Here is a 45,320-nt window from a genome sequence, read left to right as displayed (position 1 = left end):
TAAGGGCGTGTACTACGACCTGGGGCCGATCAACTCGGTCACGCTCGACCGCCCCTGACACCCGGCCGGACGCCGGCCCGGCCGTGCCCGCCACACGAGGGGAGCGGCGGGCACGGCCGCCTCCGCGCGCCCACCCCCAGCCCCGGGACCCCCCACCCCGGCCCCGGGACCCCCGGCCCCCACCCCCGCCCCGGGACCCCCGCCCCGGGACCCCCGCCCCGGCCACGGGGCCCCGGCCACGGCCCGGGCCCGGTTGTGCCCGCCGCTCCGGCCCCGCCGGCCGCAGGCGTGTTCACGAAGATAACGAGTGGTGGTGGATCGCGGGCAGTCTGGTTTTACTTATTGACGTCATGTACGCGCTCAGGTTTAACTCCCCCCACCCCGCCGCGACGCCGCGGCGACCCCAGGGAGAGGCACCCGTATGAATGCCGTACTGCGTCGCGCCCTCGTCTCCACCGTGGGCCTCGCACTGACCCTGTCCATGACCGCCGCCTGCGGGAAGGCCGGCGGCGCCAAGGCCGAGGCCTCCGCCTCCGGCAGCCCGGACACCATCGGCCTGCTGCTGCCCGAGAACGCCTCCTCGGTGCGCTACGAGTCCTTCGACCGGCCGTTCATCGAGGCCAAGGTCAAGGCCCTGTGCGCGCAGTGCAAGGTGCTGTACAACAACGCCGAGGGCAGCGCCGCCAAGCAGAAGCAGCAGTTCGACACCCTCCTCGCCCAGGGCGTCAAGGTGATCATCCTGGACCCCTACAACGCCAAGTCCACCCAGGGCTGGGTCCAGGAGGCCGCCGCCAAGGGCGTCAAGGTCATCGCCTACGACCGCCTGGCCGGCGGCCCGGTCGCCGCCTACACCTCCTTCGACAACGAGAAGGTCGGCGAACTCCAGGGCCAGGCCCTGCTGGCCGCGCTCGGCCCGCGGGCCGCCGAGGCCGACATCGTCATGATCAACGGCGACGAGGCCGACCCCAACGCCGCCCAGTTCAAGACCGGCGCGCACAGGGCCCTGGACGGCAAGGTCAGGAAAGTCGTCTACGAGCAGTCCGGACAGTGGGAACCCACCGTCGCCGGCCAGAAGATCTCCGCCGCCGTCACCGAGTTCGGCAAGAACGGCTTCCAGGCCGTCTACTCCGCCAACGACGGCATGGCCGCCGCCATCATCACCCAACTCAAGGGCGCCGGCATCACCGTCCCCGTCGGCGGCCAGGACGCCGGCCTGGACGCGATCCAGCGCATCGTCAACGGCGACCAGGCCTACACCATCTACAAGGCCTACCGCCCACAGGCCGAAGCCGCCGCCGAACTGGCCGTCGCCCTCCTCCACGGCAAGGACGTCAAGGCGATCGCCGACACGAGCGTCGACAGCGCCACCGACAAGAACATCCCCGCCAAGCTCCTCGACGCCAAGATCGTCACCAAGGACAACATCGCCACCACCGTCCTGGCCGACGGCCTCTACAAGGTCTCCGACATCTGCACCACCGACTACGCCGCCGCCTGCGCCGCCGCCGGCCTCAAGTAACCCCGCCCCGACACCACCCCCGCACCGCCCCGCACGGCCCCGGCACCGCCCGGCACCGCCCCGCACGGCCCCGGAACCGCCCGGCACCGCCCCGGATTCGCCCCGGCACCGGCAGTGCTCCGGAATCTTCCGGCACCACCCGGCACCGCCCGGCAGTGCTCCGGAATCTCCCGGCACCGCCCAGGCATCTCCCGGCACCACCCGGCACCGCCCGTACCGCCCCGGATTCGCTCCGGATTCGCTCCAGTACCGCCCGCACCGCCCGCACCGCCCGTACCGCCGGTACCGCCGGTACCGCCCCAAGTAGCCGCTCCCCCAAGGTGGTTGTTCCCGTGACAGGCGCACCCGTCCTCCAGCTGCGCTCGGTCTCCAAGCGCTTCGGTGCCGTCCAGGCCCTCACCGACGTCGACCTCACCGTCCACGCCGGAGAGGTCCTCGCCCTCGTCGGCGACAACGGCGCCGGCAAGTCCACCCTCGTCAAGACCATCGCCGGCGTCCACCCCGTGGACGACGGCACCCTCACCTGGCACGGCGACCCCGTACGCCTGGCCCGCCCCCAGGACGCCACCGCCCTCGGCATCGCGACCGTCTACCAGGACCTCGCGCTGTGCGACAACCTCGACGTCATCGCCAACCTCTTCCTCGGCCACGAGAAACGCCGCCGCGGCCTGCTCGACGAAGTCGCCATGGAACAGCACGCCCGCCGGCTGCTGGACACCCTCGCCATCCGCATCCCCGACGTGCGCACCCCGGTGGCCGCACTGTCCGGCGGACAGCGCCAGGTCGTGGCCATCGCCCGCGCACTGGTCGGCGAACCGGCCCTGGTGATCCTGGACGAACCCACCGCAGCCCTCGGCGTCGAACAGACCGCCCAAGTCCTGGACCTCGTGGAACGACTACGCGAACAGGGCCTGGCAGTCGTACTGGTCAGCCACAACATGGCCGACGTACGGGCGGTCGCCGACACCGTCGCCGTGCTACGCCTGGGCCGCAACAACGGCGTGTTCCCGGTCGCGGACACCACCCAGGAACAGATCATCGCCGCCATCACCGGCGCCACCGACAACGCCCACGCCCGCCGCCGGGCCCGCCGCACCCAGAAGGCCGACGCCGAATGAACACCCCCGAAACACCCACCCCCACCAACGGCACCACCGTCCCCACCGACGGCACCACCGTCCCCTCCGGCGGTGCCGATGCCACCGGCGGCGCTGCCGTCCCGGCCAGCGGTGCCACTGTCCCCTCCAACGGTGCCGATGCCACCGACATCCCCTCCGGCGGTGCCGGTGCCGCCGACGGCGCCGCTCCCGTCCCCTCCAACGGTGCCGATGCCGCCGACGTCCCCGCTGCCGCCCCCTCCGGCGGTGCCACCGTCCCCTCCAGCGGTGCCGCTGCCGCCGACATCCCCTCCGGCGGTGCCGGTGCCACCGGCGGCGCTGCCGCCCCGGCCAGCGGTACTGATGCCGCCGGCGGTGCCGTCCCGGCCGTCGACCCGCGGCTGCACCAGCCCCCGCGGGGCTGGGCCGCCCACGCCACCGCCGCCCGCCACCGCCTGGCCCGCGGCGAGCTCGGCTCACTGCCGGTCGTCGTCGGCCTGATCGTCATCGCGGCCGTCTTCCAGTCCGTCACCCACCACTTCCTGCAAGCCGACAACCTCACCAACATCACCCGCTTCATCGCCGGGCCCGGACTGATCGCGGTCGGCGTCGTCTTCGTACTGATCCTCGGCGAGATCGACCTCTCCCTCGGCTCGGTGGCCGGCGCCAGCGCCGCGCTCGCCGCCGTCCTCGCCGTACGCCAGGACCTGCCCGAGTGGCTCGCCATCCTCACCGCCCTCGGCGCGGCCTGCGCCATGGGCCTGCTGCACGGCTTCTTCTTCGCCCGCGTCGGCGTACCCGCCTTCGTCGTCACCCTCGCCGGCATGCTCGCCTGGAACGGCCTACAGGAATGGGTCCTGGGCGACGCCGGCACCGTCAACAACCGCCACCACGGCATCATCGCGAGCCTGGACACCACCTTCCTCGGCGACGGCGACATCGCCTACGCCTGGACCCTGGCCGCCCTCGCCCCCGCCCTCTACCTCACCGCCCGCCTGCGCACCGCCCGCCGCCGCCGCGCCGCCGGCCTCACCGCACCCCCCACCACCGACAGCGCCATACGCGCCGGCGCCCTCGCCGCCCTCACCCTCACCACCGCCTACACCCTCAACCAGGACCGCGGCCTGCCCCTGTCCCTGGTCGTCCTACTCACCGCCGTCCTGACCACCGACTTCGTCCTGCGCCGCACCCGCTACGGCCGACAGGTCCTCGCCATCGGCGGCAACGTCGAAGCCGCCCGCCGCGCAGGCATCAACATCACCCGAACACGGACCACCGTCTTCATCCTCGCCGCTTTCCTCGCCGCCCTCGGCGGCCTGTTCTACGCCTCCCAACAAGGCTCCGCCGACAAACAACTCGGCAGCGGCAACGTCCTCATGAGCGCGATCGCCGCCGCCGTCATCGGCGGCACCAGCCTCTTCGGCGGACGCGGCAACACCCGCACCGCCCTCCTCGGCATCCTCGTCATCCAAACCATCACCACCGGCCTCGACATGATCCACGCCACCCAAGCCATCCAATACATGATCACCGGCACCGTCCTCCTCACCGCCGTCACCCTCGACTCCCTCACCCGCCACACCCACACCCACACCACCACCCACACATAACCCAACCCCCCACACCCCCACGCACGGCAAACCGCCCCCACGCACCAAACACCCCAACCCCCACCAGAAGTCAGCAGAGCCGACCTCCTACACAGGACGGCCGGACCCGCCCCAACCACCCCCACCCACAGCAAGCCGACGGAACCGACTTCCCGCGCACGAAACACCCAGCCCCGACGGCAAGGCGACGCAGCCGCCCACGCGCAGAATCAACACGACCGACCTCCCCCACCAGCCGGCCAGGAGACCCCAACCACCCGACCACCCCCGCACGCACGAGAAGTCGGCGGCATCGACTTCCCCCGCGTGAAACACCCAGCCCCGACGGCAAGGCGACGCGGCCACCCGCGCGCAAAGCCGAAACCACCGACCTCCCCCACCGGACGGTCCCCACCACCCGACCACCACCAGGACGCGCGAGAAGTCGGCAAAATCGACTTCTCGTGCGCGAGAACAGCCGACCTCGAAGGCGAGGCGGCACCGCCCGCGTGCAAAGCCGGCACGACCAACGCCCCCCCGGATTGGCCGGGCGCAGGCACCACTCACCCGAGCCACCCCCACGCACAGGAAGTCGGCGGAATCGACTTCCCACGCACGAGACATCCCAGCACCGACGGCAAATCGACGCGGCCGCCCGCGCGCAAAGGCGGCACGACCGACCTCCCACCAGACGGCTGGGAGACCCCGACCACCCGACCGCCACCAGGACGCACCAGAAGTCGGCCGCATCGACTTCCCCTGCACGAAACAGCCAGCCCCGAAGGCGAGGCGGCACCACCCGCGCGCAAAGCCGAAACCTCCAACCTCCCCCACAGGCAACCGGACACCAGTCGCCCGACCATCCCAACGCCGGACCACCACGAGCACGCACGAAAGGCCGACAGAACCTCCTACACAGGACGGCCAGACCTGCCCCAACCCACCAGCACACGCAGGAAGTCGGCGGAATCGACTTCCCACGCACGAAACACCCAGCCCCGACGGCAAGGCGACGCAGCCACCCGCACGCAAAGCCGAAACCACCAACCTCCCCCACAGGACGGCCGGTAACCCCCACCACCTGCCCCCGGCACGCGCGAGAAGTCGGCGACATCGACTTCCCCCGCAGAAAGCAGCCAGCCCAAAGGCAAGATGACACGGCCGCCCGCGCGCAGCGCCGATACGGCCGGCCTCCCGCACAGGACGGCCGGTAACCCCCACCACCCGACCAGCACGCGCGAGAAGCCAACTTCCTAACACGGGGCCACTGGCCCCCAAACCCCAACCCGCTCCCTCGCACGCGCGGGAAGTCGGCGGCATCGACTTCCTGTGCGCGGCAGTTGGACGGCCGCAGCGGGCGGCGCGTGTGCCTCTCCCGCCACAAGGGCGCGGCTCGGCATGGTGGCGTGCCCGCCGTGTCTCCTCCCGAAGCAGTCCGAGCCTGTCACCGCGCGGCGTGGGAGAGTCGGGATCCCAACGGTGGGGCGTGTGAGGGAGGTTACCGGTGGAGTGGAAGGTGTTCGGGCGTCGGCAGGTGTTCGGGAGCCCGTGGGTCGAGGTGTGGCTGGACGACGTCGACATCCCCGGTGTCGGCCGGATCGACCACCACGTCGTCCGCTACCCCCGCACCTCGACCACCGCCGTCGTCACCAACGAGGCCGGCGAGTTCCTCCTCCTCTACCGGCACCGGTTCATCACCGGCCGCTGGGGCTGGGAGGTCCCGGCGGGCTGGGCCGAGCCCGGCGAGGAGCCGACGGCGGCCGTCGCCCGCGAGGTCGAGGAGGAGACCGGCTGGCGCCCCGGCCGGGTCGAGCCGTTGACCGCGTACGACGCCATGGCCGGCATCAGCGACGCCCGCTTCCACGCCTACCACGCCACCGGCTGCACCCGGATCGGCGAACCCGAGGACGTGTCCGAGGCGACCCGCGCGGAGTGGGTGGCCGAAGCCGAGGTGGTACGGCGGCTGACGAACGGCGACATCGCTGACGGCCCGTCACACGCCGCCCTGTCCTACTACCTCGGCCCGCACCGACTCGCCCGGCGCCCCTGACCCGGCCCGGCAGCGGAGGCCGTGCACCGCACCCGGGCACGGCCACGACGACACCCCCGACACCCCGATACCCCCGCCGTGCCCCCGCCGACGGCGACGGCGAGGACACGGCCGGGGCGGGGCCGCCCGGCGGCAGCCGCCGGGGGCGCGAGGTCAGCAGTACGTCTCGATGAAGAGCAGAACGCGGCCGTCGTCCGCGGTGAACTCGTACGCCTCATGGATCGGCAGGTCGTCGACGCCGAACCGGGCGCGCGCTTCGAGCCACGCGGCCGGTCGTTCCGCCGCCGTCAGGAAACGCGGAAGCCACCGCCCGACCCGCTCGTCGTAGCAGGTGCCCATCGACATCATGTCGGCCTCGACCGACAGCCGCCTGGCCCTGCGGGGATCCAGCGGCCCGCGGGCGAGCCGCCAGCAACAGCCGTCGGCGTCCGTGAAGCCACCGGCCCTCACGGGCGGACCGACATGCGCACCACCCGGCTTCCCCGCCACCGGCGACGGCAGCGCCGCCACTATCTGCGCCAAGGTCACGGCGCGCTTGTGCTTCCTCGACACCCGCACAGCATGCCAGACCCCCACGACCACCGGGCAAGACCACAGGACAAACGAGCCAGACCAGCCGCCACGCGACACCCCCCGCACGCGGGAAACCGGACCCGCCGACTCCCCACGCACCGCCGACGAGGCCTTCCGCCCCACGTGAGCGCCCAGACCCGGCCCTACCGGCCGCGCAGGACCACCGGCCGTCTCCGCGCCGGGCCACGGCACCCCGTCAACGGCCACGGCGGGCCACTCCACAACGGAGCACAGGCCCCGAACACGACGGCCCGCGCCCCCGGCGCGGCCCAGCAGGGTGACCCGTAAGACAACCCGAGCAGCGATGCCATGGCTCCGGACGACAGCCGCTGCCCCGGTCCTGAACACGTCCGGGCAGGCCCTGCACCAGCAGGGCGCGCAACTGCACCGCGCCGGGCCCGCCGTGCGGGTCGAACTCCCCGGCGCCATCATCGCCTGGTCCGTACCCGCGCCTCGGTGATCCGCGCATCTCACGCGATCCGCGCAAGCACTGGCCCGCCCCGGCCTCGGTGCCCCAGGGGTGGCCGATGGGGCCGCCGGCCCCCCAACAGAACTTCTTCGACCTCCACGGCGAGGAACACCGCTTCACACGACGGCGGATGGCGCCCTCGTTCTCACCCCGCCGGGTGTCCACGCTGCGCCCCCGGATCGAAGCGACGACCGCCGCCCTGGTAGGCGCGTTGCGCACGCTCGGCCCCGGCGAGGCCGTGGACCTGCGCCGCGCCCTGTCGCTGCCGCTGACCATGACGGTGACCTGCGACCTGTTCGGCGGCCCCGCCGGCCTGCGGCCGCGGATCGGCCAGGCGATGGACACCCAGTGACGACAACGGCCACCGTCGAGCAGACGACGGCGGCTCATGGTGTTCTCCTCCGGGCGGGTTGACGAGCGTCAACCGAAGGCGTCGACGGCGCGCCGCGGGTGCGCCGTCCTGTCACACCTGTGGACCGGACAGCGGCCCGATCTGTGACAGTCGCACCCGGGCCCCGGGTCACCGGGTCTGCGGGACGCGGGACGCGGGACGCGGGCGAAAAATTTGTGGAATCGGCCGTCCTCGGGGGTGGGTGAAACGGCCCCGTGCGGGGCTCGGACGGTGGCCCGGCCGCGCGGCGGCGCCGGCCCCGCAGTGCCGGGCTCGGGCGCCTCGGGCCGGGCGCCCATGCGGCCGTCCACGCCTTTGGCGCATGGGGATTGACCTGGCGTTATGCGGAAATTCGCCTAGGCTGTGGAGCTCTGCCCGGCCGCCTTCGGAGGAGAAGCCCGTGAGCCAGGACACCAACCCGTACACCGCCGCCCGCATCCAGGTGCTGGAGGGCGGGGAGGCCGTTCGCAAGCGGCCCGGCATGTACATCGGATCGACCGGTGAACACGGCCTGGCGCAGATGGTGTTCGAGGTCGCCGACCGGGCGGTGAACGAGGTCCTGGCGGGCCGGGCCGGGCGCGTCGAGATCACCCTGACGGCCGACGGCGCGGTGCGCGTCGCCGACGACGGCCCGGGCGAGGGGGACGTGGAGGCCCTGCTGACCCAAATGCGCTCCGAGGCGGGGCCCCGCGGCCGCCACCACGTGACGCTCGACTACGTGGGTGTGGGGCCCTTCGTCGTCAACGCCCTGTCGACCCGGATGACGGCCGAGGTGCGGCGCGCGGGGGTGTGCCGGGTGCAGGAGTACGCGCGCGGCGCCGCGCTGGGCCCGCTCACCGCCATGGGGCCGGCGGCCGGCAGCGGGACCGTCATCGCCTTCTGGCCGGACCCCGACATCTTCGCCGGCGCGCGGCTGCCGTTCGACGAGTTGGCCGACCGCTTTCGGGAACTGGCCCTGTTGAACCGGGACTTGGACGTCTCACTGACCGACGAACGCCAACCGGGCGGCGGGCGCGCGGCCCGGTTCCGCTTCCCCGGCGGGGTGCGGGACCTCCTCGACCTCCTCGACGGACCGCACGAGGCTCCCGCCGTCACGGACGTCATCGGTTTCGAGGGCGAGGATCCGCGGATGGCGGGGACGGTGGAGGTGGCCCTGCGGTGGCGCGGCGGCGGCGAGGAACAGGTGCGCAGCTTCGCCAACAGTCGGCCCACCCCCCGCGGCGGCAGCCACGAACTCGGGCTGCGCGACGGGCTGGCGGCCGCCATCGACGCCTACGTCCGCCGCCGCCCCCTGCCCGCCACCGAGCCGGGCGCCGGGCTGGTCGGCGGCCTGGACACCGGCCCGGGCGCCGGGCTGGGCGGGGCGGGCCTGACGGCGGTGGTGTCGGTGAAGCTCGACGAGCCCGAGTTCCTCGGCTCCACCCGCGACGTGCTCGGCAACGCCGCGGTGCGCGACTGCGTCGCCGAGGCGGTGCGGGAGCACGTGGGCGCGTGGCTGGAGGCGCACCCGCGGCAGGCTGCGGCCGTCGTCGGCCGGGTCCTCGGGGACGACTGAACGCCCGGTCCCGCCGCCTCCCTCGTGGCGGCGGGACCGGGCCTCGGCGGTGGACAGGGTGGCGCCGGGGCGGGAGTCAGGCGGGGCGGATGCCCGGGTTGCCGGCCTCGGTGGCGAAGGAGGCGGCGGTGGACAGGGTGCCGCCCGGGCGGGTGATGTGGGAGACCACCCGGTAGTCGGCGCGGGCGCGGTGGCGGTCCAGGGTGAGGACGGTGTAGCCGCGGCGCCCGTCGTAGAACTTCAGGTGCGGGTTGGCGGCCATGAGGGTGGCCCAGTTGGACGGCCTCTGCTCGCCGTCGCCGTCGCTGCTGATCGAGGTGCCGACGAACTCCACGCCCACCGTGCGGGAGTTCGGGTCGTCGAAGTCGCGCTTGACGTCCAGGGCGTAGGCCACGTGCACGTCGCCGGTGAGCAGGACGAGGTTCTCGACGCCGGCCTGGTCGACGGCCGTCAGGAAGCGCTCGCGGGCGGCGGGGTAGCCGTCCCAGGCGTCCATGGAGAGTTTGGAGCGCTCGGCGGTGGTGTTCTTGCGGCGGGAGAAGACGACCTGCTGGGGCACGACGTTCCAGGTGGCCTTGGAGTGGCGCAGGCCGTCGGCGAACCAGCGTTCCTGGGTGGCGCCCATCAGGGTGCGCCCGGTGGCCTGGGAGTCGGGGGTGGGGTACTGCCAGCCGTCGCCGTTGGCCTGGTCGTCGCGGTACTGGCGGGTGTCGAGGATGTCGAACTGCGCGAGGCGGCCGAAGTGGACGCGCCGGTAGAGGGTGAGGTCGGTGCCGCGCGGCTGGGGCATGCGCAGCGGCTGGTTCTCCCAGTAGGCGCGGTAGGCGGCGGCGCGGCGGGCGACGAAGGGGGCGGGGTCCTGGTTCTTCTCCGGGACGGCGGCAGCGTAGTTGTTCTCGACCTCGTGGTCGTCCCAGGTGACGTACCAGGGGTGGGCGGCGTGGGCGGCCTGGAGGTCGGGGTCGTTCTTGTAGAGGCTGTACCGCAGCCGGTAGTCCTCCAGGGTGGTGGTCTCGTGGTTGAAGTGGGGGGCCAGGGTGCGGTCGGTGTACTTGCGGTCGCCGCCGGCGGCGTCGATGGCGTACTCGTAGATGTAGTCGCCGACGTGGAAGACGGCGTCGACGTCCTCGCCGGCGAGGTGGCGGTAGGCGGTGAAGTAGCCGTCCTCGTAGGCCTGGCAGGAGACGAGGGCGATGCGGGCGCTGTCGGTCTTGCGGCCGCGCGGCGGCAGGGTGCGGGTGCGGCCGGTGGGGCTGGTCCAGGGGCCGAGGGTGAAGCGGTACCAGTACTCGCGGCCGGCGTCGAGGCCGTCGGCGTCCACGTGGAGGGCGTAGGCGAACTCGGCGTGGGCGCGGGCGGTGCCGCGGCGTTCGACGCGGCGGAACCTCTCGTCGCGGGCGATCTCCCAGCCGACCGTGACGGAGCCGGTGGGCGGCAGGCCGGCGCCGGGTTCCAGGGGGCGCGGGGCCAGGCGGGTCCACAGGACGACGGCTTCGCTGGTGGCGTCGCCGGAGGCCACGCCGAGGGTGAAGGGGTCGGCGCCGACGGCGCGTGGGGCGATGTCGGCGTCGGCGGCGTGGGCGGTGGGCAGGTCGACGCTGAAGGCGAGCGCGGCGGCGGCCGAGGTGACGGTGAGGAAGCGGCGGCGGTCCAGGCGGGCGGCGGCCTCGCGCAGCATCCGGTCGGCGGTGGGGCGGGTCATGGGGTGGTGGCCTTTCGCAGCTCGGGGGTGTGCGAAGGGAATTGGAGTGGACCACCCCGTACGGCGGGGGTCGGGACCACGGCGGCGCGGTGATCATCTGGTGAGGGGCCCGTGAAGGTCCGGCACGTGCCCCCGGGTGGGGACGGATCGGTCTCAGACGACTTCCAGGTTGGCCATCATGCCCATGTCCTCGTGTTCGGCGTTGTGGCAGTGGAAGAGGTAGCGGCCGCGGTAGCCGTCGAAGCGGGTGATGATCTCCGCGGACTCTCCCGGGCGCAGTGAGACGGTGTCCTTGAGGCCGGCGTCGTGGGGCAGCGGGGGTCGGCCGCCGCGGGTGAGGACGCGAAAGCCCACCAGGTGGAGGTGGACGGGGTGGTGGACGTCGGCGATCAGGCGCCAGATCTCGGTGTCGCCGAGGGGGACGGTGACGTCGGTGCGGGCGGGGTCGAAGGGCCGGCCCCCGATGAGCCAGCCGTGGCCGTTGTTCGTGCGGCCGGCGCGGAAGGCGAAGTCGCGGGTGCGTACGGCGTCCTCGCGGCGCCAGCGGGGCAGGTCGGTGGACAGGACGGGTGGGACGCGGCTGTCGTCGGCGGCCGCGCGGCGGGCGATGCGGAAGGCCATGACGTCGCGGGTGCGGCCGGTGCCGAGGCGGTTGACGAGGCGGACCAGGGAGCCGACCGGGGCGGCGGCGAAGTCGACGACGAGGTCGTAGCGTTCGGCGGGGGCGATCGGCAGGCTGCGGTGGGTGACGGGGGCGGCGAGCAGGCCCTGGTCGGCGCCGATCTGGACCAGGTCCAGGCGCCGGCCGTCCTCGGTGAGGGCCTCGATCTCGTAGTGGCGGGCGTTGGAGGCGTTGAGCAGGCGCAGGCGGTGGCGGGCGGCGTCGGTCTCGTGGACGGGCCAGGGGGCGCCGTTGACGAGGACGACGTCGCCCAGGACGCCGGCGAGATGGGGTCCGGTGACACCGGGGCGCTCACGCAGACCGGGGTCGAGAGCGGGGTAGACGAGGGAGCCGTCGGCGGCGAACGCGCGGTCGGTGATCACGAGAGGGACCTCGCGGGCGCCGGCGGGCAGGCCGAGGGCGTCCTCGGCGTCGTCGCGCACGATGTGCAGGCCCGCCAGGCCACGCCAGATGGCGGGGGCGGTGAAGTCCATGCGGTGGTCGTGGTACCAGAGCATGGCGGGACGCTGGTCGTTGGGGAAGGTGTAGTCGCGGCTGAGACGGCTGGTGACGGCACGCGGGTCGACCATCGCGTGACCACCCCCGTGACCGTCCGCGCCGCCCCCGCCGTCGGCGTGGCCGCCCGCGTGGCCGCCCGTGTGGCCCTGGCCGGGCATGGTGTGCGGGGTCTGGGGCCAGGCGGCGGGCAGGACGAGGTCAGTGGGATAGCCGTCATGGTGGGCGGGGGTACGGCCGCCGTGGAGGTGGACGACCGTGGGCACCGGCAGTTCGTTGCGGTGGGTGACGGTGACGGGCCGTCCGCGGCGGGCCTCGACAGTGGGACCGGGGAAGGTGCCGTCGTAGGTCCACAGCCGGGTGGTGAGGCCGGGCAGGATCTCGGCGGCGCTCTCACGCTGGACGATCTCGTAACGGTCGGTACCGCCGTCGGTGGACACGGGCCTGGCCACGGCGGGCAGCGGCAGCGCCACCCGGTAGGGCGGCGGCAACGCGGCGGTGCTGCGCAACTGGGCACCGGTGGCGGCGGGACGGCGGGCCAGAGCGGCGGCGGTGGCGAGCGAGGCCGTGGTGAGCAAGCCGAACGCGCCACCGACACCCAGGACCTGACGACGCGTCAGACCCAGCGGACGGGGACCGCCACCGGGGCGGTCGCGGTCGCCCGACTCGGAACGGCCGCCGGACCCGGGACGGCCGTAAGGCTCGGGGCGGTCGCCGGGGCCGGGGTGGTCGTGGGGCGGCTCGGGACGGTCGTGGGGCGGCTCGGGACGGTCGTGGGATTCAGGCACGGTCGTCCTCCCGGCGGGCGGGTCGGCGCGGGGGCAGCGGGGTGCGCCACAGGGCGATGGTGAGCACGACGGTGGCCGCGATGGTCGCCACGCCCAGCGGCAGGTGCAGCCACAGGGCGCCGCCCAGGCCGGCGAAGTACTGGACGCTCTCGGCCACGGCCACGGCGAAGGCGCCGGCCAGCGGCCAGGAACGGCGCAGCCGGATGCGGCACACGAGGGCGGCGACCAGCTGGAGGTAGCCGAGGGAGGTGACGGTGTCGGCGCCGGCGGCGTGCCAGCCCAGGGCGTCGTAGTCGCCGCTGAGGTAGACGCCGGCGAAGACGGGCTGGCCGAAGAGGGCGACGGTGTGGGCGGCGGCCAAGGCGCGCAGGGTCCGTCCGGCGGGCCCGGTCCGCTCCCCCGCGGCGGACCGGGCCGCATTCTCGGGTGGGGTCCTGTGGGCGGCGATGGCCATGGGCGTCCTTCCTCACGCTGACATCGGGCCGCGGTCGGGGCGGTGCGCGGCGCCGCTCCTGACGTTATGACGGCACGGCTATCGTGTCTAAGATCGGTATTGCTATGGCGTTATGACCGTGAAGGCATGGGGGCCCGGGTTGGACCTGAACACGCTCACGCAGTTCCTGGCGGTGGCACGGCTGGAGCACCTGAGCCGGGCGGCCGAGGAACTGCGCGTCGCGCAGCCGTCGTTGAGCCGCTCCGTCGCCCGGCTGGAGGCCGAGCTGGGCACACCGCTGTTCGAGAGGGGCGGGCGGCTGCGGCTGAACGCGGCCGGACGGCTGTTCCGCGGCTACGTGGAGCGCTCGCTGGGCGAACTCGAGGCAGGCCGGCGGGCGGTGGCCCAGGCGGCCGGACAGGGGCTGGGCACGGTACGGCTGGCCTCGGAGACCTTCCTGGCCTTCAGCGGACCGCTGGCGGCGTTCAAGCGCGACCACCCCGGGGTGGAGGTCGAACTGCACCAGCTGTCCGCCCAGGAGATGGCCCGACGGCTACGGGCCCAGGACATCGACCTCGCCGTGGCCTCCCAACCCGTGACCGCCGAAGGCCTGGAATCACTCCTGCTGCTCGACGAAGAGGTCGGACTGGCCGTGCCGGTGGACGACCCGCTGGCCCACCACGCCACGACCGGCCGGCCGGTAGGCGTCGAGGAGCTCGCCGGGCGGCCGTTCATCGCCGCGCCCCCCGGACACTGGCAACGGCGCCTGCTGGAGGGACTGTTCGCCGCCCACGGCCTGGAACCGCGAATCGTCTGCGAAAGCGACGAAGCCGCCGCCATCGCCGAACTGATCAGCGCCGGCCTGGGCATCGCCCTGGTACCCGGCCTCGCCCGACACGCCTCCACCCGCCTACCGCTCGTATGGATCGACATCGACAACCCCCACTGCCGACGCCGCCTGACCCTCCTCTGGAACAAGCAGGCACGCCTACCCGACTCCGCCCACCGACTACGCGAAACAATCACCACCTGGAACTGGCAGGCCGGCAGCCCCAAGGCCGTGCGGACAGGAGCGGTCCGGCCCACAATAGAAGAAGAGAACACGACGACAGTGACACAGAGTTGACACGACCGGCACACGGCTCCCCGCCCCACGGCCTGGAACCTCGTGACGTGCGGCATGCCGCAGGAGCACTGACAGGCCGACGGTGCGGCGCCCGCGTCCCCCGCGCACACCCACCCCCGCGGGGCGCGCACCCCGCACGCGCCCCGCGTCGGGCGCGTACGCTGCGCAACCGTCGCCGACGCGCAAGACGGCGACCGCTCCAGTAGCACCCGAGGTTGACATGGCCGACAAGGACTCCGGACCCGATGGGACCGGCGGCATCGGCGACCGCCCCCAGGACGACTTCGTCGCGAGGAACCTGCCCGGTCCCTCCGAACGGCCGGCCAGGACGCTGACCCTCAGCGGCCTGCTCGGCGACAGCGACCGCGCCGGCTTCCGGCGCCTGTACTTCAACAAACAGCTCGACTACTACGCCGAGTTCGCCTCCGCGGACGTCCTGTCCGCGGACACCGTCGCAGGCGACCGGCCGCCGTTCGTCGGCCACGACGCCACCACCGTCACCCTGCGTCGCGACGCCACCGTCCACTTCACGCGGGTCCAGACGGCCACTCCCGTGGACGAGTTCGACCTCGACCTGCGCCTGGCGCAGCCGCGCCGGGCCGGTACGGTGCCCACGACGCAGCCCGCCGACCCGCAGACCTGGGAGGCCGAGTGCCCCGGGCCGACGTTCGGCGACTGCGTCACCGAGTTCGCCTGCTTCACCGACGTCGACTGTCCGACGGGGTTCACCGTCTGCAAGCCGCGCACGTGCGGGTTCACCGAGAACGGCACGTGCGCCACCTGTGCGGGCGCCACCTGCGAGGGCACCTGCTTCCGGCAGACCTGCGCCACCTGCGGCGAGAACACCTGCGTCACGTGCGTCGAGGCGACCTGCCACACCTGCGACCGGGCCGCCACCTGCGTGACCTGCTTCACCTGCGCCACCTGCCGGGGGGCCACCTGCGTCACCTGCGGTGAGAACACCTGCGTGACCTGCGGCGAGAACACCTGCGACACGTGCGACCAGGGCACCTGCATCACCTGCGACACCTGCAATCCGCACGTGTTCACCTGCGGACCGTTCACGCGGTGCCGGTTCTGACGACATCCCGCACACCAGGGGGAAGCGGCGGGAACCGCTCCAGTAGCACCCGAGGTTGACATGGCCGACAAGGACTCCGGACCCGATGGGCCCGGCGGCATCGGCGACCGCCCCCAGGACGACTTCGTCGCGAGGAACCTGCCCGGTCCCTCCGAACGGCCGGCCAGGACGCTGACCCTCAGCGGCCTGCTCGGCGACAGCGACCGCGCCGGCTTCCGGCGCCTGTACTTCAACAAACAGCTCGACTACTACGCCGAGTTCGCCTCCGCCGACGTCCTGTCCGCAGACACCGTCGCAGGCGACCGGCCGCCGTTCGTCGGACACGACGCCACCACCGTCACCCTGCGTCGCGACGCCACCGTCCACTTCACCCGGGTCCAGACGGCCGCCCCCGTGGACGAGTTCGACCTCGACCTACGCCTGGAGCGACCGCGCCGGGCCGGGGCGGGGGCACCCGGGCCGGTCACCCTGCCGGGGCCGACCTTCGACGGCTGCCGCACCCGGCGCCTGTGCGTCACCGACGTCGACTGCCCGACGGACTTCGGCGCCGGCTGCACGGCGGACACCTTCCGGTGCACCGCGCAGGAGGGATGCGCGACCTTCGACGCCACCTGCCGGTGCACGGTCGGCGTGTGCGGCACCGTCCCCACGTTCCACTGCACCGCGGGCCCGCTGTGCGACCCCCTCGACACCCTGCGCTGCACCGCGGGCCCGGGGTGCGCCACCTTCGACGCCACCTGCCGGCGCATGGCCGGCCCGGTACCCGCCACCGCGGACACCCTGCGCCGCACCGCGGGCCCGGGGTGCGGCGCCTCCCCCGGCGTCCCCGGCGGCACGCGCAGGTTCGCCACGGGCGATCCCTGCCGCACCGAGTTCGCCGCCACGTGCCAGACCTGCCCCGGCGACACCTGCCGCACCTGCGAGGACGCCACCTGCGACACCTGCCGCGGGGCCACCTGCCGCACCTGCGACACCTGCAACCCGCACGTGTTCACCTGCGGGCCGAACCCGCGGTGCGGGCCTTGACGACACCCGGCACGACGCCGTCGGCCGGGCCGTGCGGGTCCGAGCGGGCCGACCGACAATGGGAGGAGACACAGGACCGGGAGTGACGCACAGTCACGAAAAGCAGGACGTGGTTCCAGGACGCCGTAGCAGAACGGGACCCACCAGTAGCACCCGAGGTTGACATGGCCGGCAAGAACTCCGAACCCGATGGGACCGGCGGCATCGGCGACCGCCCCCAGGACGACTTCGTCGCGAGGAACCTGTCGGATCCCTCCGAACGGCCGGCCAGGACGCTGACGCTCAGCGGCCTGCTCGGCGACAGCGACCGCGCCGGGTTCCGGCGCCTGTACTTCAACACACAGCTCGACTACTACGCCGAGTTCGCCTCCGCCGACGTCCTGTCCGCGGACACCGTCCCGGGCGAGCGGCCGCCGTTCGTCGGACACGACGCCACCACCGTCACGCTGCGTCGCGACGCCACCGTCCACTTCACCCGGGTGCAGACGGCCGCCCCCGTGGACGAGTTCGACCTCGACCTGCGGCTGGGGCAGGGCCGCCCGCAGGGGGCGCTGCCCGTCGGACCGGACACCGTGCCGACCTGGGGCACCCTGCCGAGGACCTTCGGCGGCTGCGCCACCGACTTCCTGACCCGCATCGCCTGCGTCACCGACTTCGACTGTCCCACGCAGCTCAACACCCTGTGCGCACCGCGCACGTGCGTGGAGGACACGGTGCCCTTCGTCCGCTGCGCGGGCCCGTTCGAGACCCGCCACGGCTGCTTCACCCACGGCGGACAGACCTGCATCACCTGCGCGACCTGTGACACCTGCCTGACCTGCCGCGCGACCGCGTGCCCGGTGTGCGAACCCGACCCGGGGGAGTTCCACACCCGGGTGTGCCTGACCACCGGGTGCCCGGCATGACGGCACCGGGCACGACGCCGCCGCTCACGACGGCCACGGCAGCGGCAGGGGCGGCGGTCGACGGGGCCTGGAGGCCCCGGCTGGGACCGGCGGCCGCGGCGCGCGCCCTCGACGCCGCCCGGCTGATCGCCGACCGGGCCACCAGCCCCCCTCGGGTCCGGGCGGCGGTCGAACTCGCCGCCCGGCAGAGCGCGTTCCCCGGCTCGGTGCACTGGGACCCGGTGTCGCTGGCCCAGGGCGACACCGGCCAGGCACTGCTCTGCGCCCAGCTGCACCGCTGCTTTCCCGACGAGGGCTGGGAACGCACCGGGCACGCCCACCTGGCCAGCGCGGTGGCCGCGCTGGAGCAGCGCGGCGGCGCCGGGCCGAGCCTGTTCGGCGGGCTGAGCGGGGTCGCGTTCTGCGCCACCGTCCTGGGCGAGGGGCGCGGCTACCGGCGCCTGCGCCAGGTACTCGACGCCCCGATCGCGGCCGCGTGCCTGTCCGGGGCCGCGGCACTGCGCCGGCCAGGCGGCGTACCGGTGTCGGCGTTCGACCTGATCTCGGGCCTCAGCGGCATCGCCGCTCCCCTGCTGGCGGCCGGGCCGCACCGCCCCGCGCACCCGGCACTGGCGCCGGTGCTGCGCGCGCTCGTCGGCCTGGCCCGCCCCGGCGGCCCCGGCGGGAGCGTACCGCCCTGGTACACCCCGGTGGCGCTGCTGCACGACGAGGAGCAGGCCCGCGCGTATCCGTTCGGCAACCTCAACTGCGGTCTGGCGCACGGCATCCCCGGTCCGCTGGCGCTGCTGGCGCTGGCCGCCCGCGCCCGGGGCGCCGGGGACGGCGCAGGTGAGGGCGGCGGGGACGGCGCGGGCGTCGGGGACGGGGTGGAGGGTCTGGAGGCGGCCGTGCGGGAGCTAGCCCGGTGGCTGCTGGCGCACCGGGCGGACGACGCGGCCGGGCCGAACTGGCCGGCCGCCGTGCCGCTGGTGGACGGCGGGCCGCTCGTGGACGGCGGGCCACATCTGCGCGAGGGCCGGGCGGTCTTCGCCACCCGCAGTGCGTGGTGCTACGGCAGCCCGGGTGTGGCCAGGGCGCTGTGGCTGGCGGGCAGCGCGCTGGGCGACGAGGAGCTGTGCCACCTGGCGGTACGGGCCATGGAGGCGGTCTACCGCCGGCCCGTCGCCGAGCGCCGCATCGACTCCCCGACGTTCTGCCACGGCGTCGCGGGTCTGCTGCAGGTGACGCTGCGCTTCGCCCACGACACCGGGCTGCCCGTGTTCACCCGGGCCGCCGCCGACCTCACCGAGCAGGTCCTGGCGCACGTCGATCCGGCGCGGCCGATGGGGATCGCGGCGGTGGAGCCGGCGGGCAACCTGGTCGACCAGCCCGGCTTCCTCGACGGAGCGGGCGGGGTCGCCCTCGTCCTGCTGGCGGCCGCCACCGACCAGGAGCCGGTGTGGGACCGCGCGGTGGCACTGTCATGACGAACCCGAACCCGGCCGCACCAGGCCCCGCCCCGGCCGCCCCGCCCCCCGCCCCCGCCCCCGCCCCCGCCCCGGGTGCGGCGGCGCCGCGACACCGCGGGCGCGGGCGCGGGCGTGGCCCGTTGTACGAGCCGGCGCCCTGGCTGATCGTGCGCACCCCCCTGCTGCCCGTCCGCGGGCCGGGCGCCGCGACGGGCGAGCCGCGCGCCGCCCTCGCCGACCCGCGCGTGAGCCGGGCCCTGGCCGTGGGCAGCCCCGACCTGCTCGACGCCCTGCAGCGACCCGGGGCGAGCGCGCGCGACGCCGCGCGGGCCGAGCTGAAACTGGCCCGCTACCTGATCCGGATGAGCACCCGCCCCACCCCGTACGGGGCGTTCGCCGCGGTGTCCCTGGCAGGCTGGGGCGAACGCACCACGCTGTCGGTACGCAACGACGCCGACCACCTGCGCACCCGCCCCGACATGGGCTGGCTGACCGAGCTCTGCCTGGCCCTGGACGAGGACCACGCCGCGCGCGCCGACAGCCTGTGGACGGCCGCCGCCCTCGCCGTCGAGCGCCACGGACGGCTCACCCTGGCCGACGGCCCCGGCGCCGACACCGGTTCGGTGCGCCTGACCACCGCCGTCCGCGAGGCGCTGCGCGCCGCCCGCCGGCCCGTCCCGTACGGGGTGCTGCGCCGGCACCTGCTGGAGCACACCGGCGGCAGCGCCGAGCAGGTGGAGCGGCTGCTGGAGGAGCTGTGGCGCCAGCGGCTGCTGGTCACCGACCTGCGGGCTGCGCTCACCTGCGCCGACCCGGCCCAGGAGCTGCGCGGCCGGCTCGCCGGACGCCCGGCCTGCGCCCCGAGCGCCGCCGCGCTCGGCGCGCTGCTCGCCGAGATGGCCGACCTCGACGGCGCCCCGGCGCAGGAGGCGCCCCAGCGGGTACGGGCCCTGGCCAGGCACGCCGAGGCCGTGCACCCGGCACGGGGGCCGGCCCTGCAGAGCGACCTGGCGAGGCCGGTGGGCGGCGAGCGGCTGGCCGCCGGGGTCGGCGAGGAGTGCGCCCGGGCGGTGGAACTGCTGCTGCGCCTGTCACCGCAGCCGCTGGGCGGCCCCGAACTGGCGGCCCACCGCGCCGCGTTCGTCCAACGCTACGGCGACGACCGGCAGGTACCGCTGCTGGAGCTACTGGACGAGCGCACCGGGATCGGCCCGCTGGCCCACGCGCACGGCGCCCGCCCCGCGCCGACGCCCGAGGCGGCCGCCCGGCGCGCGAACACGCTCACCGACCTGGCCCTGGGCGCCCTGCGGGACGGGCGGCGGGTGGTCGAACTGACCGACGCCCTGCTCGCCGACCTCCAGAGCCTCGACGCCGCGGCAGCGCCGGGATGCGCGCCGCTGTCGCTGGAGCTGTCCGCCTTCGTCGCCGCCGCCTCCCGCCGGGCCGTCGACCGCGGGGACTTCCTGCTCGTCGTCGGCCCCAACCTGGGCGCCAGCAGCGCCGGCCGCTCGCTGGGCCGCTTCGCCGACCTCCTCGCCCCCCAGGGCCCTGCGGCACTGCGCGCCCTGACCGAGGCCGAGGACCGGGCACGCCCCGGGACCGCGCCGGCCGCCGAGGTCGTCTACCTACCCGCCAGCCACCGGATGGCGAACGTGGTCGTACGCCCGGCCGTCACCGGCCACGAGATCGTCCTCGACGTACCCGCCGGAGTGAACGCCGAACACACCCTGACGCCGGACGACATCCTGGTGAGCGTCCACGACGACCGCTACCGGCTACGGTCCCGGCGCCTGGGCACCGAGCTGCGCCCCACCACGCGCCACATGCTCAACCCCCACCAGGCACCCGCGGTGTGCCGGTTCCTGGACGAGGTGGCCCGCGACGGCTCGCCCGAATTCGCGCCCTTCGACTGGGGCCCGGCAGCCGGTTTCCCGTTCCTGCCCCGGGTCCAGTACGGCCGCATCGTCCTCGCCCCCGCACGGTGGCTGCTGCGCCCCACCCCCGACGACGGCGCCAACAGCAACAGCAACGGGGACGGGGGCAGGGCGTTCGCCGCCCGGGTGGCCGCCTGGCGCGCCGCCTGGCACGTCCCGGCACGCCTGTACCTGACCATGGCCGACAACCGGCTGCTGCTCGACCTCGACGACCCCGGCCACGTCGAGCAGCTGCGTGCCGAGGCCCGCGGCAGCCGCGGAGCCGTACTCCTGCTCCAAGAGGCACTGCCCGACACCGCCCACGCCTGGGTGCCCGGCGCCGACGGCGTGTTCATGAGCGAACTCGTCGTCCCACTCGTCCTACGCCCGCAACCCACGCCGCGGCAGCCCGCGCAGCAGGCGCCCGTGGCGGAGCCCGCACCCGCACCGGCGCCCGTGCCGGTGGCGGTGCCGGTGGCGGTGGGCGGTGACGGCCTTCCGGTGCCGGTCCGCGAGCGGGTGCGCCTGCCGGGCAGCGACTGGCTGTTCGCCAAGTTCTACGGCGAACGCGACCAGGAGGACGCCCTGCTGGCGGGGCCGTTGAGGCGGCTGTGCGAGATGGCGGAGGTCTCCGGGCTGGCCCGGCAGTGGTTCTTCATCCGGTACGCGGACCCCGACCCGCACCTGCGCCTGCGCTTCCAGGGCGAGCCGGAGGCCCTGACCCGGTACCTGCTGCCGGAGGTCGCCCGCCTGGCCGCCGAACTCACCGACCAGGGCCTGGTCTCCCGGCTGGTCCTCGACACCTACGAGCGCGAACTCGAGCGCTACGGCGGGCCGGAAGGGACCGACGTCAGCGAGGAGGTCTTCTGCGCCGACAGCCGGGCCGTGATGCGGCTGCTCGCCGAAGCCGCAGCGCACCACCCCACCTCCCCGGGCTCCCCGGTGGACGGTGATCTGACCGAGCTGGCCGCTGTGAGCACCGACGACCTGCTGGCCGGGCTCGGCCTGGACGCCGCCCAGCGCCTGCGCTGGTACACCGAGCAGGCCCGACACTTCCCCGAGGTGGCCCGCCGCCAGGCCGGCGACGACTACCGGGTGCGCCAACGGCGCCTGCGCGACCTGCTCGGCACCCCACAGGGATCAGACCTGCTGGGCGGCGCGGTCGGGCAAATCCTCGCGCAGCGGCGGGCCGCGCTCGCCGGGGCCGCGGAGCGGCTGCGCGCGCTGGAGGACGCGGGGCACCTGTCCACCGGGCGCGAGCGGCTGCTGGACAGCTACGTGCACATGCACTGCAACCGGCTGCTGGCCCAGCGGCGCCCGGCCGAGGGACTGCTGGTCCAGCTGCTCCAACGCACCCACAAGGGCCTGAGCATGGAGCCCGTCCCCGCCCGCTCCGGCGGCCGCTCCTGACCGCAGACCCCGGAGCCGAGCCGGGGTTCTGGAGCGTGGCGGCGCAGAGGGTGTCGCACCGGGCGAGGCCGCCAGTGCGGCAGCCGGTGGTGAACCAGGCCTTGCGCCGCACTCGCCGGGGCCGTGGGTCCAGGCCTCGCGGTCGAACCGCCCGGTGGCCTGCTGCTGGATACGGTCGTCGCCGACGGCGGCGGCCGTGTCCAGGCCCTGGGCGATGTCCTGGTCGGTGAGCGAGGCGGTCAACGGACGGCCGGTGGAAACCTGAGCGGTGGTGGTCGCGTGGTCCGCCCACATCCCCGCGTAGCAAGTCGGCCTGCAGTTCCACGCGCACCGCGCCGCTGATGGCGCCCTGTCTCAACAGCGGCTGTACTGCATCGTCCACTGCCTCGGCGCGTTCCACCCTCGAAGCCGCCTCATGTCCGCAGCCGGGCGTGGAACGGCTGTGGATCGTCGACGGCGCCCTGCGCCCGGTCCGCGACCGAACCGTGGGGGCCTCCAACCGCAACTTCCACGTCCGGCAAGCGGAGCCAGACTTCGGAGAAAGCCAGGCCGTGGTCATCGGTCACCACCCCGCACGGGCAGCCCAACGTGATCGAACGCCAATCGCACCCGACCGTCCACGGGCCGTCCGTCTCCCCGCAGCCCGGGCATGCGGCGGTCGTCGCCGTCCGCACCCCGGCGGCGGGCTTGCCGTAGTGGCGGAAGCGGCCCGCGTACCGAACCCGCCAGGACGGGACCGGCGGTGCGGACGGAAGAACCCCGGCCGGGCACGTCGTGGTGGCCAGGGTCGTGAACAGCGCGGTCAGGGCGGGGAGCAGCGCCTCACCGGCGTCGGTCGGTGCTGCCCCTGCGTCCGACAGCTGCGGTGCGGCGGTCCCGTACCTGGGGGCTGGTGCCGCACCCGGCGGGTTCGGATAGGCGTGCCACGGCAGTAGGGCGCGGGCGACGCCGGCCAGGAGCGCCACGGTAGGCGGGCTGACGGCGCCCGCGTCGAGGTGGTGCAGCGTGGTGCGCAGGATGCGCTGCAGGCGCCGGTCCCGGTCCTCGGCCCGCGTCAGCGCGTTGCCGCCCCACCGGGTGGGGAGCGGCGCGCTCAATCGGGCCAGGACGGCCGACGCTGCCTCGGCGTCCGCCGGGGCGGGATACCACCGGCCGGCGGTCAGGAGCCGCTGGGCCCGCCCGGTCTCCCGCACGAGGGCCCGCGTCGGCAGGACGCCCGCGCTGGTCCCGGGGCCGAAGGCAGGAACCACCGTGCGGGTGTCGTCTCCGCTCCTCACAGCGCCCCCTGTCCCCGTGCCCCGCCGTACAGGAGGATTCCATCACGCGGGCGCGGTGACGGACGCCCCCGAGCTGCTGCGGCACTTCCCGACGCGCGAGGCGCTCCTGGAGGGCCTGCTCCACGCGAGCTTCGGCGACCTGACGACCAGAGCGAGCGAGCTCGAGGCAGCGCACATGGCCGAGGACGCTCTCGTCTCCTGGGTGCGCGACTGCGTCGCCTGGACGACCGAGTACCGAGGGGTGACCGTACTGATGGCGGCAGCCATCGAGGACCCCGAATCCGCCCTGCACGCCTCGTGCGTCACCCTGCGTGCGGCCGGTGCCCGGCTCCTCACCCAGGCCCAGGCCGCCGGCGCGGCCCGGAACGACATCGACGGCGATGACCTCTTCGCCTTTATAGCCATGCTCGCGTGGGTCGGTGACCAACCCGCGCTCGCACCGCGCGCCAACCGCCTCGTCGACCTCGTCACCAGCGCTGTTCTGGCGCGCGCGGACGGGCTGCGGCGGGTGCGAACGAAGGGACTCCTCGAACGCCGCCGGATTCTGGACCCAGGTCCGCATCCGCGGAGAGCGGGAGGTCCTGGCGCGTCACCGCCCTTCCCTCATCCCGGGCCAGGGCCATCGCGGTGACCCCGCCGGCCGCAACCAGAACCCCACCCAACGCCAACAGGACCGTCCCCGCACGCCCCACGGCCATCCTGGACTCCCTCCTCCCACTCAGGCAGTGGCCCTCGGGTTCCCGGCTTGTCACCGATCAGCGGCACACTGCACGCATGAGTACCGATCCGCATGACGTCCGGATGTCCCTCGATCTGACCTGGGTCGAATCCATGGGTGGTCCGATGGTCGTCGTCCCGCTGTCCGCACTGCAGCACTGGGGTGGCTGTACCGAGGGCGACGTGGTCATCGGTGACAGCGACCAGCCCGACGACTACGACCGGGCCTGCGAGGTCGAGGGCCTGGCCGAGGCGATCGGCCTGCGCGGTCACAGCGACGCCTCCGTGCTGGTGCTGGGCGACGAACCCGCCACCACCTGCTACCTGCCAGGGCCGAGGGTCTTCATGCGCTGGCTCGCCGCCGACTCCGACGCCGAGCTGCTCGCCGCCACCGAAGCCGCGCTGGACGACCCGGCGACACCGTGGGAGGAGTGCGGCCTCTGGGAGACCGACGGGCCGGCGGTCCTCATGGACTCGGCCGAGGCCGGCAGGAACCTCGGCATGCTCTACCCGGACGGCAGCGGCGAGCCGGAACAAGTCCCCGTCCCCCTGCCCGCGGGACGCTGGAGAGTCCGCGCGTTCCAGAAGACCGGCGCCGACTCCCCCTGGATCAGCGTGGTCCAACTCCTGCCGCAGGCCGACGGTCTGTCGACGACAACTCCTTGACCCGAACACCAGGCGCGCACCCGCAACCCGGGGAAGGACGGTCACGGACGGCTGGACGGTTCGGCGTGGCCCCCGGCGCCTGTCGCCACCGGCCGGCCGGCCGGCCGGTGGCGACAGGCGAGCGGGAAAAATCGCTGTCCGATCGCCGGAGCGCGGTGATAGACATCCGGCGTGGAAAAGAATCTTGAGTTCCCCGACCTGCTGCGACTGATCGATGAGCGGTCGACCGCCTTCCGCGCCGTGGTGGCCGCCGCGCCCGGTCTCGACGCGGAGGTGCCGAGCTGCCCCGGGTGGACGCTGTTCGATCTGGTGAAGCACCTGGGTGGGGGAGACCGGTTCTGGGCCGCCATCGTCGGCGCGGGGCCGGCCGACGCTCCCCCGGCCGAGGCCGCCGCCGCGCGCGCCGCGCTGGAGCTGCCGCGGGAGCGTGAGGCCCTGCTGGCCTGGCTGGACGCGTCGACGCAGCTCCTGCTGGGCGCCCTGCGCGAGGCGGGACCGGAGAGCGGTTGCTGGACGTGGTGGCCCGCGTCGCAGTCACCGCGGACCGCCGGCGGAGTCGCCCGGCACCGCGTCCAGGAGACCGCGGTGCACACCTACGACGCCCAGCTCGCCGGGGGCGCCCCGCAGCCGCTGCCGGTCGAGCCGGCACTCGACGGTGTGGAGGAGTTCCTGTTCACCGTCTGCGCGACGCCGAGCGCCTGGCCGCACAAGCCGACGGCCTTCGACTTCCACGCCGCCGAGGGCCGCTCCTGGCGCCTCACCGTCGACGGCGACGGTGCACGCGTCACCCGCGTCCCCGCGCCCACCGCCGGCGAGGACTCGGAGGCGGCCGGCGCCGCCGTCCACGGCACGGCCAGTGAGCTGGTCCTCTACCTGTACGACCGGATCCAGGCCGAGTCCTTGCACGTTGACGGCGACGCAGGGCTGCTCGACCTGCTCCGTGCCTGGGAGCCGGAGGAGAAGTAGGACGTAGCGGGGGCGGCCGGCCGCGCCTCGACCCGGTAGGACGCGGCTCCTCGCCTGGTTCGTCCGGCGCGGCACCGGGTTCAGACGGTTCCGCGTCGAGGCCGGCCTCGGCCGGGGCCGCGCTCCCGTCCCACGAATCCGTCCTACACCCCGTCACGGTGGTTGCGGTGCCGTCCTCAGGCTGCCCGGTCGATGACGGCCCGGCCGGCCCGCTGCAGTGCCTCGTCGTCCTCGACGCTCCCGAAGAAGCCGCCGCTTCGGCGGGCGAGGGCGAGTTCGGCGTGGATCCGTGGCAGGGCGGGTGCGGCGGCGGGGCCCATCCGCTGCAGGCAGTCCATGACCGGGCCTGCGGTGGAGTCGTTCTCCTCCCATGCCTCCAGCAGCACGGCCAGGACGGCCGCGGCCTCGGCCGGGCCGCCGATGTCGTGGATCGCGGCGGCGGCGTGCACCCGCGTCCGGACGTGGCCGGCTTCGGACAGCTGCCGCAGCCGGGGCAGTGCCGGGGCCGCCGGCCCTCCGATCCGGCCGAGGGCGTCGGCGGCGTCGCGGTCCTTGCCGGTGTCGAGCAGGGCGGTGAGCCGCGGCACGGCATCGGTGGGGTCGCACTCGATGTCCCACAACGCCTTCACGGCTGCGAAGCACAGGTCCGGGTCCTCGGCTTCGGCGAGCGGCCGGACCGTCTCCAGCGCCGGCGTGGCGCCGGTGCCGAGGGAGCCGAGCGCCCGGAGGGCCGCGCCGGCGGTCTGCCACTGCTCCCGCTCGACGGCGGTGGCCAGGGCCGTGGTGAGCGCGGGTACGGCCGCCGGGTCGCCGAGCCCGTTGAGGGCGGCCATCAGCGCGGTGGCGGATCCCCAGGGCCAGGAGAAGTCCGCGTCGGCCAGGCGCCGGGTCACCCTCGGCACCAGTTCCCCGGCGGCCTGCGGGAGGTGGCCGACGACCTGCAGGGCGCGCCAGTCGTCGGTGCCGGTGTCGAGCGCCGACAGCAGGCTGGGCAGGGCCCGCTCGTCGCCGAGGCCGGCCAGCGCCGTCACCGCCTGCTGGTGGGCCCGGCGCAGCAGCGGGTGCCGTGCGGCCCAGACGTCCGGGCCGTGGGTGGTGCGGTGTGCTTCGACGAGTGCGGCGAGGGCTTCGCGCGCGGGTTCGGCGAGGGCGGCGGGGAGCTTGCCGAGGGTTTCGGCGGCTTCGGCGGCGGTGTACGGGTCGTCGGGGAGCAGGCAGTCGGCGAGCAGGCGGACGAGGCCGGTGTGGTCGCCGCGCCAGGAGCGGATCAGGTCCCAGGTCATGGCGATGGCGTCGTAGCGCACGGCCGCGTCGGGGGTGCGGAGTTGGGCGGTGAGCAGGGCGGTGCGCTCGGGCACCCGGGCGTCCAGGACCCGGTGGAGGGTGGTCAGCAGTTCGGTGGTGGGGGCGTGGACGCGGCCGTGGCGGTCGAGGTCGGCGAAGACGGCGGCTATCTGCGGCGGGACTCCGGGATCCGGCGCCGGCTCGGTGGCGATGTCCGCGCAGGCGCACTGCCCGCAGTCCGCCGGTCGGGCCTCGTCCCGGTCCTCGTCCCGGTCCTCGGGCTCGGGATCGGGATCGGGCCCGGAAGCGGCCGCGTCCCCGTCCTCGGGTGCCGGTTCGAGCGTGAGCTGCTGGAGCAGACCCGTCGCCGTCGGGACGAGGCCGTCGTCGACCGCCTCCGGCGTGCAGGCGGCCCGGTGGACGAGGGCGGCGAGCCGGATGTCGGCGTCCGGCGCGGGGTCGGCCGTCAGGGAGGTGAGCCAGGTCGTCACCGGGCCGAGCGCGGCCGGCAGTCGTCGGGCCAGCGTCGCGGCCGCCTCGATGACCAGGAGCCGCTCCACGGTGCCGGTCTCGGCCGCCAGCCGTTCGCGCAGCAGGGCGAACGCCCGGTCGGCGTCGTCGAGGAACAGCCCCAGGGCCGGGACGGCGGCCTGCCGCACCTGCGGCTCCGGATCCGCCGCGTACCGGGCGAAGTCCTGGATGCGATCGCGCAGTTGAGGCACGACATCCGCGTAGGGCGTCGACGCGTGACCGGACGGGCCGTAGTAGACGCCGTCGGGGTCGCAGTCCAGCGCCGCGCGTCCGATGCTGAGCAGGAGCCGCAGGACAGCCGCGCGGTCGGGCACCTGGGGGTCGCCGGCGAGCGCGAAGAGGAACGGCAGGCTCGCTGCCGTGCAGGAGTAGACGTCGCCCTGGTGGTGCACCGAGCTGGAGAAGCTGCTGAACGCCCGCTCCCGGACGTCGGCGTCCGGCGAGGCCATCTGCTCCAGCCACAGCGGGACTTCGTCCGCCGGGCCGTAGGCGTGCCCCATGGACGACCAGTCGACGCGGTCGAGGCCCTCAAGTCTGTCGATCACGGATCGCACAGTGGCACGAGGCACTGACACTGCCGGGACACCGCCACCAGCGCACAGCGGGTCGGATCGGCGATTCCCCACACCACCCGTCCCGCGCGTCCGCCGGTCTGACAGCATGTCGGCGTGATCGGAGAGGTGCACAACCACAGCGAGGGATCGCCGGGGAACGTGGTCCAGGCGGGGAGCATCGGCGCCGTCTACCTCGGCTCCGCCGCCGCTCCTCGGCAGGGAGAGCCGGTCCCCGCCGACGCCGGGGAAGCCGCCCTGGACGGGCTGGCCCGCGAGGTCCTGGAGCAGTGGCGGGACGAGGCCAACGTCCGCGGGCTGCGGGAGCGGGTGCCGATGGCGGTCCCGTGGGAGCTGGAGCCGGCCCATGGGAGCGACTCGACCTCGGCGCTGCCCGAACAGCTCGCGTTCGAGGACGTGGTCGCTCGCCTCCGGGCACTCACACCGCACCAGTTGGTGGTGACCGGACCGGGCGGGGCGGGGAAGTCCTCCCTCGTCGTGCTGATCGTGGTCGAGCTGTTGGAAGCCAGAGCCGCGGTCCCCGGCTCACGGGACAGCGTCCCGGTCATCCTGTCGATGTCGGACTGGGAGCCGGGGACCAGCATCCAGGACTGGGTCGTCCGGCGTATCGGCGAGGACTACGGGCAGCTCGTGGCGGGCCTGGATCGGCCCACCGTCGAGTCCCTGGTGCGAGGCCGTCGGATCGTTCCCGTGCTCGACGGCTTCGACGAGCTGCTGCCGCTGGCCCGTGGCAACGCGGTCGAGGCGCTGAAGCGCGCGCTCGGCACGACGGACCCCCTGGTCCTGACCTCCCGCCCGGAGGCGTACCGGCACGCCGTGGACGACTCACCGGTGCTGCGCGGTGTGCCCGTTCTGCGCGCCCTCCCCGTCCCGCCGCAGGCCGGCAGGGCCTACCTCGCCCAGATGTGCCACCGGGAGCGCCTCGGCGCCTGGCAGGCGCTCTTCGACGCGATGGAGAGCGACCCCGAGGGTCCGGTCGCCACCGCCCTGTCCTCTCCGCTGATGCTCTGGCTCGCGGCGACGGTGTACGCCCCGAAGGCCTCCGATCCCCGGGACCTGCTCGATGCGACGCGGCTGCCCGCACGGGCGGACATCGAGGGCCACCTCCTGGACGGGCTGATCCCGGCCGTCTGCGCACAGGGGCCGCGACCGTCCTACCTTCCCGGGCCGGTACACCGCTGGAGGTCCGACCGCGCGCCCGCGTACTTCCGCTTCCTGGCCGACGACCTGCACCGCCGACGCACCCACGACATCGCCTGGTGGCAGCTGCGGAGCCTGCTGACCGAGCCGGGCGTCTGGGGCTCCGTCGTCCTCGTCGTGGTGGCCGCCTGCGGCACCGCGGCCGGCTACGCGATCGCGGGACTGGCCGCCCTCCTCGGCGCCGCTCCCCCGCGACCCGGGATCGGGATCCCGGAGGTGGGCCAGGCGCTCGGGGCCGTCACGGCGATGGCCGTCATCGCCACGGCGCTCGGACGGGTCTTCACCCGGCACCTGTTCAGCGGCTTCGACAACCGCCCACGACGGCTGGCCACCGGAGCCGGCGGACGGCTCCTGCTGGCCGCGTCGGCCGCTGCCACGACGGCCGTCGGCGCGGCCCTGCCCGGCACCACGTCGGCGACCCTGTGCGTCTTCCTCCTCCCCGTCCTCTCCGGCGTCCTCCTGACCCGCTCGACCGAGTTCGACATGGCCGCCAGGCCGAGGCAGCTGCTGCACGACGAGCGCAGGATCGCCCTGGACGAGGCCGCCCTGGTCGCCCCCGCCGTCGCGGGCACCTCGCTGGCGTTCTTCCACTGGCTCAACGGCGATCCGCTGCTCATCGGCGGCGCCCTCGTCGTCAGCTGGTCGTGCTCGGCCGCGGTGCTGATCGCCCTCAGCCGGTGGGGCCGCTGGACCGCCACGCGCCTCGTCCTGGCGGGGAGGCGACGTCTGCCCCGGGACGTACTGGGCTTCCTGGAGGACGGCCGCCGGTCGGGCGTGCTGCGGCGGGTCGGCGGGGTCTACCAGTTCCGGCACGCCGAGCTGCGGTCGCGGCTCACCGGCGGGGCACCGGGCGGGGCGCCCGACGACGGGGCGGGGCCGCGCGAGGTGGTGCTCAGGAGCAGCGTGCGGAGTCTCGGGGCCCTGCGGGCGCTGGCGTTCGATCTGCTGGTGCCGGTCGTCGTGTTCCTCCTGGTGGTCTCCCCGATGTCCTCGGGATCGGGTTTCCGGGGCGACTGGCACCGGACCTGGCTGCTGCTCGTACGCCACTGGTCCGCCCTGCTCGGCGTGCTCTGCGTCCTCGTCCTCGGGGCGCTGGCCCTGCGGGCGGTCGCGACGCGACTGCGGATCGACGACGAGGGCGTGGAGCTCGACGGTGGCCGCAGGCTGCGGCTGCGCTGGGACGACGTGGCGGAGGTACGGGTGCTCAGGATCCGGTCCCACCGGAACAGGGACACCGGCTCCCTCGTACTGATCAGCTCGTACTACCTCGTGATGAAGCCGGTGCCCGGACGGGAGCCGCCGCGCTCCCGTACGACCTCGGACGGCTGGGTCCGGGTGTGGGAGCTGGGCCCGACCGAGGTGGTGCCGCTCGACCTGGACATCGCGCTGACCCGGTTCGCCGGCGACCGCTGGCGCCGCGACGCCTGAGACCTGGCGCCTTCGTCGGTGAGGCGGCGGCCTATCCTCGCCCCGCCACCGCCGTCCGCAGGCCGGCGGTGGCGGTGACGGGGGCGGGGAGGCGGCGGCACGGCTCAGGCCGCGACCGCCTCGACCACCGACAGGACCGTCGGCGTGGGGAGGATGCGGGACAGCCGCAGGCCGGCTGCGGAGAAGAGCTGGGCGAAGTCCGTCTCCGTGCGTTCGCGGCCGGTGAGGGAGGCCATCATCATCAGGTCCAGGGCCTTGGACTGGTGGGGGCCGTTGCCCCGGGGGACGACGGCGTCCAGGACCAGGACCCGCCCGCCGGGGCGCAGGGCGCGGCGGCAGTGGCCCAGGATCGTCGCGCACGCGTCGTCGTCCCAGTCGTGGGTGATCCGCTTGAGCAGGTACGCGTCGCCGGGCGGGACGGCGGTGAAGAAGTCGCCCTCCGCCAGGGACCAGCGCCCCGCGAGCTCCTTGTCCGCGTCCAGCCGGTGGCCCGCCAGGACGTGGGCGCGGTCGTACAGGACGCCCTCCAGCCCGGGGTTGCGGCGCAGGACCTCCGCCAGGAGGCCGCCGTGACCGCCGCCGACGTCCACGACCGTTCCCGTTCCGGGGAGTTCGCACACGGCCGCGATCGGCGCGTTCTCCGGGTCCGACATCGCCGCCATGCCGACGTGGAAGACGGCGGCGGTCCGCTCGTCCTGGGCGAAGTGCTCGAAGAACGGCATCCCGAAGATGGCGTCGAACGCCGTGGTCCCGTCGGTGAGGCAGCGGGACAGTTCGCCCGCCGGGCGCCACATGGTGCGGTCGGTGAGCATCTGGACGGCCGTGCGCGCGGAGTACGGGACGTCGCTGCGCAGGGCCTGTCCGGCGTCGGTCAGCGTGAACCGCCCGTCCTCGTCCTCCGCGACCACGCCCCTGGTGGCGAGCAGGCGCAGCACCCGGTGGAGGCTCTGGGCGTGGGTGCCGGTCACGGCGGCGAGTTCGGCCGGCGTGGCGGGGCCGTTCCCGAGGTGGTCGGCCACGCCCACGTCGGCGGCGGCGCGCAGGGCCGCAGGGAAGAGGAAGCCGAGGGCCTCGTCGACGAGGAAGACGCTGGAACGGCGGAGCCGGGCGTCCTGGGCGCTGCCGGCGGACGCCTCGTCAGCACCGGCGGCGCCGTTGCCGCCGGCCTCGTTCTTCTCCTGGCGCATTCCGATTCCCTTCTCGAATCCGTGGTTGCGCTTGGGACCGTGCCCGGACACGGCCACCGCGAAGCCTGGTTTCACCCGCTGCCCCGTTCCCTCCCCCGGCGCCGTGTCCGGGGACAATCCGGGTTGTCCGCTGCTCACCTGGGCCGCGACCGCTCTCGCGGCCGGACAATCCCGTGTTCCTCCACAGTGGGAAGTCCACCGGGTCCTCGGACGAGGATCTCGCCGCGATCAGGAGGCACCTCGCGCCACCAGCGCGAGCGAGCCCCGCCGGGCCGCCCGGTTCAACCGGCAGTACACACCACTTCGGAAGGGAATCCGTCCGTGATTCGTCTACGCACCCGCCTCGCGACCGTGACCGCAGTCCTCGCGCTGGGCGCCGGCGCCGTCGTGGCGGCCGCGCCCGCCGCCAGCGCCAAGTCGAGGTGCTGGGAGGACATCGTCACGGCGATGGACTACACCGGCCAGGCGATCTCCGTCTCCAACCAGGGGAATCTGAACGGCGCCTGGGACCTCTCCGGCTACGCCCTGAACTACCTCAGCACCGGGAGCTGTGAGGCCTCCCCGGTCATCGTGGACGTCGACGACGCCAGGTACAGCCTCCGTCGCGGCCAGGACGAACTGTCCTGGGGGGACGGGGAGAGCGCCACCATCAAGTTCCGGGCCGCGTACGCCTCGTTGGAACAGGCGAGTCACACCGCCTGAGCAGGTCGGCAGGGGAAGGTCGACAGGGGGCAGGGCCGACGGTTTCCATTCCGTCCCCACCGGGCGAGCAGGCTCTCCTCCGGCCCCGGCCCCGGCCGCCCGCGTCGCACACCCGGTGCCACTGCTGGAACCACCGCCTGCCCGGCGGCGGGAAGCCCCACGACGAAGGGTCTGAACTCCCGTGCAAAGCAAGCGAATCATCTCAGCGCTGACGGTCTCCGCAGCGCTGGCCGGCCTCGTCGTCGGCACCGCCGGCGAAGCCGGCGCCTACCCTCAGGTGAACCTCTGCGGCAGCTCGTACGGCTCACTGAAGCAGTACCCGATCGTCGACGACCACAACGGCCGCCGCGTGGGGTGGATCGACACCTACTACAGCAGCAGTACCGGCAAGAACTGCGCCATCGCCCGAGGCGACGACACGCAGGCGAAGGACTTCTCGAAGATCACCGTCTCCATCAAGACCACCAGTCAATCCGGCTGGGCGCAGGAGGACGGCGAACTGCAGTACTACACCAAGTACGCGGGGCCGGTGTACGTCTACGCCCCGGGCAGCACGTGCATCGATGTGTACGGCTTCTTCTTCTACCGGAACGGCGACGACGAGGTTCTGAGTCGCGCCAACGGTGGCGGCACCGGGCTGCGCTGCTGAGGGCGACGTCAGGGGAGTCCTGACCGGGTGCCGTCCGGTCGGGTTCGCCGGTCGCCGGCCCTGACGTCGCACCGGATGAGTCGATCGAGGACCTCGCCGCCGAGGGGCCCCGGCTGTCAGCGCCGGGGCCCCTGCGGGCGGTGCGGTCACCTGTCGACGGCGTCGGTCACGTGGTTCCAGTCGTCCAGGTCCGCGGTGCGGGCCTCCAGGGCGGTGCGGATGCCGGTGGCGCCGGAGGTGCCGAGGGCCAGGCGCAGCGGGGGGTTGGGGCTGTCGACCGCGGTTCGGATGCCCTCGGCGATCCGGGCGGCGGAGGAGAACGCGGACGCGGGCAGTTCGCCGATGCCCTTCTGGACCTCGCGGACGGTCCGGTCGTAGTCGTCGAGGCCGGCCGCGACGTCGAGCTTGGACAGGAAGGGGGTGGCGGTCATCCCGGGCTGGATGATCGTGACCCTGATGCCGAGCGGCGCGACCTCGGCCGCCAGCGCGTCCGACAGGCCCTCGACCGCATACTTGGTCGCGGCCAGCAGCCCCACGCCGGGGTGGGCGGACTGCCCGTAGACCGACGAGCCCTGGAGGACGTGCCCGGACCGCTGGGCGCGGAGCACCGGCAGCGTCGCGCGGAGCACGTTGAGCACTCCGAAGACGTTGGTGTCGAACACGGCGCGGGCCTGCGGGTCGGAGGCTTCCTCGACGGCTCCGAACAGTCCGTAGCCCGCGTTGTTGGCCACCACGTCGATGCGGCCGAACCGCGTGAGCGTGTGCTCCACCGCTTCCCGTACGGCCCGCTCGTCACGCACGTCCGTGGGGATCAGGAGCAGGCGGTCGCGGTGCGCCTCGGTCAGTTCGTCCAGGGCGGTGGTGTCGCGGGCGAGCGCCGAGACGGCCTCGCCGTTCTCCAGCGCCTGGAGGGTCAGTTCACGGCCGATGCCGGACGTCGCGCCCGTGATGAGCCATGTGCGGGGCTGGGCCTGCTGGTTCGATGTTCCGTTCATGTTGCGACCGTAAGCCGTTAGCTCATAACGCGTCAAGCGACCTGGCGCCGAGCGTTGCCCGTTAGTCCGCTTAGCGCCTCTTCCGGCTCCTGTAGGATGGGGCGATGAGCAGTGCTGCGGCCGGATCCGCGAAACCCAGCCCGCGCACCGTCGTGCCGACGGTGGAGACCGTGCTCGCGTTCGTGAACACGCGCGCGGACGGGGCCGGACGGCGGGAGCTGTTCGGCGACGGGGACGCGTTCGCGGCATGGCTCGCGGAGCACCCCGAGTTCGGCGACGAGACCGTGGCGACCGATGCCGACGCCGCAGCCGCCCGCGAGCTGCGCGACGCCCTGGTGACCCTGCTGCTCGCGCACTCCGGCGACGAGGAGAGCCTCGGCGAGCCGCTGCAGCACGCCGAGCGGCACCTGCGGCGCGCGGGCGCGCTCTACCCGCTGGCGACGGTGGTCACGGCCGGTGGCGTCGCGCTGGCGTCACCGCAGGCAGGGGTGCCGCGCGTGTTCGGGACCGTACTGGCCGCGGTGACGACCTTCGCGCAGACCGGCGACTGGGGACGCATCAAGGCGTGCCGCAACCCGCCGTGCCATTTCGGCTTCTTCGACCGCACCCGCAACGGGGCGGGGCTGTACTGCAGTACCGGCTGCGGTTCCCAGGTATCCATGCGCAACTACCGCCGCCGGCAGCGCCGGGAGGGCGACGCGCCGCCCGAGGCGTGAGGCGCGACTCCCCGGTCGGCCCACCGCGCGCCCCGGGTTCCGCCTGGCGGAGACGAAGGGCATTGACGCACCAATCCTGTTGTCCGAAACGGTATTTCGTGCCCTTCGCCGCAGGCCGGTACGGTCCGACGCATGGAGTGGAGCTTTCAGACGGCCGAACGACTCGCGGCCGCTTTGCGTGCTGGTGAAGTGACCTCGGCGGAACTGACCGACGAGGCGATCGCCCGGATCGAGCGGGACGACGAGGCGATCAACGCGATCTGCGTGCCGGACTTCGACCGTGCCCGGGCCGCCGCGCGCGGGGCCGACCAGGCGCGCGCCCGCGGTGAGGACCGGCCGCTGCTCGGCATACCGGTGACGGTCAAGGAGTCCTACGACGTCGCCGGGCTGCCCACGACCTGGGGCATGGCGCCGCACCGGGACCACCTGCCCGCCGAGGACGCGGTGCAGGTGTCACGGCTCAAGGCGGCGGGCGCGGTGGTGCTCGGCAAGACCAACGTGCCCGTAGGGCTGCAGGACATACAGAGCTTCAACGAGATCTACGGCACCACCAACAACCCGTGGGACCACCGTCGTACGTCGGGCGGGTCCTCCGGCGGTTCGGCGGCGGCCCTGGCGTCCGGGTTCGGCGCGCTGTCCATCGGCTCCGACCTCGCGGGTTCGTTGCGCACCCCCGCGCACTTCTGCGGCGTCTACGCCCACAAGCCGACGCTCGGGCTGGCGGCGAGCCGCGGCATGGTCCCGCCGCCCGGGCCGGCCCTGCCGGTCGAGCACGACCTGGCGGTCGTCGGTCCGATGGCGCGCAGTGCGCGCGACCTCACGCTCCTGCTCGACGTCATGGCCGGACCGGACCCGCTGACGCACGGTGTGGCGTACCGCCTGACGCTGCCGCCCGCGCGCCACGAACGGCTGCGCGACTTCCGGGTCCTGGTCCTCGAGGAGCATCCGGTCATTCCGACCGGGTCGGCCGTGCGGGCGGGTGTGAACCGGGTGGCCGACGCGCTCGTGGACGGCGGTGCCCGCGTCGACCAGGGCAGTCCGCTGCTGCCCGATCTGACCGAATCCGCGCTGCTCTACACGAAGTTCCTGTTCTCGGGCTCCGTCGCGCGCTTTCCCGTCGAGGCGTACGAGCAGGTGCAGGCCGGCGCTGCCGAGCTGAGCGCGGACGACCAGAGTCTCGAGGCGAGGCTGCTGCGCGGCATGGTGCTCAGCCACCGCGACTGGATCGAGGCGAACACGCGCCGCGAGCTGCACCGCCACGGCTGGCGGCAGCTGTTCGCCGAGTACGACGCCGTGGTGTGCCCCATCACGCCCACTCCCGCGTTCCCGCACGACCACGACCCCGATCCGAGGGAGCGCCGGCTCGACATCGACGGCGTCGCGTACCCGTACTTCGACCAGCTCGTCTGGGCCGGTCTGGCCACCATGCCCGGCCTGCCCTCCACCGCCGTACCAGCGGGCCGGTCCCCCGAGGGCCTGCCGGTGGGAGTGCAGATCATCGGTCCGATGTTCGAGGACCGCACCCCGCTGCGGCTGGCCGAACTGCTCGAGCAGAGGATCGGCGGCTTCCGGGCACCGAGGTAGCGGCGTCCCACCGGTTTCCTCGCTGCCGGGGCCGCCCATCGGTGGCAAAGCGCAGGCAAAGTACGATCAGCGGGCTCGCGTGCCCGACCCTGTGAGGAGTAATCCGGATGGTGTTCAAGCGGCTTCTCGGCGCCCTGGGCGTCGGCGGACCCAGCGTCGACACAGTGCTGTCCACCCCGACCGTCTACCCCGGCGGCGCCGTGCACGGCCAGGTCAACCTGGTCGGCGGCGACCGCGACGCCGACATCAACGGCATCACGCTCCACCTGACCGCCCGGGTCGAGGTCGAGCACGAGGACAGCGAGAGCCACACCGTCAAGGAGTTCGCCCAGCTGGTCGTCTGCGGCCCGCTGCGGCTGGCCGCCGGGCAGCAGGTCGCCGTCCCGTTCGCCTTCCCCGTGCCGTGGGAGACGCCGCTGACCGCGATCGGGAGCCACCACCTGACGGGCATGGCGCTCGGGGTCCGCACCGATGTGGACATCGCGGGCCAGCTGGACCGCGGGGACAACGACCCGCTCACGGTGCAGCCGCTGCCGGTGCAGCAGCGGGTGCTGGAGGCGCTGGCGGCGCTCGGCTTCCACTTCCACCGGGCCGACCTCGAGGCCGGCCGGATCCACGGCACGGGCCAGACACTGCCGTTCTACCAGGAGATCGAGTACAAGGCTGCGCCGCAGTTCGCCCAGCGCTGCAACGAGATCGAGCTGTCCTTCGTCACCGACCCGCACCGGGTCGAGGTGGTGCTGGAGTTCGACAAGCGCGGCATGTTCCACGGCGGCGACTCGGTGCGTACGTTCCTGCTGGACCACGCGGCCGGGCAGCACGACCTCACCGGCACGGTGGACGGCTGGATCCGCGGCGTGCTGGGCCACTGACCGACCGCGCACCGGCGTGAACACCCGGCGGCGGGCCGCCGGGTGTTCACGCCTCGGCCCTCTCGACGAACCAAGGGCTGGAGCCAGGGGTCAAACCCGGCGGTCGGGCCCGCCGGAGGACCCTCACCCGCCGGAGGGGCCCTCACCCCGGACCGACCGGGCCGCTGCCACGGCCTGAGTCCGGGCCTCCTGGGCGGCCCTGGCCGCGAGCGGGTTGACGTCGGCACGGCCCGGCGGGCGGGTCGTCGCTCAATGATTGTCAGGTTCTCGACATGGGAAGGGGGCAAGCCACAGACCGCCGACCGGGAGGACCCTCCGTGCACCGCACCGCCGCCAGAACCGCCACCGCCCTGCTCGCCGCCGTACTCGCCGGGACGGCGCTGGGGGCCGCGCCGGCCTGGGGCCGCCCCGCAGACGGGGCGCCGACGACGCGCCAGGTGGAGGTGTTCGCCGAGGACGGCGGCATCTCCCGCGCCCAGGCTCCGGCCGCCTCCCCGTACCTCGCCGACCGCCCCCAGGGCGTGGCGCCGGTGCGGGGCGACGGCGACGTGACGGCGCTGGTGCGCAACGGCGAGCCGGCCACCAAGCTGGACGTGGTGGTGATCGGCGACGGGTACACCGCGCAGGAGCAGGAGAAGTTCCGCACGGACGCGACCCAGAAGTGGCAGGAGCTGACGTCCGTCGAGCCCTACGCCGCCTACCGGGGGCTGTTCAACGTCTGGGCGGTGTCCGCCGTCTCCCCCGAGTCCGGGGTGACCGGGGATCCGGACCAGGCGACGGTGCGGCACACCGCGCTGGGCTCGTACTTCTGGTGCGACGGCGTGGAGCGGCTGCTCTGCGTGGACGAGAAGGCCGTGGAGTCGTACGCGGCGAAGGCCCCGCAGGCGGACCTGGTGCTCGTGGTGGCCAACACAGCGAAGTACGGCGGCGCCGGCTACAACGACGTCAAGTCCCCGGTCGGCTACGAGGGCATCGCCACCGTGGCCGGCGGCAACGCGAAGTCCGGGCAGATCGCGGTGCACGAGATCGGGCACTCGCTGGGCAAGCTGGCCGACGAGTACGTGTACGAGGGCCAGGGCACGTACCACGGCGACGAGCCCGCCGAGGCAAACATCAGCACCCTGACCGCCGACCGGATGCGCCGGCAGGGCACCAAGTGGTCGCGCTGGCTGGGCCAGGCCTCGCCGGACGGCGGCACGGTCGGCACCTACGAGGGCGGCGGCTACTACCCCACCGGGCTCTACCGGCCGACCGAGAACTCGATCATGCGCTCGCTCGGACGCGAGTTCAACCTGCCCGGGCGGGAGGCGATGATCGCCGGCTTCTACCGCCACGCCACGCCGCTCACCAGCCCCACCGCCGAGGGAAGTTGGCTCACCGCCACGGACCGCCTCACCGTCGACCTGCCGGTCGCCGGCACCCGGCTGCGCTGGTACCTGGACGGGCGGGAGCTGCCCCGGCTGGCCGACCGCACCGCGCTGGACCTGGCCGAACTCAAGCTGACCGGGCCACGCTCGCGCCCGCACCTGCTCACCGCCGTCGCCACCGACCCGACCCCGGCCGTCGCGGACCCGGCGCTGCGCACGAGGCTGACCGCGAGCCTGTCCTGGCTGGTGACGCGGTAGGGCGCGGAGGGGGCCCGGGCCTCGGCCGCGAGGTGGCCCCAACCTCCTCGCGGCCGTCGGTACACACCTAAGGAGAACGCACGCCGGCCCCGTCCTCGCCGTCCTCGCCGTCCGCCGTGCCACCGCGGCCCGTCCTGGCGGCGAGCCGGGCGGCCCACTCCCGTTCGGCGAGGGCGAGGCCGCGCTCCAACGTCTCCAGGAGCACTGCCCGGCTCACCGGCACCACCGTCGGCTCATGCCCGGAATCGGCGCCCGGGGCGGCACCGTCGCCATCACGTATCCGACAGGCGAGGTGCACCCGGTCGCCGTCGGGGAACGCGAAGGCCGTCACCTGGTCGGTGCACTCCCCCCATTCCAGGAACGCGTACCGCGCGAACGCCTCCTCGGCCTCCGCCGCGGCCCCTGTCCCCGTCCCCGTACCGGCGTCGTCGTACATCCAGCTCTCGACCATCAGGAAGTACTCGGACGGCGAGGTGAACCCCACCGGCGGCGCGGTCGGCGGGCGGAGGCGACCGAGCTCGTCCTTGAGCTTCTTGACCAGCAGCGGCGGGTAGAACGCGTTGTCCCACGGGTTCACCTGGAGCCCGCCGACGAAGACGTCGACGCACAGCAGCCCCGGGTCCCGTTCGGTGTGGAACTCCAAGCCGAATCCGCTCCGTGACCCGACCAACACAACGGCCTCCCCACCCCCGGCGCGACAACCCGTCACGGCCCCACCCTACTGAGCCGCTCCCGGCTCACGGCCAGGACCGCGGCAGCGGACGTACGGCCGTCGCCGTTGGAGCGGGCGCGACCCTCACCGGGGGAAGCAGGGCCCGGCCGACGCCAGGGGCGTAGGGGTCAGTCCTCGCCGCCGTCGAGCAGGGCGAGCCGGGCCGTCGCGTCGTCGGTGAAGCGGGCGAGGAGGCGGAGGAGGTCGTCGCGGTCCTGGGCGGGCCAGTCGGCGAGGGTGTCGCCGAACCAGCCGAGCAGGAAGGCGAGATAGCGGTTGGCGGCCTCGGCGCCGGCCTCGGTGGGTTCGATGAGGCGGGCGCGGGCGTCGTGCGGGTCGGGGATGCGGCGGACGAGGTCGCGCTTCTCCAGGGCCTGGACCTGGCGGGTGATGTGCGGACCCACGACCTGCATGCGGTCCGCGATCTCGCCGATCCGCAGGGGCTTTCCGGCGGTGCGCAGGGTGACGAGCACACCCACCGCGGGCCGGTCACGCCCCAGGCCCGCCGCCTCCGTCGCGCGTTCGACCAGGCGGCCCCGGGTCATGGCGGCGCCGAGCCGGGAGATCCGGGTCAGCGCGGCGAGCAGATCGGGGCGCGGCTCCCTCGGTTCGCGGGCCTCGGTGGACTCGGCGGACATGAGTGCCTCCATTTGCATACCTAAGTTAGGTATCTGTACGGTGTGGGGGTGGGCCGCCGCCCCCGGGGGTGGCGTGCGGCCTCCATAAAGATACCTGAGGTACGCATCTCTGCTCGTCCGCTGCGTATCCGTGTCCCACCGACGTGCCGGCGGGAGAGCCCGCCGGGAAAGTGAGAGGCCATGAACACCGTGTCACGCCCCGCCCGTCGAGTCCTGGTCTCCGGAGCGAGCATCGCGGGCCCCGCGCTCGCGTACTGGCTCGACCGGTACGGCTTCGAGGTGACCGTGGTCGAGAAGGCCGCCGCCGTGCGCGGGGGCGGCTACGCCGTCGACATCCGCGGTACCGCCCGCGAGGTCGTGGAGCGCATGGGGCTGCTGCCGCGCCTGCGCGCCGCCCACGTCGACAGCCGGCGGATCACCTTCGTCGACCCCGCCGGACGGACCGTCGGCTCGCTGCGCCCGGAGCAGCTGACCGGCAGCGAGGCCGGTCTCGACCTGGAGGTCCGGCGCGGCGATCTGGCCGACGCCCTCCAGGAGGCGCTGGGCGACCGGGTCGAGTTCCTCTTCGGCGACTCGATCGCCGCGCTGGACGACGACGGGGACGCCGTCCACGTGGTGTTCGACAGCGGCGTCCGCCGCGACTTCGACCTGGTGGTCGGCGCGGACGGGCTGCACTCGAACACCCGTCGGCTGGTGCTCGGCCCCGAGGAGAGGTTCCACCGCTACCTCGGGCACGTCTTCGCCGGCTTCACCCTCCCGAACGAGTTCGGCCTCTCCCACGAGGGCGTGATCTGGAACGACGTCGGGCGCGGCGCGGTCCTCTACGCGCACGAGCCCGCCGACCGGGTGCACGGCTTCCTCACCTTCACCCGCGACGTCCCGCCCTTCGAGTCCTTCCGCGATCCGCGGGCCCAGCGCGAGCTGGTCGCCGCGCACTTCCCGGAGCGGGTCTGGCACCTGCCCCGCCTGGTGGCGGCGATGCGGGACGCCGACGACCTCTTCTTCGACATCGTCAGCCAGATCCAGCTGCCGGGCTGGTCGCGCGGGCGGGTGGTCCTCGCGGGCGACGCCGCGCACGCCACCTCGTTCCTGTCCGGCCAGGGGTCGAGCGTCGCCCTGGTCGGCGCGTACGTCCTGGCCGGCGAGCTGGCCGCGCACGCCGACCACACCGCCGCCTTCGCGGCCTACGAGCGCCGGATGCGTCCCTTCGCGGAACGCAACCAGGCGCTGGCCACCGGCGGCGGCACGGTGGTGACACCGACGACCCGCGAACAACTGGAGGCCCGCAACGCCCTGTTGCGCGACCCGGCGGCCGTCGCCGAGGAGCTGGCGACGGCGGGCGCGCAGGCGGGCCGGGCCGCGCACTCGGACCTGCTGCTGCCGGACTACGCCCCGGGCCGGTGACGCCCGCGCACTGACCGCCCGGCACCGACCGCCCGGGCAGGACCGGCCCGGCACCGACCGCCCGGGCACGGTGACGCCCGGGCGGTCGGTGCCGGTGGGACGACAGGTGCCGCTACGGCAGCGGGATGCGCACCACCTGCGGGTCGTGGTCGCTGAGCTGAGTGCGGAACTCGCTGTTGATGTGCACGATGTCGTAGCCGTACGCCGTGGCGGCCAGCGAGCCGGAGATCAGGATGTGGTCCAGCACCTGCGAGTTGCCCTCGTACACGTAGGTGTAGCGCTCGGCCGGCGGCAGGGTGCGCGGCAGGTCGGTGAGCGAACCGCCGGCGGTGAGGATGTCGGTGGTCCCGGAGAACTCGAAGTCGTTGAGGTCGCCGAGCACGATGACCGACGCGTTCGGGTCCACGGCCAGGATCTGGTCGGTGAAGCCCTTCACCACGGCGGCCTGGTCGTGGCGCTGGCTCTCCGAGGGGTGTGCCGGCGGCTGGTAGCGGCCGAAGAGGGGCTGGTCGCCGCCCTTGGAGTTGAAGTGGTTGGCGATCACGAAGACCGGCTTGCCGTTCCAGCGGAACTCACCGGCGAGCGGCTTGCGGCTGGAGTTGAACGCCGCGTTGGCCGGGTCGATCCGCCCGGGCGAGTAGGCCAGCTGCGGCGTGCCGCCCGCGTTCACCACGGAGTCGGCGGTGGTCGGTCCGGCGCCGGGGCGGTCGGTGAAGGAGAGGCCGCGGTCGGTGCGGAACAGGAAGACCTGGCGGATGTTGCCGCCGGGCTGCCCGCCGTCCTGGCCGTCCACCGGGTCGACCTCCCGATAGGAGTAGGAAGGGCCGCCGGCCGCGGTGATGGCCGCGGTGAGCTTGGCCAGGGTCTGGGTCGCGCTCACGGTGCCGTCGCTGGTGGCACCGCTGTTGTCCTGGATCTCCTCCAGGGCGACCAGGTCGGGCGAGCGCAGGTTGGTGACGATGCCCGCCGCGAGGCCGTCGAACTTGCTCTGCGGGTCGGACGGGGCGAGGTTCTCCACGTTGAACGTGGCCACGGCGAGCTGGCCGGCCGTCGGCGCGGCGGTGACCTCGGGGGCGGTGCCGCCGGGGGTGACCGTCGGGGTCGCCGTGACCTGGAGGGTGAAGTTGCCGAAGGCGTAGTCGAGCACGCCGACGGTGGCGCCGGTCAGGGTGTCGCCGACGTTCGCGGTCGGGGTGGGCGCGAGCGCCTTCCCGAGGACGACCCGCTCCGGGTTGCCGTCGTTCGGTTGCAGCAGGATGCCGCCCCGGTTGGTGCGGGTGCCGCTGCCCTGCGGGACGACGGGGACCTCGCCGAACTTGTTGGTCGGGCCGACCACGGCCGCGTTGTCGAGCTCGACCCGCGTGCCCTCCAGGGACTCCCAGAAGTCCAGGCCGTCGGTGGCGGGCTGGAAGTTCCCCGCGGTCTCGACGTCGCCGGAGGTGACGCCGGAGATGACCGCGGACGGGGGTATCCGCCCGCCCTGGCCGACCACGGTGGCGGCGGGCAGCGGCGTGTTGTGGGCGACCACCGTGACGGTGGGCGCGGTCAGTTCGGTGATCGACAGGTTGGTGGTGCCGCCGGTGCCGCCCGGGCGGTACTGGCTGACGGTGGCACCGACCGTGACCGAGTCGCCGACCGCGACCGAGGGCGCGCCGGCGGTGTAGACGTAGACGCCCTCGCTGGTGCCGGGGTCGTTGTCGGGCTGCGGGTCCTGGAACCAGAAGCCGTTGGGGCCGACGGCCGTCACCACGCCGGGCACCGCGCTGACCGCACTGCCGGCCAGCGGAGAGGTGCGGGCGGCGCCCTGGATGTCGTGGATCCGGGTGCCGCCGGTGTTGCCGCCCCCGCCGGTGGAGGAGTTGCGCGGCGCGGGCGCGCCGATCGCGAAGTCCGCCGCGTTGTCGTCGGTGTCGGTGGTGCCGCCGCCCTTGCGCAGGGCCGCCGTGGTGTTCGACAGGTTGCCGGTCGGCGAGCCCTCGGCGGAGCCGGCGCTGCTGCCGTAGCCGACGAAGTCCTTCACCCCGGGCTGGCTCGCGCAGCCCGAGGCGCAGGTCAGCGCCGTGCCGTTGGTGACGAGGGCGACCTTGCCGGACGTCGCGGACAAGGCGATCGTGCCGGTCGCGTCCGGCGTCGGCAGCGCGGCGCCCGCCCCGGCCCCGGCGGCCTCCTGGACCAGGAGGTAGTGGCCGGGCGCGATCGTCCCGGAGAGGGTGGTCCGCGACCAGCTGGAGCCGCCGGCCGACGCGTACTGCACCGTCCAGCCGGTGACGGACACCGGGGTGGTGCCGCGATTGTACAGCTCGACGAAGTCGTTGGCGTACGGGGCACCGGAGTTGCCGCCACCGCCGTACACCTGGCTGATCACGATGTCGGGCGATGCCGCCTGCGCCACGCCGCCGGGCAGCGCCACCAGCGCCGCCACCACGACCGCGGCGGAGGCCACCGCCGGGATTCGGCGCCGAACTCGCGGCGTTCTCCGGGTGGTCCGGGGATTCGAGGTGCTCCCGGGATTCGAGGTGCTCGGCATGAGGCTGACTCCTGACCACCGTCCGGGCTCGTGGCCCGGCGGTGTGACCACGGATGGGAAAGGTCGGGCGCTGCGGTTCTAGCAGCGCCACCAGATCCCTACCGGTCGTGGCGGGCAACGGCCAGACGTACGGCGGAAGAACGTTTCCGCGCGCGACAAGTGGGATGCCGCCCTCCGGACCGCTGGGCCCGACTTCCACGCCCGCAGAGCTGCTGACCCGACCGGAACCGCACCGGTCCGGGTCCGGCAGCTCCCCCGCCACCGGACCCGGGCCGGTGGACGCCTCCCGCCGGGCTCAGCCCGGACGGTGCCGCGTCGGCACCGTCCGGGGCGGGCGACGGCGCAGCGGCGCCAGCTCGCGTTCCAGGGCTCGCACGTCCAGCGCTATCCGGGACGCGATCTCGCGCGGCCCGGTGCCGACGGGCACCCGGCGCGACCAGGAGCGGGGCTTGGCCGGGCCGTCCTGGACCATGTGGAAGTTGAGCCTCACCGTGTCGGCGACGTCGACCAGGCTCACCAGGATCCTGGTGTCCGCGAGGTCGATGCTGACTTCGTTCCCGACGCACGAGCAGGCCACCAGGCCCTCGATGTCCTCCTCCGCCAGGTACCTGGCCAGGGGTACCGCCTTCCCCCGGACCAGAAACGGACGTTCCGCAGTCACCGGACCGCCTCCTCCCCAGCAGCTGTACGGCGCCTCGGCCGCGGCGCAGGCGCACCGCAACGGACCGGGCCCGGCCTATGCTCCACCACATCCGGTCGGATCGCCAACTCGCTGTCTCACCACGCGAATTGAGTGAACGCACCGACCCGGCGCAC

At 73.9% G+C, this 45,320-nt stretch carries 33 protein-coding genes and 3 pseudogenes; 24 read left to right on the top strand and 12 right to left on the bottom strand.

Annotated elements, in window-relative coordinates; translation table 11 throughout:
• Positions 1–421 precede the first annotated feature (421 nt).
• From ACFY0X_RS19210 to ACFY0X_RS19195, 4 genes are all read left to right on the top strand, one after another.
• The gene (locus ACFY0X_RS19210) at positions 422–1,519 is read left to right on the top strand and encodes a sugar ABC transporter substrate-binding protein (protein ID WP_387756100.1); all 1,098 of its coding nucleotides are present in this window, start codon (positions 422–424) and stop codon (positions 1,517–1,519) included.
• A gap of 332 nt (positions 1,520–1,851) precedes the next feature.
• On the top strand, positions 1,852–2,637 hold the full coding sequence (locus ACFY0X_RS19205) for an ATP-binding cassette domain-containing protein (RefSeq protein WP_387756098.1): 786 nt from the start codon (positions 1,852–1,854) through the stop codon (positions 2,635–2,637).
• Positions 2,634–4,226, top strand: a complete 1,593-nt coding sequence (locus tag ACFY0X_RS19200) for a sugar ABC transporter permease (RefSeq protein ID WP_387756096.1) — start codon at positions 2,634–2,636, stop codon at positions 4,224–4,226. Before ACFY0X_RS19205 ends, ACFY0X_RS19200 begins: the two co-directional genes overlap by 4 nt.
• Positions 4,227–5,709: 1,483 nt before the next feature.
• Positions 5,710–6,255, top strand: a complete 546-nt coding sequence (locus ACFY0X_RS19195; RefSeq protein WP_387756094.1) for an NUDIX hydrolase — start codon at positions 5,710–5,712, stop codon at positions 6,253–6,255.
• Positions 6,256–6,408: 153 nt separating this feature from the next.
• Here ACFY0X_RS19195 and ACFY0X_RS19190 read toward each other — a convergent pair whose 3' ends face one another.
• Positions 6,409–6,807: a hypothetical protein gene (locus ACFY0X_RS19190; RefSeq protein ID WP_387756092.1), complete on the bottom strand. Its 399-nt coding sequence runs from the start codon at positions 6,805–6,807 to the stop codon at positions 6,409–6,411.
• A 548-nt stretch (positions 6,808–7,355) separates the two neighbouring features.
• Here ACFY0X_RS19190 and ACFY0X_RS19185 point away from each other — a divergent pair.
• Both ACFY0X_RS19185 and ACFY0X_RS19180 read left to right on the top strand, forming a co-directional pair.
• Positions 7,356–7,649 (top strand): hypothetical protein, encoded by a 294-nt coding sequence (locus ACFY0X_RS19185; RefSeq protein ID WP_387756090.1) that lies wholly within the window; start codon positions 7,356–7,358, stop codon positions 7,647–7,649.
• A 439-nt stretch (positions 7,650–8,088) separates the two neighbouring features.
• Positions 8,089–9,243: a DNA gyrase subunit B gene (locus ACFY0X_RS19180; RefSeq protein ID WP_387756088.1), complete on the top strand. Its 1,155-nt coding sequence runs from the start codon at positions 8,089–8,091 to the stop codon at positions 9,241–9,243.
• Positions 9,244–9,319: 76 nt separating this feature from the next.
• On the opposite strand, the gene ACFY0X_RS19175 is transcribed toward ACFY0X_RS19180, so the two are convergent.
• The 3 genes from ACFY0X_RS19175 to ACFY0X_RS19165 all read right to left on the bottom strand — a co-directional run bounded on the left by ACFY0X_RS19175 (position 9,320) and on the right by ACFY0X_RS19165 (position 13,271).
• Positions 9,320–10,945, bottom strand: coding sequence for an alkaline phosphatase D family protein (locus tag ACFY0X_RS19175; protein ID WP_387756086.1), 1,626 nt, complete (start codon positions 10,943–10,945; stop codon positions 9,320–9,322).
• Between the two features lie 153 nt (positions 10,946–11,098).
• A complete protein-coding gene (locus ACFY0X_RS19170) occupies positions 11,099–12,700 on the bottom strand; it encodes a multicopper oxidase family protein (RefSeq protein ID WP_387756085.1) in 1,602 nt (533 codons plus the stop codon).
• A 202-nt stretch (positions 12,701–12,902) separates the two neighbouring features.
• On the bottom strand, positions 12,903–13,271 hold the full coding sequence (locus ACFY0X_RS19165; protein ID WP_387756083.1) for a hypothetical protein: 369 nt from the start codon (positions 13,269–13,271) through the stop codon (positions 12,903–12,905).
• 205 nt (positions 13,272–13,476) lie between these two features.
• On the opposite strand from ACFY0X_RS19165, the gene ACFY0X_RS19160 reads away from it, so the two are divergent.
• The 6 genes from ACFY0X_RS19160 to ACFY0X_RS19135 all read left to right on the top strand — a co-directional run bounded on the left by ACFY0X_RS19160 (position 13,477) and on the right by ACFY0X_RS19135 (position 22,252).
• Entirely contained in the window at positions 13,477–14,469 is a 993-nt protein-coding gene (locus tag ACFY0X_RS19160) for a LysR family transcriptional regulator (protein WP_387756081.1), read from the top strand.
• Positions 14,470–14,689: 220 nt separating this feature from the next.
• Positions 14,690–15,550: a hypothetical protein gene (locus tag ACFY0X_RS19155; RefSeq protein ID WP_387756079.1), complete on the top strand. Its 861-nt coding sequence runs from the start codon at positions 14,690–14,692 to the stop codon at positions 15,548–15,550.
• A gap of 60 nt (positions 15,551–15,610) precedes the next feature.
• Positions 15,611–16,576 (top strand): hypothetical protein, encoded by a 966-nt coding sequence (locus ACFY0X_RS19150; RefSeq protein WP_387756077.1) that lies wholly within the window; start codon positions 15,611–15,613, stop codon positions 16,574–16,576.
• Between the two features lie 164 nt (positions 16,577–16,740).
• Positions 16,741–17,481, top strand: a complete 741-nt coding sequence (locus ACFY0X_RS19145; RefSeq protein WP_387756075.1) for a hypothetical protein — start codon at positions 16,741–16,743, stop codon at positions 17,479–17,481.
• Entirely contained in the window at positions 17,478–18,947 is a 1,470-nt protein-coding gene (locus ACFY0X_RS19140) for a lanthionine synthetase C family protein (RefSeq protein WP_387756073.1), read from the top strand. Before ACFY0X_RS19145 ends, ACFY0X_RS19140 begins: the two co-directional genes overlap by 4 nt.
• Before the next feature lie 149 nt (positions 18,948–19,096).
• Entirely contained in the window at positions 19,097–22,252 is a 3,156-nt protein-coding gene (locus tag ACFY0X_RS19135; protein WP_387756071.1) for a lantibiotic dehydratase, read from the top strand.
• A gap of 49 nt (positions 22,253–22,301) precedes the next feature.
• Here the strand turns inward: ACFY0X_RS19135 and ACFY0X_RS19130 are convergent.
• A pseudogene (locus ACFY0X_RS19130) lies at positions 22,302–22,607 on the bottom strand (neutral zinc metallopeptidase); the annotation flags it as partial.
• Between the two features lie 70 nt (positions 22,608–22,677).
• Between ACFY0X_RS19130 and ACFY0X_RS19125 the strand changes: the two are divergent.
• From ACFY0X_RS19125 to ACFY0X_RS19110, 4 genes and pseudogenes are all read left to right on the top strand, one after another.
• Positions 22,678–22,761 (top strand): annotated as a pseudogene (locus ACFY0X_RS19125) (IS5/IS1182 family transposase); the annotation flags it as partial.
• A gap of 841 nt (positions 22,762–23,602) precedes the next feature.
• Positions 23,603–24,022, top strand: a pseudogene (locus ACFY0X_RS19120) (TetR family transcriptional regulator); the annotation flags it as partial.
• A 281-nt stretch (positions 24,023–24,303) separates the two neighbouring features.
• The gene (locus tag ACFY0X_RS19115) at positions 24,304–24,912 is read left to right on the top strand and encodes an Imm21 family immunity protein (protein ID WP_387756069.1); all 609 of its coding nucleotides are present in this window, start codon (positions 24,304–24,306) and stop codon (positions 24,910–24,912) included.
• Between the two features lie 171 nt (positions 24,913–25,083).
• On the top strand, positions 25,084–25,878 hold the full coding sequence (locus ACFY0X_RS19110; RefSeq protein ID WP_387756067.1) for a maleylpyruvate isomerase family mycothiol-dependent enzyme: 795 nt from the start codon (positions 25,084–25,086) through the stop codon (positions 25,876–25,878).
• Between the two features lie 176 nt (positions 25,879–26,054).
• Here the strand turns inward: ACFY0X_RS19110 and ACFY0X_RS19105 are convergent, their stop codons facing one another.
• Entirely contained in the window at positions 26,055–28,238 is a 2,184-nt protein-coding gene (locus ACFY0X_RS19105) for a HEAT repeat domain-containing protein (RefSeq protein ID WP_387756065.1), read from the bottom strand.
• A 123-nt stretch (positions 28,239–28,361) separates the two neighbouring features.
• Here ACFY0X_RS19105 and ACFY0X_RS19100 point away from each other — a divergent pair, with 123 nt between their 5' ends.
• A complete protein-coding gene (locus ACFY0X_RS19100) occupies positions 28,362–30,893 on the top strand; it encodes a hypothetical protein (protein ID WP_387756063.1) in 2,532 nt (843 codons plus the stop codon).
• A gap of 104 nt (positions 30,894–30,997) precedes the next feature.
• Here the strand turns inward: ACFY0X_RS19100 and ACFY0X_RS19095 are convergent, their stop codons facing one another.
• Positions 30,998–32,080, bottom strand: coding sequence for a methyltransferase (locus ACFY0X_RS19095; protein WP_387756061.1), 1,083 nt, complete (start codon positions 32,078–32,080; stop codon positions 30,998–31,000).
• Positions 32,081–32,431: 351 nt separating this feature from the next.
• Between ACFY0X_RS19095 and ACFY0X_RS19090 the strand changes: the two genes are divergently transcribed.
• Together ACFY0X_RS19090 and ACFY0X_RS19085 are read left to right on the top strand one after the other, a co-directional pair.
• Positions 32,432–32,782, top strand: coding sequence for a hypothetical protein (locus ACFY0X_RS19090; protein WP_387756058.1), 351 nt, complete (start codon positions 32,432–32,434; stop codon positions 32,780–32,782).
• Between the two features lie 181 nt (positions 32,783–32,963).
• Positions 32,964–33,431, top strand: coding sequence for a hypothetical protein (locus ACFY0X_RS19085; RefSeq protein WP_387756056.1), 468 nt, complete (start codon positions 32,964–32,966; stop codon positions 33,429–33,431).
• 146 nt (positions 33,432–33,577) lie between these two features.
• Here the strand turns inward: ACFY0X_RS19085 and ACFY0X_RS19080 are convergent, their stop codons facing one another.
• Positions 33,578–34,426, bottom strand: a complete 849-nt coding sequence (locus tag ACFY0X_RS19080) for an SDR family NAD(P)-dependent oxidoreductase (RefSeq protein ID WP_387756054.1) — start codon at positions 34,424–34,426, stop codon at positions 33,578–33,580.
• 104 nt (positions 34,427–34,530) lie between these two features.
• Here ACFY0X_RS19080 and ACFY0X_RS19075 point away from each other — a divergent pair, with 104 nt between their 5' ends.
• From ACFY0X_RS19075 to ACFY0X_RS19060, 4 genes are all read left to right on the top strand, one after another.
• Positions 34,531–35,142 (top strand): CGNR zinc finger domain-containing protein, encoded by a 612-nt coding sequence (locus tag ACFY0X_RS19075; RefSeq protein WP_387756052.1) that lies wholly within the window; start codon positions 34,531–34,533, stop codon positions 35,140–35,142.
• 132 nt (positions 35,143–35,274) lie between these two features.
• Positions 35,275–36,726, top strand: a complete 1,452-nt coding sequence (locus ACFY0X_RS19070) for an amidase (RefSeq protein WP_387756050.1) — start codon at positions 35,275–35,277, stop codon at positions 36,724–36,726.
• A 107-nt stretch (positions 36,727–36,833) separates the two neighbouring features.
• Positions 36,834–37,598, top strand: coding sequence for a sporulation protein (locus tag ACFY0X_RS19065; protein ID WP_387756048.1), 765 nt, complete (start codon positions 36,834–36,836; stop codon positions 37,596–37,598).
• A 317-nt stretch (positions 37,599–37,915) separates the two neighbouring features.
• Positions 37,916–39,223: a M64 family metallopeptidase gene (locus ACFY0X_RS19060; RefSeq protein WP_387756046.1), complete on the top strand. Its 1,308-nt coding sequence runs from the start codon at positions 37,916–37,918 to the stop codon at positions 39,221–39,223.
• Between the two features lie 67 nt (positions 39,224–39,290).
• On the opposite strand, the gene ACFY0X_RS19055 is transcribed toward ACFY0X_RS19060, so the two are convergent.
• Together ACFY0X_RS19055 and ACFY0X_RS19050 are read right to left on the bottom strand one after the other, a co-directional pair.
• Entirely contained in the window at positions 39,291–39,866 is a 576-nt protein-coding gene (locus ACFY0X_RS19055; protein WP_387756044.1) for a hypothetical protein, read from the bottom strand.
• A gap of 197 nt (positions 39,867–40,063) precedes the next feature.
• Positions 40,064–40,573, bottom strand: a complete 510-nt coding sequence (locus tag ACFY0X_RS19050; RefSeq protein WP_387756042.1) for a MarR family winged helix-turn-helix transcriptional regulator — start codon at positions 40,571–40,573, stop codon at positions 40,064–40,066.
• Positions 40,574–40,753: 180 nt separating this feature from the next.
• Here ACFY0X_RS19050 and ACFY0X_RS19045 point away from each other — a divergent pair, with 180 nt between their 5' ends.
• Positions 40,754–41,977, top strand: coding sequence for an FAD-dependent monooxygenase (locus tag ACFY0X_RS19045; RefSeq protein WP_387756040.1), 1,224 nt, complete (start codon positions 40,754–40,756; stop codon positions 41,975–41,977).
• A 112-nt stretch (positions 41,978–42,089) separates the two neighbouring features.
• Here ACFY0X_RS19045 and ACFY0X_RS19040 read toward each other — a convergent pair whose 3' ends face one another.
• Together ACFY0X_RS19040 and ACFY0X_RS19035 are read right to left on the bottom strand one after the other, a co-directional pair.
• Positions 42,090–44,420 carry a lamin tail domain-containing protein gene (locus tag ACFY0X_RS19040; protein WP_387756038.1) on the bottom strand — a complete coding sequence of 777 codons (2,331 nt, stop codon included), beginning with the start codon at positions 44,418–44,420 and terminating at the stop codon, positions 42,090–42,092.
• A 379-nt stretch (positions 44,421–44,799) separates the two neighbouring features.
• Complete coding sequence (locus ACFY0X_RS19035; protein WP_387756036.1) at positions 44,800–45,165, bottom strand: hypothetical protein; 366 nt, start codon at positions 45,163–45,165, stop codon at positions 44,800–44,802.
• Between the last annotated feature and the right edge of the window lie 155 nt (positions 45,166–45,320).

The organism is Kitasatospora sp. NPDC001547, from assembly GCF_042894165.1.
Classification (GTDB): Bacteria; Actinomycetota; Actinomycetes; order Streptomycetales; family Streptomycetaceae; genus Kitasatospora.
The sequence above is the reverse complement of the archived record's forward strand: the minus strand, read 5'-3'. Positions and strand labels throughout refer to the sequence as shown.

What these genes read in the sequence shown, in the direction of transcription:
- ACFY0X_RS19210 (WP_387756100.1), top strand. Translation starts at nt 422, where the DNA reads ATGAATGCCGTACTGCGTCGCGCCCTCGTCTCCACCGTGGGCCTCGCA.
- ACFY0X_RS19200 (WP_387756096.1), top strand. Translation starts at nt 2,634, where the DNA reads ATGAACACCCCCGAAACACCCACCCCCACCAACGGCACCACCGTCCCC.
- ACFY0X_RS19185 (WP_387756090.1), top strand. Translation starts at nt 7,356, where the DNA reads ATGGGGCCGCCGGCCCCCCAACAGAACTTCTTCGACCTCCACGGCGAG.
- ACFY0X_RS19175 (WP_387756086.1), bottom strand. Translation starts at nt 10,945, where the DNA reads ATGACCCGCCCCACCGCCGACCGGATGCTGCGCGAGGCCGCCGCCCGC.
- ACFY0X_RS19160 (WP_387756081.1), top strand. Translation starts at nt 13,477, where the DNA reads ATGACCGTGAAGGCATGGGGGCCCGGGTTGGACCTGAACACGCTCACG.
- ACFY0X_RS19155 (WP_387756079.1), top strand. Translation starts at nt 14,690, where the DNA reads ATGGCCGACAAGGACTCCGGACCCGATGGGACCGGCGGCATCGGCGAC.
- ACFY0X_RS19150 (WP_387756077.1), top strand. Translation starts at nt 15,611, where the DNA reads ATGGCCGACAAGGACTCCGGACCCGATGGGCCCGGCGGCATCGGCGAC.
- ACFY0X_RS19145 (WP_387756075.1), top strand. Translation starts at nt 16,741, where the DNA reads ATGGCCGGCAAGAACTCCGAACCCGATGGGACCGGCGGCATCGGCGAC.
- ACFY0X_RS19140 (WP_387756073.1), top strand. Translation starts at nt 17,478, where the DNA reads ATGACGGCACCGGGCACGACGCCGCCGCTCACGACGGCCACGGCAGCG.
- ACFY0X_RS19115 (WP_387756069.1), top strand. Translation starts at nt 24,304, where the DNA reads ATGAGTACCGATCCGCATGACGTCCGGATGTCCCTCGATCTGACCTGG.
- ACFY0X_RS19095 (WP_387756061.1), bottom strand. Translation starts at nt 32,080, where the DNA reads ATGCGCCAGGAGAAGAACGAGGCCGGCGGCAACGGCGCCGCCGGTGCT.
- ACFY0X_RS19080 (WP_387756054.1), bottom strand. Translation starts at nt 34,426, where the DNA reads ATGAACGGAACATCGAACCAGCAGGCCCAGCCCCGCACATGGCTCATC.
- ACFY0X_RS19075 (WP_387756052.1), top strand. Translation starts at nt 34,531, where the DNA reads ATGAGCAGTGCTGCGGCCGGATCCGCGAAACCCAGCCCGCGCACCGTC.
- ACFY0X_RS19070 (WP_387756050.1), top strand. Translation starts at nt 35,275, where the DNA reads ATGGAGTGGAGCTTTCAGACGGCCGAACGACTCGCGGCCGCTTTGCGT.
- ACFY0X_RS19065 (WP_387756048.1), top strand. Translation starts at nt 36,834, where the DNA reads ATGGTGTTCAAGCGGCTTCTCGGCGCCCTGGGCGTCGGCGGACCCAGC.
- ACFY0X_RS19050 (WP_387756042.1), bottom strand. Translation starts at nt 40,573, where the DNA reads ATGTCCGCCGAGTCCACCGAGGCCCGCGAACCGAGGGAGCCGCGCCCC.
- ACFY0X_RS19045 (WP_387756040.1), top strand. Translation starts at nt 40,754, where the DNA reads ATGAACACCGTGTCACGCCCCGCCCGTCGAGTCCTGGTCTCCGGAGCG.